Here is a 57,671-nt window from a genome sequence, read left to right as displayed (position 1 = left end):
GTGAATATGAAACAGAGGACATGAAGTTTAAGTTAGCTTCAGGTCCAGTTGGCGTTATGGCGGCGACGAATGAAGCTGTAAAAGAATCGCAAGACCCGATGCTCTATTACGTATTTGGTGCTGTCATTATCTTGTGTTTACTCAGTTTTAGATCGCTACGCGCAACGTTAGCGGTAGTTATTCCTCTGTATGTGGTGAGCGTGCTCGCTCAAGCATTAATGACTTACCTCGAAATCGGGCTTACGGTATCTACCTTGCCAGTTATCGCGCTTGGCGTCGGTATTGGCGTTGACTACGGTATCTACATTTTATCTACTATGACGATCAAGTTAAGGGAAGGCTACTCAGTCCAGCAATCTTATTTAGCAGCATTAAAGGAACGAGGAAGTGCGGTCTTGTTTACCGGAATTACTCTAGCCATTGGTGTTAGCACTTGGGTTTTCTCGACGCTTAAGTTCCAAATGGATATGGGAATTTTGTTAACGTTCATGTTTATTGTGAATATGTTAGGGGCAATAATTGTACTTCCTGCTATAGCTAGACTATTGTGGTGGAAGTCGGTAGAAAAATAATTTTGCTTAATTATTTGAAAAAAGGCCGAAAGGCCTTTTTTTATGCATAAAAATAACATCCTTATGCAATTTGTAAATTAAAGGTTAAATAGTGCTTTCAAATAATTAATATTTTCGAGAAAATACCGATAAATAAAGGGATAGCAAAAAATCCCACTCTCAACACAACAAATAGAGAAATTAAATGTCGGTAACCAACCATCAACATTCTGTTTTACTTGAACGTGTATTTTCCCTTATTAATGAAAAAGTCGAAAACGGTGATGCGCCGTTGATTCAACAATTCGGCCGCTTGTTATATAAGAATATGTCCTTTGAAGATATTAAGGGCAGAAGTGATAGTGATTTATATGGCGCAACATTGAGTTTGTGGCAACAGATGCAAAATCGAAAGGCATCAGAACCTTGTATTAAAGTATTCAATCCTGAAATTGCCAAACATGGCTGGCAATCTAGTCATACTATCATCGAGATTATCGTTAAGGATATGCCATTTCTGGTAGATTCCGTGCGCATGGCGATCAACAGATTTGGGATTTCAGCGCACTTGCTATTGCATTCTCCAATGTATTTAACCCGTGGGAAAGACAAAAAAGTTAGCGCATTTGTCGACAGTCAGTCAAAAGAGAAAGGAGTTTCGGCTGAGACTGTTTTCTTGATTGAAATTGATCGTCAAACAAAGCGTTCTGACATTGATAAACTGAAAGCAGAGCTCCACTCAGTTGTGGATGAAGTGTCACTATCCGTTGCTGATTGGCAGCCGATGAGAGAAAAGTTGGCCAGTATTACAAAAGGGTTTGATAAGTCTAACTCAAATGCAATACAGGCAGTTAAATCCCAAGGTAAGACCTTTCTGAATTGGTTAAATGATCACAATTTTACTTTGATGGGCTATCGCCATTATCAAGTAAAAGCGATTGAAGGCGACCACCGTTGGATCCCAGATAATGAATCAAGTTTAGGCTTGATGAAAAACTCGATAAACGATCGTCAACGACTTATTTCTAATTTGCCTGCCAGCGCGAGAGACGAAGCGTTAGGCGATAATCCTTTAATTTTAACTAAAACAAATAGCCGGGCAAGAGTGCACCGTCCTGCGTACATGGATTATGTTGGAATAAAGGAGTTTGATTCCAACGGCAACGTTATTGGCGAACACCGTTTCCTTGGCTTATATTCAGCCTCTTTCTACAATAGTAGTGCCACCGATCTTCCGATGTTAAAAGAGAAGATTGATAGAATGTGTGCGATATCCGGGTTTGACAAAGGCACTCATGCTTACAAAGCGTTCGTTAATATTGTTGAAACCTACCCGCGAGATGAGTTATTACAGACTTCTGATGAAGAGCTAGCTCAAATTGTGCTCGGTATTTTCCAAATGCAAGAGCGAGGCATCTCTCGTCTGTTCGTTAGGAAGGATGTTTTTGGTCGATTTTACTCTTGCCTAGTTTACGTCCCAAGAGAGCGTTACAACACCCAATTGCGTCGAGAAACACAAGCACTTCTCAAACGTTCGTTCAAATCAGACGAAGCAGTTGAGTTTAATACCTACTTTTCAGAATCGGTCTATGCGAGAACGCATTACATCGCCCGCGTGAAAAATAATAATATGGAGTTTGATGTGAACGAGATTGAAGATAATTTAATTGAGCTAACCAAGTCTTGGCAAGATAAGTTAGCCGCTAAAATCACATCTGCGCATGGCCAAGCTAAAGGTAAGGCACTCCAGAAGAAATACGGTAACGCCTTCAGTAGAAGTTATTCAGAGCAAAACCTACCTGGTGCTGCTTTAGTGGATATCGATAGAATTGAGCTACTGAATGATGACAAAAAGCTCGATATTTTATTCTATCGTCCGCAAGAAGAGAGTGTTGAAAGCCAGAACGTTAAATTAAAACTATATCATCGAGATGTACCTATTCACTTAAGTGATGTTTTACCCATGCTGGAAAACTTTGGATTACGAGTCATCGACGAAAGTCCATATAAAGTGACCAATGATGATGGTGAAGTAAGTTGGGTAATGGACTTTTCGATGCTGCATAAAAACGGTAAAGATTTCAACATGGAAAAGGCTCAGGAGTTATTCCAAGATGCATTTTCGAAAGTGTGGAACCGAACCCTTGAAGATGATGGTTTCAACCGTCTAATTCTAAGTGCAGAGATTACTGGCCGTAATGTGACGATTTTACGCGCTTATGCCAAGTATATGCGCCAAATTGGTACGTCGTTTAGTATCGACTACATGGCCAACACGCTCGCTAATTACCCGGATATCGCTACAGACGTTATCAGTTTATTTAGGTTAATGTTTTGTCCTAAAACGAAAAGAATGCCTAAGAAAATTGAAAACTTGAAAGAACAAGTTCTATCTAAGTTGGATAAAGTATCGAACCTAGATGATGACAGAATTATCAGGCGTTACCTTGAGTTATTAAATGCCACTCTGCGTACGAACTTTTATCAATCTGACGAGGAAGGTCACGAAAAGTCATACATATCATTCAAACTGTTACCCAGTGAAATAAGTGATATGCCTTTGCCTATGCCTAAGTTCGAAATCTTCGTATATTCTCCAAGAGTCGAGGGCGTCCACCTTCGAGGTGGTAAAGTTGCTCGTGGTGGTTTACGTTGGTCTGATAGACAAGAGGATTTCAGAACTGAGATCCTTGGCCTAGTCAAAGCACAGCAAGTGAAGAACACCGTAATAGTGCCTGTCGGGGCGAAAGGCGGCTTTGTCTGTAAAGCAATGCCAGAGAATGGCGGCCGTGCTGCGATTCAAGCTGAAGGTCAGGCGTGCTACAAAATTTTCATCCGCAGTCTACTCGACATTACAGACAACATTGTGAATGGTGAAATAGTACCACCACGAGATGTTATCCGTTTAGATGAAGATGACCCTTATTTAGTTGTTGCTGCAGACAAAGGAACAGCAACATTTTCCGATATTGCCAATGGAATATCAGAAGAGTTTAACTTCTGGTTAGGAGATGCATTCGCATCGGGCGGCAGCGTCGGTTATGACCATAAGAAAATGGGTATTACCGCTCGTGGTGCTTGGGAGTCTGTTAAACGTCACTTCAGAGAGATTGGCATCGATTGTCAAACGACGCCATTTACTGCTGTCGGTGTGGGCGACATGGCCGGTGATGTTTTCGGCAATGGCATGTTGCTATCAGAACAAACACGCATTATCTGTGCGTTTAACCATCTGCACATCTTTTTCGATCCTTCTCCGGATGAGAAGAGCAGTTACGCTGAACGACAGCGTTTGTTTGAAGATCCATCACTAAGTTGGGATGACTATGATCGCAAGTTGATTTCGAAAGGTGGTGGTATATTTAAGCGCTCAGAGAAAGCCATTCCTTTATCACCTGAAATGAAGAAATGGTTGGGCACGCGTCAAGCCACAATGACACCAAACGATTTAATTCACAATGCTTTAAAAATGCCTGTCGACCTTATTTGGAATGGCGGTATAGGCACTTATGTGAAAAGTTCGAAGGAGTCACATGCTGAGGTTGGGGATCGTGCAAATGATACGACTCGTGTTAACGGTAAAGACGTTAAAGCCAAAATTGTAGGTGAGGGGGGTAACTTAGGTTTAACCCAACTGGGTAGAATTGAGTACGCTGCAAATGGCGGCTTAGTGAACACAGACTTTATCGATAATGTTGGCGGTGTTGATTGTTCGGACAATGAGGTCAACATTAAAATATTGTTGAATACCTTGGTGAATGCCGGTGACTTAACGGTTAAACAACGAAATGAATTGTTGTATGCGATGACTGATGACGTGTCTGATATTGTTATACAGGATTGTTATCGTCAAACACAATCAATTTCGATAACAAACCTAGCGGGTGTTAAACAATTAAAAGAACAACTCCGCTTTATCCATGGTTTAGAGCGTGATGGTTTCCTAAATAGAGAGCTTGAATTTATTCCTTCTGATGATGAAATATCAGAACGTGTAGTCACTGGGCAAGGTCTCACTAGACCGGAACTATCGGTATTGATTGCCTATGGAAAAATGGTTTTGAAAGACCAATTTAATATTCCAGCTATCACGGATAACCCTTACTACGATCGCTTACTTGTTAATGCTTTCCCGCCAGTTTTGCGAGAGAAGTATCAAGCACAAATGCAAGAGCATCCTTTGCGTAGCGAAATAATCGCCACTAAATTAACCAATGAGATGGTTAATGATATGGGCTTGAATTTTGTCTATCGTTTACAGGAAGAAACAGGGGCGTCAATTGAACAAGTTGCGGAAGCTTACACAGTTGTTAAAGGCGTGTTTGGTATGGGCAGCTTATGGGAACAAGTCGAAGATTTAGATAATAAAATCGATGCGCAACTTCAGCTTGAGATGCTGGATGCTATGCGTCGTATTCTGCGTCGCACATCTCGTTGGTACATTCGTCATGGTGGTAAAACGAAGGATATCGAAAGCGCTATTAAACGTTATCAACCTGCTTTCAAAGCTGTGTCAGATAACCTAAGTGACTTCTTGGTAGAGAGTGAATGCAAAGCCGTTCATGATGAAACTCAACGTTTAATATCCTTGCAAGTACCGAAGGATATTGCCTACCGTGTCGCTTGTCTGAGCAATATGTTCTCTTCAATGGATCTTGCACAAATTGCAGAGTTGGAGAAGCGTCCAATCGAGGTTGTGGCTAGATTGTATTATCAGCTAGGTTCTCGTTTTGAGTTGCATTGGTTCTTAGATCAAATTAATCAGCAGTCAGTAACTAATCATTGGCAGGCTCTTGCTCGTGCATCTTATCGAGAGGAGTTGGATTGGCAGCAACGTGCACTAACTTCGGTACTGTTGAATATTGAACCGAAAGCAAAGGATGCCGACAAGATACTCAATTCTTGGTGTGAAGATAATAAAGAGGCCTTAGAACGCTGGTATCATATGATGACGGAGTTCAAAACCTCAGATAATCACGAATTTGCTAAATTTTCTGTCGCTTTAAGAGAATTGATGCTGTTAAGCGTGAAAGCAAACCATTAGAATACACATGTTTGCAAACAGCCCTGCAAAAGCAGGGCTTTTTTATAGGTTATGTTTTGTGTATTCATTAGTTCAAAATTTTCTTTTAAACCGTGACCCCGAATGGAGTCATGATTTTACTATTGGTTTTTTAAAGCGTTCTCAAGGTAACGTCTTAAATAAGCTTTACTCACAGTCAGTTCCAGCAAAGCCTGTGGAGTGCTTGGGGATGAGCTTTAAAAACCCAATTGGTCTAGCGGCCGGTTTAGATAAGAATGGGGAATGTATTGATGCATTCGCTGCCATGGGTTTTGGTTTTGTAGAAGTTGGTACAGTCACACCTAAGCCTCAAGCCGGGAATGACAAGCCGCGTCTATTTAGATTGTCTGAGCATCAAGCCATCATTAATAGAATGGGTTTTAATAACAAAGGTGTCGACTATCTTGTTGAACAAGTAAAGCAGTCTAACTACAAAGGCATTTTAGGCATTAATATTGGTAAAAATAAAAACACACCTGAAGAGAATGCATTAGAGGACTATCTTATTTGCTTGGACAAGGTCTATGCATATGCTTCGTATATTACGGTCAACATTTCATCTCCAAATACGCCTGGCTTACGTAACCTGCAATATGGTGAAGCGCTCGATAAGCTATTAGCTGGCTTAAAAGCGCGTCAACTGAGCCTAGAATTGACCTATGGTAAATATGTTCCTATTCTGATAAAAATCGCGCCAGACCTTAGCAAAGAAGAAGTTATTTCAATTGCTAGTTCACTCATCAAAGCGAAAATGGATGGTGTAATCGCAACCAATACGACTCTAGATAGAGCGCCTGTTGAAGGCCATGAACATGCAGCGGAAGCTGGCGGTTTAAGCGGCGCAGTGCTGACACACAAAAGTCTTGAACTCACAAAAATACTAGCAGATGCGCTAGAAGGTAAGCTACCGATTATTGGCGTCGGTGGAATTTCTAATGCAGAAGATGCTAAAGCCAGGCTCGATGCTGGGGCGACACTTTTACAGGTATATTCGTCATTTATTTATCAAGGTCCACCACTTATTAAGGAATTGGTAAATGCCTGAAATCATTGTAACCAGCTCAAAAGGGCTCGATGAACTTTTAAAAACAGAAGTTCAAGACATCCTATCAAAAACCAGAAATGCAGGAAGTGACGAACCCGCTATTCAATTAAAGCCCGGGCAAGTTTCGTTTGAAGCCAGCTTAGAAGATGCCTACAATTTATGTCTACATTCTAGGTTAGCAAACCGTGTGCTATGGGTTGTTGGTAGTGGCAAAGTGAATAGTGCGGAAGAGTTGTATGACGTGGTAAAGCAGGTCAATTGGCAATCGCACTTTGACTCATATGTTCCTTTCATGATCCAATTCAATGGCACAAACAATGCCATTAATAATAGTCAGTTTGGTGCACTAAAAGCAAAAGATGCCATAGTGGACCAATTTCAAGAGTCTGGCGAAGAGCGACCCTCGGTAGATAAAACCAATCCAGGTATTGTGATTCAAGCACGACTAAGAAGAGAGACATTGCACTTGTGCATTGACCTCTCTGGCGGCAGTTTACACCGTCGCGGCTACCGTCTCGATGCGGGTGAAGCGCCTTTGAAAGAGCATGTGGCGGCCGGTGTACTCATGCGTAGTGGTTGGGCGAATAATAGTAACAATGTGCTACTTGATCCTATGTGTGGTTCTGGCACCATCGCGATTGAAGCTGCTATGATTGCGGCAAACATTCCGCCAAACCTAGAAAGAGAAACATGGGGCTTTAGTCACTGGTTAGGACATGAGCCAGCATTGTTTGAAGCTGCAGTAGCACAGGCAAAAGGGGCAATCACAGAGCCTAAACAAACGATTTATGCTTACGATTTAAGCACGAGTTTGGTTGATTTAGCGCGTAAAAATGCAGAAGTAGCAGGCGTGTCGCAGTTCATTGAATTCAAACAATGCGATGTGCTAGACAGCTCAGTAACTCTGCCACAAGCAAGTGACGCACTGGAAGAGGATGGATTTGCTGGATATATTGTATCCAACCCCCCGTATGGTGAGCGCTTGGGTGAGTATCAAGCTTTGCTACCGCTATTTGATAAGCTTGGAAATCATTTTAAGTCACACTTCGCACATTGGCACTTATCACTGCTGAGCTCAAACCCCGACCTGCTAAAAGCACTTAAATTACGTTATACCCGTCAATATAAAATGATGAATGGTAAGCTCGAATGTAATTTGGTTAATTATGTGTTGAAGGGACAAAACCTAGAAGTATTTGAGCAGCAAACTGATGATAATCATGAGTTTGCAAACCGCTTGAGAAAGAATCTCAAGCGCTTAAAACCTTGGTTAAAACGCACAGATACGAATGCCTATAGAATCTATGACGCTGATCTTCCACATTATAATGTGGCAGTCGATATCTATGACAATTGGGCAATCGTGCAAGAATATGCAGCACCGAAAGAAGTGCCAGAAGAAAAAGCGCGCCAACGTCTCCAAGAAGTGTTGATTCATGTACCAAAAGTATTGGGCATTAGTCCAAGTAACATGGCAGTAAAAACACGTCGTCAAAATAAAGGGAAAGAACAATACGAAAAAGTCTCATCGAAGGGCAAACGTGTCGTTGTGCATGAAAATCAAGCTCAGTTTTATATTAATCCAAACGATTACTTGGACGTTGGTTTGTTCTTAGACCATAGAGATACTCGTTTAAGGTTCAAACAGTTATGTCGTGCAAAAGATGTACTTAACCTTTTTGCTTACACTGGCAGCGTTTCAGTACACGCTGCTCAAGCGGGAGCCAACTCTGTCACCACGGTTGATATGTCCAACACCTACCTAGATTGGGCAAAGGATAATTTTGCTTTAAATAAACTCAATGGGGCGTTTCAGTTCGTGCAAGCTGATTGCACTAAATGGTTGGCAAGAGAACATGGGAAATATGATTTAATGTTTATTGATCCGCCTTCCTTTTCAAACTCGAAAAGAATGGATAATACCTGGGATGTCCAGCGTGACCATGTCGAGCTACTAGCGAATGCGAAGCAATGTTTAAAAGAAAATGGAAAAATATTCTTCAGCAATAACCTACGTCAATTCACCTTGGCTAAGTCTGATATTGAAGCATTAGGCTTCAATGTTGAGAATATTAGTGCTTCGAGTATCCCTGAGGACTTTAAACGTAGTCCAAAAATACATCAATGTTGGATATTGTCACTGTGATACTTACTCTCTATACCGGACCGCAGTGTTCGCTCTGCGAAATGGCAGTAAAACTTGTAGAAGAACACAATGCACAAGGCTTTCCTGAGATAACACTTAACAAAGTGAATATCAGAGATTCACATGATTTGTTTCATTTATACGGTGCCAGAATTCCCGTATTGAAACGCAGTGACAGCCAAGCTGAACTGGCTTGGCCTTTTGAATTAGATAACTTGGTCCAATTTGTAAAATGAACTTAATGCAGTTAAAAAACGCGTCTATTCTATTTGGGCAACCTCCTTTGCTTGATAGAGCTGAAGTTAATATTCAAAGTGGTGAGAGAGTTTGCGTCGTCGGCCGAAATGGTAGCGGCAAATCTACATTGCTTAAAGTGATCGCTAATGAGATTAAGCTCGATGAAGGGCAACGCATTGCGCCCAGTGATGTGCTTATTTCTCGCTTACCACAAGATCCACCGCAAGATGTGAGTGGTGATATTTTTGATTACGTTGCGGAAGGTCTTGACGATGTGGCTCAAATACTGAAAGAGTATCACCATATTACGTCGATTATTGGTGACGATCCGAGTGAAAAAAACCTCAGCAAAATGCAACAACTACAGGAACAGTTGGATGCGCGCAATGCTTGGCAATTTGAGCAGCGAATTAATAATGTGCTTACACAACTCCAACTTCCCGCAGAGCAAAAACTATCGGAATTATCAGGGGGCTGGCGAAGAAAAGCGGCATTAGCACGCGCGTTGGTGTCACAACCTGATTTACTTCTTCTGGATGAACCCACCAACCACCTTGATATTGAAATGGTGCTTTGGTTAGAGAAAGCCTTGCTTAATTATGAAGGTGCTATCGTTTTCATTAGCCATGATAGGGCGTTTATTAGGAAACTAGCCACGCGCATCATTGATATTGATCGAGGGCAAGTAAAAAGCTATCCCGGCGATTACGAAACCTATTTAGCCCAAAAAGCGCATGACCTAGACGTCGAAGAAACACAGAACAAAGAGTTTGATAAAAAACTAGCTAAAGAAGAGGTTTGGATTAGGCAGGGTATCAAAGCACGTCGAACGAGAAATGAAGGTCGAGTGCGAGCGCTGAAGAAGCTAAGAGATGAGTACAAATCTCGTCGCAATGTAACAGGCAATGCCACTATACAACGCAATACTGGTGGACAATCGGGCAAACGGATTTTTGAAACTGAGCATCTGAGCTTTAGTATTGCTGATAAATTATTGGTGAAAGACCTTGATTTATTAATTACTCGAGGCGAAAAACTTGCTCTTATCGGCGGTAATGGTTGTGGCAAGAGTACATTGATAAAATTGTTACTCGGCGAGCTTGAAGCGAATAGCGGTGATATTTTCCGAGGTACAAACCTGGAGGTAGCATATTTTGATCAACATCGCTCAACGCTTGAACTCGACAAACCAGTGATAGATGTTATTGCTGATGGTAAAAGAGAAGTGAGTTTCAACGGCAGCACTCGACACGTGATTGGCTACTTGCAAGATTACTTATTTTCAGCCGATAGGGTGAACGCACCAGTATCTACATTGTCAGGGGGCGAGAAAAATCGACTGATGCTTGCCAAACTGATGTTAAAACCAAGCAATTTATTGGTCCTCGATGAACCAACGAATGATCTCGATGTCGAAACGCTCGAGTTGCTTGAATCTTTGTTGGTTGAATACGAAGGTACCGTCTTATTAGTTAGCCACGATCGAGAGTTTGTCGATAACGTTGTTACCTCAAGTCTGGTATTTGAAGGTAATGGCCGAATAAATCAGTTTGTAGGTGGTTATTCGGATATGAAACGTTGGTATGATGAAAAAGAAGCAGAAAGTAAGGCTCAAGCCGATGAGCGACCTAAAGTCGAACAGAAGCAGAGCCCATCAGAAGCTAACAAGCCTTCTGTTAATAAGCCGGTTAACAAGTTATCATACAAAGACAAAAGGGAGCTGGAAAGTTTACCCAAAGAAATAGAAAATATGGAAGAAAAGCTTGAGGCCTTTCAACAAGACGTCAATTCAGCTGAATTTTTCCAAAAAGACCAAGAATATGTTCAGGCAGAGTTGCAAAAACTCTCAGAACTCGAAGAAAAACTCTCGCATGCCTATGAGCGGTGGGATGAATTAGAAAGTTTACAAAATAACGAGCAGTAACAGGAATATTAATGAAATTTACTCGATTGGCGTCAGCTGTAGTTTTAGCGACTACTTCTTTACCTATTTTAGCCGCGTCTTACACAGTAACAGAATTACCAGCTAGAGAGCTCAGTGAGAATCAATATGCTTCTTCTATCGATAATACCGGCTTAGTACTGACCACTTTTCAGAATAACTATAATCCACCAATCGATCTCCGTTTAATTGACTTAGACAGTGACTTTTTTGCTGCTGCACTGACCGACATTGATGCTGTTCGGAATGGCGATCCTAATTTAAGCGATTATAATTTTTTAACTAATTATGTTCGCACAGGTTCAAGTAACTTCAGCGTATTGACTCAGCAACTGGGACAATTCTTAGGTTATAAGTATGTAAATGATTCTTTCGAATATATAAAAGCGTTTGATGAAGAGAGTGACGAACTCGGTGGTTTTAGTTTTTCTATGGAAACCACACTTCGAGATTCCACCAACGGTACTCATATAATCGGAAACACCGAAGGGCCAAACCGTATTATTGAATACACTAACGAAAATGGTGATGTGCTGACATACAATGTATTTGATTTTGACCGACGTGGCTTTGTTCAGGTTGGCGACACCACAGTAGGACTTGTACCTGCAGATACCACGCTTGGCGGCAGCAGCCTGGTAAACTCTATTAATCAAAACTATGTAGTGGCGGGTGTGGGTTCAGTTGCACCAAGTGATGCATTGGTATTAGCTAATGCAAATTGTCTTGATGAAGAAACCCGTGGTGATCAACCAGTAGAAGTCTGTCAGGCTCGATTACGCACATCTACAAGTAGCACGGGTGCTGTCAGTCGACGCAGTGGTCTGTGGACAGAGAGAGCAACACTTTGGTCATTAGATGTCGAAGGCAATATTATCGATACAACGGTTTATGGAACATTAGTTACTGATGAAGAAGAGATTGCAAATGCCGGAACGAGTCAAGCATTGGACGTTAACGTTAATGGCGTAGCTGTCGGTGTTGCATCGCTGAAGATTGGCGAAGATCAACTTTTCTCTACCGCTGCAGCAATATTCCAAAACGGCGTTGTTACGCGCATGATAGAAGATGATGATTTACTTCCTAACTCGGCATTACACATTAATGACAATAATTTTGTCACTGGCGTAAGAAGTGAACGTATCAATAATGTGTCCAGAAGTCGTATGTACGTATATAACTTAAGTACCGATGACATCGATTTTGTAGACGGATTCTTTGTGAGTTCTAGCACTCTGCCGCGAGCGATGAATAATGAAAATATCATTGTTGGTTCCGCTGATGTTGATGTGGTGACAGGAACTACTCAACGCCCAACGGCAGGTTTTATGTATGATATTGAATCGCAAACTTTCACCAATCTAAACGATTTATTGCCTTGCGGTACTGATTACAACATCATTGAAGCATTAGATATCAATGACAGTAACGTGATTATGGCTTCAGCATCAACCAAGCGTCCCGTTAGAAATGTGCGTGGTGAGATCCTGACAGACGATGATGGGAACGAAGTACTTACCGATACTGTAGTTGCAGTAATGCTCAATCCTACTGGTGCTGAGCCCTCTGATTGTTCCGCTGACGAAGATACTTTAGAGAGGCAGGGTGCCAGTACGGGCGTCTTGATGTTTGCAATGTTGTTCGTTGCCAGTATTTTCCGCCGTCGAAAATAAGCCAGCGTAATTAAAATCAACTTAGAAAGCCCCTATATAAGGGGCTTTCATGTTTTTAATAACTTCCCACTCTAAAAATATAGTTTTTATAAACAAATAACCCATCAAAACATTTCAATAAATATCAGACTCTTATTGAGATTCAAGAATAGTGTTAAAATAAAATCATTGAAACTTTTTAGAGCAAGCGCTATCTATATAGTGTGGCTTGAAAAAACATGTATGTACCTGTCTAGCTGTGAAAAAACACACATAAGAAAATAGACATCTCAGCTTTTTCTAGCTACTTATTTTAACCAAATGAGGTGAATCAATGAAAAGACAAAAACGAGACAAACTTACACGTGCACACGCAAAGGGTTATCAAGCAGGGATCTCAGGTCGTTCGAAAGAAAATTGTCCATTTCAAGCAACAGTAGCAAGGTCTGAATGGTTAGGAGGGTGGAGAGAGGCACTCACCGACAGACAAGCAGGCTTAATCGCCAGATAAAAACCTAATTTAATACAAAAAAGCCCGAGTTAATCGGGCTTTTTGTTTCTTGCTGATTATTACAACCTGCTTCTAAGAATTTAGTTACCACATTAGAATGCGCTCGTATCCTGAAATAAACCCACTTTCAGGTCTTTGGCTGCGTAGATTTGTTTCCCATCAACAGAAACAGTTCCATCAGCTAGGCCCATAAACAAGCGACGCTTCACCACTCGTTTTAAGTCGATTTCATAGGTCACTTTCTTTGCGGTTGGTAGAATTTGGCCTGTGAATTTCACCTCGCCGACGCCAAGGGCTCGACCCTTACCTGGTCCGCCAGACCAACCCAAGAAAAATCCGACTAATTGCCACATTGCATCCAGTCCTAAACAACCTGGCATGACAGGGTCGCCAGGAAAGTGACAATCGAAGAACCACAAGTCAGGAGTGATATCTAGTTCAGCGATGATATGACCTTTTCCAAACTCGCCACCTTCTTCCGTAATGGTTACTATGCGATCCATCATAAGCATATTTGGCGCAGGCAGTTGGCTATTGCCAGGGCCAAACATTTCGCCGGAGCTACATTTTAGAAGGTCTTCTTTATTAAATGTTGATTGTCTATTTGTCATGTTTAATTCTATTGTTATACAAGAACCTGTAATTTAGCGAACACTTGTACGCTAAACAACTCTGAACAGTGAATTTTTCTAAAAAAAAAGCAATTTTTGCAGTACACTATTAAAAAATATGCAATAAGTACAAAAGTTAATCATGAAGAATCCGAAAAAAAGTGCCAATGCTGAAAAACAGCGTCGCTTTCGAGAGAAACAAAAAGCCTTAGGTAAAAAACTGATACGTGGCTATGTTACGCCTGCTGCCATGGAAAATTATAAAGAATTGGCAGAGAAGACGGGCTGGACTGACAGTGATATGCTGTCTAATTCATTACGCATAACCTATGCAGCCTATAAAAATGGTCAAATTCGTTTGTTGAATCAGTGGTTGAAAGAGCAAGACTTAAAAAAGAAAAAACAAGCTGCATCTGCTTCACCACAGTCAGTGCCGTCACAAATCGAAGAAACACAATCTGAGGTCAAAAATGGTAACAGCAAGGGTGATAGCGCACAGTAAGCCAATAAAAATAAGCTTATACAGTATGTTTACTGAGTATCCTGCTAGCCTCTTTTTTCACCTCAACTTTTGATTTAAACGCCCACATTCTGTCTCTCGCTTCACGGGCTGCTTGTTCAATGTCTACAATTGGTGGGCAGTAATCACGCATCAAATCGAAATCATACATCGCAAACTCCATGGGAGATAAACCCCATGGCTGATGGATTATTGGTGCGGGCAAGTTGTTCAGTTCAGGTAGCCATTTCTTTATAAATATCGCATCTGGGTCTTTATCAATAGATTGCTTTACCGGGTTATAAATTCTGAGGGTATTTACCCCAGTCACGCCTGCTTGCATTTGAAATTGGGGATAATGAATGCCAGGTTCAAAATCAAGAAACTGTGCACCTAAATAAGCTGCACCTAAGCGCCAATCTACATTTAAGTGGTGACACAAAAAGCTCACTAACATCGCTCTCATTCGAAAATTTAAATAGCCTGTGGCACACACGGCTTTCATACATGCATCAACTATCGGTACGCCAGTTTTCGCTTGTTTCCAAGCGTTTAGACGACTTTTCTGAACGTCGCCGTCACAATATGGGAAAGTTTCATATGCCTTGTTAACTGCTCGAAATTGCATTTCACATTCGCTTTCAAATTTTTGAATGAAGTGACAGTGCCAGTGCAATCTTGATTGTAAGGCCGAAATAGAGCGCGCCCATCCGGGGCGTTTTCCCTGTTTAAGCGTATATTGATAGACTTGCTTTAAGGATATATTTCCCCAAGCCAAATAAGGGGATAGTCGAGAGCAGGTTTCTCTGGCCACCGTGGGATTACCAATGTTCCCATAATATGATTTACCCCGCACTTTAAAAAAGTGCTTCAAGGTAAACCATGCTCTTTTTTCTCCACCTAATTGCATTAGGTCATTGGCTTGTTGCCACGCTGTTGGTGGATTAAAAATATACGGTGTTAATGACGGACAGTCTTTCAATGACAGTGCTGTCGCGTCTTCAATCGAATATGTTGATAGCGGAGCCAAAATTCGTTTATTCCAGAGCGTTGCCCATGATGCTCTATTGGTGAGTCTGCGATATACCGCACCATTTTCACACTCATGCCAGTGAACTTGAGTGTTTTCACAATGTTGCTTTACGGCTTTATCTCGTTCAAAGGTATGCGCCAGGCCGACTTCTTCATGACTAAAAAGGTGTTTTACGACATGCGAGCTTTGTATCGCTTGAAGCACTTCTATTGCTGAGCCTTTAACAATATGGATGCTATGCCTCGACTCATCTAGTTGCTCATTTAGATCGACAATAGATTGATAGATAAAACGCCAATGACGGATATCAAAGTGCGGGTCAGCCTCTTGCTCTGGTTCAACTATGTAAAGCAATAAAAGAGGCAATCCACTTTTAATTGCTGCCTCTAAGCACGGATTATCTCTTAGCCTTAAATCACGCTTAAACCACACGACTGAAATCTCTTGTTTCAAAGCCATTCTGCTGCTTTACCTACTTTACAAGCCACTGTTGTATAAACTGTCTGGAGGGATCATAGAACTCAGTTTGCTTAACGAGATTAAATTGACGGTGGCCGCGAGGATCTGCACCAACCCCCGCCAAGTATTGCCAGTTACCATAATTGCTTGCCACATCAAAATCGATGAGTTGATATTCAAAATAGGCTGCGCCATAACGCCAATCCAAATTTAATTCATGTACGAAGCAACTGGCGACAAGTTGACGACCTCGGTTAGACATAAAGCCGGTTTGATTCAGTTGTTTCATGCACGCGTCAACTATGTCGTAGCCTGTCGTTCCGTTGCACCAATCGTCATATTTACTTTGGTCAAAGTGAGAGGTAATTTCAAGCTGTTTTGGGCCCGCCTTATCAAAACTGGAAACCCCATTCTTGACGTGCTGCCAATGAAAAAATTCTCGCCACAACAATTCAAAAAACAACCAATATGTTGAGTCATTTTTTGTTCGCTGATGCTCATACTCTGTAATAGCGTCAGCCACCGTTGTGGGGCTAATACAACCATGCGCGAGCCAAGCAGATAGTTTACTGGAAAAATCCCAACCATCCAGGCCGTTGCGAGTTTGCTTATAGTTAGAAAGTAAATCAGTATCCCAAAGATAATAGTCTAGTTGCCTTTTGGCCGCACTTTCTCCACCAACGAGTAGTGGGTAGTGTGGCTGACTTTCTTTATTTTCTTTCTTTGCTCGGCTTGAAGTTTCCTTCATAGAGTAGGGAGGAGGTAAGGAACCTACATGAAGACAAATAGGGCGACGTGTTGATCTTTTTTCTACTTTTTTCCTAAACGGCGTAAATGTATCTGGCAATTCATCTAAGGGAAACGGGAGTCCACTCTGATCATACAAACTACTACTATTACACTGAATAAACTCTAAGTCAGGTAGAGATTCTTTTAAGACTTCCCATTGGGCTCTTTCATTGAAGCCGCAATGCCACTCGCATGAGATTGCACTGATATTATTGGCTTTGACCATTTCAACTAAAGCAGCCACAACTGAGTGTTGTTCATCTAGTTCGATTAGCGTTTGGCCTAATGCTTCTAGTGATTTGTTTAAGTCATCTAGTGATTCACGCAAAAAGCGTTTTCGATGATTACCTTTTACCTCGTGCTTGCATAACGAATATTCAATATCAGGAGAAAGGTTTTGACTTGAGTGAATATAAACGCAGATGACGTGATCGACTGATTTAGCAAGTGCTTGCAGGGATTCATTGTCCTGTAAGCGTAAGTCTTTTCTAAACCAATGGATACCAATTCGAGACATAGAGTCGACCTTTTGTTTTGAGCGAATAAAGTACTTACAGAATATAAGGTTTTTTCGATCTAATTAATTAGCAAGAGAGTAAAAGTTACTTGTAATCTATTATGTTATGTCCAAATAAAAAGGTAAGAAATGACGGCAAATAATTCTCAAAATAACGTGTGCATCATGTGGTTTCGTCAAGATCTCAGGTTATTGGACAATCCAGCCTTTTCCTTTGCCGCAGAACAAGGCAATGTGCTCCCTGTATTTATATTCGATAATACCGCACCAAAAAACGCAAAGCTGGGCGGCGCCAGTCAATGGTGGTTGCACAATTCGCTAAAGTCATTGAATAAAAGTTTAGACAATCACTTGCTTGTGCTGAGTGGTGATCCAAAAAAACTCATTCCTCAACTATGCGAAGAATATAGCGCGAGCTCAGTTGTTTGGAACCGATGCTATGAGGAATGGCAAAGAGAGCGTGACGCTTCAATAAAATCAGAACTCAACAAAAATGATATTCCTGCGCGGAGTTTTAATGGTAGTTTGTTATGGGAACCAATGCAGGTCCTGAAAAAGGATGAAACTCCCTATAAAGTATTTACACCCTATTATCGAAAGGGCTGCTTACAAAAAGACCCACCTCGTTTTCCGGTAAGTAAACCTGAAAATTTAACATTGTGTGAGGCGAAAGGCGCAGGCGAGACGGGCATCGAACAGCTAAAGCTTACGCCGTCAATCCCATGGTACAAAGACATGGAAAAGATGTGGGAGCCAGGAGAGGAGGGCGCAGCAAGTCGCTTAAGTAGATTTATTGAAGTAGCGGCACAATCATATCAAAATGATAGAAACCTGCCTGCGGTAAAAGGTACTTCCTTGTTATCTCCTCATCTACATTTTGGTGAAATATCACCCAATCAAGCATGGTTTGCGATACTAGGGGCCTTTGATAATGCCTTTGATCATAAAGACTTAGATGTCTATCTATCAGAGCTAGGTTGGCGAGAATTTAGTTATTATTTGTTGTATCACTTCGATAATATTAACGAAGTTAACTTTAATGCAAAATTTAATCACTTCCCGTGGCGTAGCAGTCGCAAGGACCTTGAGGCTTGGCAAAAAGGTCAAACGGGTATCCCTATTGTTGATGCCGGAATGCGTGAGCTATATAAAACTGGCTACATGCATAATAGAGTGCGGATGATCGTCGGCTCCTTTCTAGTCAAGAACTTACTGATCGATTGGCGTGAAGGGGAACGTTGGTTTTGGGACTGTTTACTCGACGCAGATATGGCAAGCAATTCTGCCGGTTGGCAGTGGGTAGCGGGCTCTGGAGCGGATGCGTCGCCTTACTTCCGGGTGTTTAATCCGCTGTTGCAAGGTGAAAAATTTGACAAAGAAGGTGAGTATGTCAAAACGTATTGTCCTGAATTAGCAAAACTACCCAGTAAACTCATTCATCAACCTTGGGCAGCTGAAAAGAATGTCTTAAAAGCCTGCGGTATTGAACTTGGGAAAGATTATCCTAAACCTATTGTTGATCTGAAAGCCTCTCGACAAAGAGCATTAGATGCATTTTCAGAAATGAAAGAAAGAAATGAGCAGGCTGAATAATGGATAAACTCGTACTTATATTGGGTGATCAGCTAAACTTTGACATGTCGAGTCTGCAAGGTTTCGACTCTAAAACCGACAAAGTGTTAATGGCAGAAGTCAAAGCTGAGGCCACTTATGTAAAACATCATAAAAAGAAGCTCGCGTTTGTGTTCAGCGCAATGCGGCACTTTGCCCTAGCTGTTAAAGATAAAGGTTGGCCTATTGATTATTATCGCTACGACGCTAGTGATAATTGCGGCTCACTCGGAGCTCATGTTGAGCATGCAATTAAACAATACCAACCAAACAGTCTTGTCGTTTGCCATCCTGGTGAATATCGTCTATTGGAAGAAATTAGCGGATGGTCTGAGCGTTTTAATATCAATGTACAAATATGTGATGATAATCGTTTTATCGCAGCGCAAAGTTTCTTCTCCCAGTGGGCTGAGGGTAAAAAGCAGTTTCGTATGGAATTCTTTTATAGAGAGCTCAGAAAACAAACCAGTATATTGATGGAAGGGAAACAGCCGATTGGTGGTAAATGGAATTACGATGCTGATAATCGTGATTCGTTTAAAAGTGTACCGACAATACCGGCTCCGTCTAGTTTCTCTATCGATAACATTACTCAAGAAGTCATTGATTTAGTAGATGAAGAGTTTGCTTCTCATTTCGGTACGCTCAAAGGCTTTCATTTTGCTGTAGATAGAGAAGGTGCTCTGCGAGTGCTGCACACTTTTATTGAAGAGCGACTTTGTGATTTCGGGCAATATCAAGACGCTATGCTGGAAGGGGATCCATGGCTGTATCATTCGCACATTGGCTTGTATTTAAACACAGGCCTTTTGATGCCGATGGAAGTCATTCAAGCTGCAGAACAAGCATATTTTGATCAGAAAGCACCGCTTAATTCAGTCGAAGGGTTTATAAGGCAGGTACTTGGGTGGCGTGAATATGTACGCGGTTTCTATTGGCACTTTATGCCTAATTTGAAGACCGATAACTATTTGAATGCAGCGCGCAAGTTACCAAACTTTTACTGGACTGCAAACACTAAAATGAACTGCTTATCGCAATGTGTCTCTGATACTCAGGAACATGCATATGCGCATCACATCCAAAGATTGATGGTATTAGGTAATTTTGCTTTACTTGCTGGTATCCAACCTGACGAACTAAATGAATGGTTCTTATTAGTTTATGCTGACGCTTATGAATGGGTGGAACTGCCAAACGTAAGCGCGATGGTTTTGTTCGCGGACGGTGGAAACTTAGCGAGTAAGCCATATGGGTCGAGCGGTGCCTATATAAACAAAATGTCTAACTACTGTAAAAACTGTCACTACAGCGTAAAAGAAAAAACGGGCGAGAAGGCTTGTCCATTCAACTATATGTATTGGCACTTTTTGCACCGCAATAAAAGTAAATTTGAAAATAATCCTCGCATGGCTATGATTTATCGAACATTCGGAAAAATGGATGACGCAAAAGTCACTCGTATTCTTGAAGATGGTGATATCTTTCTACAGAAACTAGACAATAATGAAGAAGTCTGAACTTCCTAGTAAGATTTGCCCTGTTTGCCATCGTCCATTCACGTGGCGTAAAAAGTGGGAAAGGGACTGGCCATCGGTTAAATATTGTTCTAAACGGTGTTCTAACGAGCGCACAAAGTAGCACTTTAGGTATAAGCGATAACCTATTGTTATCATTGATTTATATTTAAAAAGAGGGCGATTAATAGTCTAAAGCTTGCGCATTTGGTATGTGGTGGTATACTCGCGATGTGTGGTGATTCTATTTGATTGGAAGAATCCAACGTAGCCGTGTTCACAGTTAGTGGACTTATCTCACAACCATAATGAAGCGCCTGTCAGTCATGAATGATCAAGACAAACAGATTGAAAGACTACAACGCCGTTTACTCCGCGAAAAAAACGCTAGAGCGGAAGCGGAAGATATTCTATCGGCGAAAAGTCAGGAACTTTACGAGAAAAGTGTGGAAACCGAAGAGTCAAAGCGCTTGCTCGAAATGGCGCTTTGGGCAAGTGGTGAATCGATTTGGAGTTGGCAAAAATCGAATGATTCTTTTCATTTTAGACAGTATGAAAACCACGCTACGCAAGTAGAAGAACGAGTTGTTAGCTACGACGACTTTGCAAAATCAGTACACCCGGACGATTTAGATAATCTGACCCTAAATTGGTCTTTACATAAAATGGGCTTCTCTACTATTGTCGATGGCGCTTACCGCATTAAACAAGGCAAAGACTATGCGTGGTTGCGCTTCAAAGGACGAATTGTGGCCTTTGATGATGATGCGGCGCAATCAATCGTCGGCACACTGAAAGACGTCACAGACCTCGTCGAAGCGGAAGCTTCTTCAAAATTAATGTCCTATGCTTTTTCACGTTCAACAGAACCTATGTTGATCATAAACAAATCACTTCGCTTGCTTGAGGCTAATCAGGCGTTTTGTAAAATCTCCAATTTGTCTGGTAAGACAATAGGTCGCTACAGTCTGTCGAAGTTTATCAAGTTTAGTCGATTGGAGCTTGAGGAATTGAGAAAAGACGAATCACTTAGTATTGAAACAAACTTACACTTAAGTGATCAGAATGTCATCGATGTTGACCTCAAAATAAGTGAATTTAAGTCAAACGAATCCGCTTCTGATTATTATGTTGTCGCACTTAGAGATCTAACAGACAAGAAAAAGTCTGAGCGCAAGCTGTATCAACTTGCACATTTTGACCCGCTTACCAATTTGCTCAATAGAACATCGTTAAAGTTACAGTTTGACAGGCTTGTGAACAGTTGTGAACAGATTAAATTCTCGGTTGTTTTTGTTGAGCTTGAAGGCTTCAATGAAGTTAACGATCGTTGGGGGCATGAGGCATGTGATTTACTTATCACTCATCAAGCAGATGCATTCTCAGCTCTTTTGGGAGAAGGTGCGCACCTTTGCAGATGGGGAAGCGAAGAGTTTGTATATATTCTTCCTCACACACAAGAAAGTCTCTTGCTAGAAAACGGGGATGAAATAATTCGGTGTGTTAATAAAATGGACTTTGAAGTCGAAGGCCAAAAGATACCGATTTCGTGTTCTGTCGGGATCGCTGTTTATCCAGATAATGGAAAGTATTTTGATGAAATAATTCGCGCAGCTGACTCCGCGATGTTCAACGCTAAATCACGTGGCAAAAATGAAGTTCAAATTTTTTATCAAGGTATTACTGACGAAGCAATGAAAAAACTGAATATGCTGAATGAGCTTCGGGAAGCAGTAAAATCTGAGTCTTTGAACTTTGTTCTGCAAGGTAAGTATAATGAGCAAAGACAATTAATCGGTGCTGAATTACTTTGTAGGTGGCATTCGCCAAGTTTTGGTCATGTGTCTCCTGGTGTTTTCATTCCAATGATAGAACAACACGGTTTAGAATCAGCTTTAGGTTTATTAGCAGTCAAGCAAGCTGCCGTTTTTGGAAACGTCTTAGCAAACTATGGTGTTAAAATACCTATTTCAGTAAACATTTCTTCCCCACAAATTTTAGACCCTGAGTTCCTACCTCAAATTATCAGTATATGTTCTGAATACGATGCGGCACATGAACTCATTGAATTAGAAATTACGGAGTCGGTGTTCATGTTAGAGGACGAAAGCCCTACAGCAAGGCTGCTGGAAATTCAAAAAGCCGGTTTTAGGATATCGTTAGATGATTTCGGAACGGGTTATAGTTCCCTTAGTTATCTGCGACAGTTTCAGTTTGACGTCGTGAAAATTGATCGTAGTTTTATATTGGATTTAGAAAACAGTGAACGCGCTTATAATCTTTTTGTTGCGATTATGGATATGTGTAAAGCACTGAGAACGGACACGGTCGTTGAAGGCATCGAGACAGAAAGGCAATTTGAACTCTTGAGCAAGGTTGGCGTGAATAAGTACCAAGGCTTTTTACTCGGTCGCCCCATTATTTTGGACGACTTTGTAAAAGATAACATGCACTAGCTTAACAGGTAGTTTAGCTAAGCACTTTCCACAGCTGTTCTGCTAATTTGCCAATGGCAATTGCGAAAGAGAAACTAAATAGAGTGCCTAGCATTATGTATTCAGTAAGTTTTCTATCCGTTTGACGTCGCATATCACCAAAGCGAAATACGCTTTTTGCTGCTAACAAAAAACCAACTCCAGCAAATTGGCCAATCAGGATAAAGCTAAGTATTAACCCTCGTTCGAAATACCCAATGAGTTCACCAGCAGTCGCCAAGCCATCATTCGCTTTTTCAGATTCATCAAATTGTGCAGTATATTTTTTCAGCGCTAAACTAATGACCAATGATGCCGGTTTACACACAATAACAAATGCACAAACAATCATGAGCACCTTCGTGCTCATAAACCCATTGATGCTTTGTAATATTGAATCAAGAGTAAGCTCGTTGAGCCACAAACTAATGGCGACAATGACAACCAAATGAGCCAATTGATCCGCAAGAAAAAAGCGAAGTTCGAAAGATTGATAGGTCTTCCATATATCAATCAAATAGTGAGATACAATGATAATAAATAATGCTGAGAAAAATGGCAGTCCAAAGCCAATGCCAGCAAAAAATAAAGCAATAAACGTAAGAAGAAAGTGAACAAGGATATGTTTGAATAAACCGAAGGAACGGTGCTTATTCTTAACTTTACACATTATCCAATCGTGCTTTTGTAGGTAAAAATCCGCTACGTAGTGAGCCAATAAAAGTAAAAGAAGTAGCTTCATTACCTTGTCCTTTGGTTAATTGTGGAACTCTGGGAATCAGAGATAAGTGCTTCATAAGTTTCTATGTAAGCTCTAATTAAGTCAGCACCACCTCGTTTTAGATGGGTCGCGACATTCTGTCGTGTCATATCTAACAATTCTGCAATGACTTTTTGTTCTGGTCCATTCAGCGAAACATAATAGAATAAAACGCCACTTTGTTTCTCAGTGAGACCGGCGAGTAAATGGTTGAGAAAGCGAGTAGACAGGCTGAGGTCTACTGACGGTAAGCCGTCACACATGTTGAAGACAAACTCTCCACGCTGAGCTTTATCGAGAGCGCGACCCGATAAAATAAATGCTTGTCCAACTGATGTCCCAGGTTTATCCGATAGTTGCTCATACTCGCCCAAAGCCAAAGATTGAGTAAGCTCGATACTTGGACAGTCAATGCCAGAGCGAAAGTAAAAACGCAATGCCATACTGGCTCTCATCGCTTGTTGAACATCCTGAAAATAAATTTGAAAACTGTCCCCGCGATAGATTTCATACGACGCATCCTTTCCATCTATTTCGCGGTCTAAGTATGTTTTTAACGTAGTTATTATCGAGTTATATTCTAAAGTACTTAACTTTGTCGAATGAACGATATCAGTGGTCAATACTGCAACAATGTTCACAATTTTTGCCTGTTATTAAAAAGAACCACATCACTATAAAGCAAACTATATTGTTTGCAAGTGTCACATGCAAACAATTACATAGACCAAAAAACAAATGATTGTCTGAATTCGCAATCTGTCCAATACTACGTATGATTACATTTACTCCTGACAAAAACACGTTGCCAGTAGCTTACACATAAAATAATAATGATGAAGTGTACAACATGACAAAAAACATTTTCATAATAATAGGGCCGATATTAGCTCTAGTGACATACGCACTGTTACGTTTTATCGAGCTGGATTACGAGCCAAGTGTTACCGCAGCTGTAGCAATACTCACCATTACTTGGTGGGTCACCGAAGCAGTCCCAATCCCGGTAGCATCAATCGTTCCCTTTGCATTGCTACCAATGTTTAATGTGCTTAACCATAAAGATGTATCAGCTGCGCTCGGTAGCCACGTTATACTGTTGCTAATGGGCGCATTTATGCTGTCTAAGTCACTGGAAAAGTCGGGCGTACATGAGCGTCTAGCCATCATGATGGTTAAAGTGGTGGGTTTAACAAGTGGAAAGCGATTGGTTTTTGGTTTTATGTTGGCATCAGCACTATTATCAATGTGGATATCAAATACAGCGACTATTCTTATAATGCTGCCCATTGCTTTAGCTGTATTAAAGAAAGTGGAAGATAAACATCTTAAAGTTGCCCTAATCTTGGGGATAGCCTATGCCGCGAGTGTAGGTGGGCTAGGTACATTAATCGGAACCCCGCCAAATGTGATTTTTGCTGGTATTTATGAAACACAAACTGGACAAGAATATAGCTTTGTGGATTGGATGAAGATCGGCATTCCAATCGTTTTAATAGCTGTTCCTATTATGGCCCTGTGGTTAACTCGAAATATTAAAGGCTTACCAGACGTCAAGCTACCCGGTCTTAGTGATTGGAGAGTTGAAGAAAAGCGCACCTTATTGGTATTTGGATTGACTGCGCTCGCATGGGTAACAAGAAATGCACCGTTTGGTGGCTGGAGTGATATCCTAGGGGTGAGCCAAGCAGGGGACAGTACAGTTGCTTTAGCTGCTGTGGTGATTATGTTCATGGTGCCAAATGGTAAAGGCGGACGATTACTCGACTGGGATACTGCCGTTAGTATTCCTTGGGGAATGTTATTGTTATTTGCGGGCGGTATTGCGCTTGCTAAAGGATTTACAGCTTCTGGTTTAAGTTTAATGCTAGGTGAGGGGATTCAGCAGTTAACAGAAATGCCGTTATTTTTGATGCTAATTGTAATGTGTCTTTGTGTCACCTATCTAACAGAAATTACCAGTAATACAGCAACCGCGACATTACTAATGCCCATACTCTACCTTGTTGCCGTGTCTTACGGAGTCGATCCTGCAGTGCTTATGATACCTGCGGCAATGGCCGCGAGTTCTGCATTTATGTTACCTGTCGCAACTGCGCCAAATGCAATTGCTTACGGAACGGGCGAGATAGAAATTAGGACCATGGTAAAAGAAGGGGCGGCACTCAGTTTTATAATATCTTGTTTGATCGCGAGCGTTTGTTACGCAATACTTAGTTAATACTCTACATAATGGAAAATAAAATGAATAAAAGACTAATTGGATTGAGCGTTGCTGCGCTCTTTGTCACAGCATGTAGTAATGAAAAGGAAGCCGCAGTGGAAGATATCACGCCCGACGTTGAGGTGAGCGAATCAGAGCTTGCGCCGCTTTGGCTAGAAGAGGTTGAAGGTGAAAAAGCCCTTGAAAAAGTGCAATCCTGGAATAAATCGACTCTAGATAAGTTAACTGCAGATCCGCGCTTTTCTCAGTTTCAGAGTGACGCTTTAGATGTCGTTAATGCAACTGACCGTATTCCATATGGCAATTATTATGGAGGATATGTTTATAATTTTTGGCAAAATGCAGAGCAAGTAAGAGGGGTTTTACGTCGTACCAGTCTTGATTCATATTCGTCTGATTCAACCGAATGGGAAACCATGATTGATATGGATAAGCTCGCAGCGGATAACAACAAGAATTGGGTATATAAAGGCACGAACTGTTACGACGAAAACTATGATATGTGCCTTCTTTTGCTATCTGATGGCGGGAAAGACGCCGTCGAGGTGAGAGAATGGAGCCATGCGACTAAATCATTTGTTGAAAATGGTTTCGTCCTACCTGAAGCGAAAAGCAGCGTTGCTTGGAAGGATGAGAATACTCTTCTTGTTGGCACTGATTGGGGAGAACAGAGCTTAACCGAAAGTGGTTATCCCTTTATCACTAAGATCTTAAGTCGTGGACAAGCCTTAAGCGATGCAAAAGAGATTTTTAGAGGTGAAGTAACAGATGTTGCTGCTGGCGTGTATATGGTAGAAATCGCTGAAGATCAAAAAATAATGATGGCATACCGTGCAACCTCTTTTTTTACTAGCGAATACTATTGGTTGAAAGGTGATGGAACCAAACCAAAATTGCCGATACCAGAAAAGAGCAGTCCGTTAGGGGTATTCAAAGGGCAATTGTTAGTTAGTTTGCAAGACAATTGGCAGGCGACTACCGACAAAACCTTTTCTAAAGGTAGCGTGGTTTCTTTCGACTTAAAATCATGGATGGAAAGTCAAAAAGTGACTAATGCACAATTGGTATTTGAACCTAATTCACGTTCAACTACCGCGGGTGTCAATATCACTAAATCCAAAGTGTTAATTACGGTAAGTGAGAATGTTGTAGGACGCGTGATGTCATTTGACTATGATTCAACATGGCGTTCATCCGCTATCGCCTTACCTGAGAATGGCACAGTACGAGTCACGTCTTCCAATTCTGACCATGACCTTGTGTTTGTTAATCAAGAAAGCTTTATTTCTCCTGACACTTTATACCGAGTCAATGCCAAAACGAGTGAAATAGCTGTAGCGAAGCAGTCGCCGGCACGATTTGATGCCAGTAACTTGGTTGTTGAACAGTTTGAAGCGACCTCAAAAGATGGGGTGAAAGTCCCATATTTCGTCGTGCGCAATAAAGATATAGCATATGACGGCTCAAACCCAAGCTTGCTTTATGCCTATGGAGGTTTTAATGTTTCAATGACGCCCAGCTATTCAGGGATTAGAGGGAAGCTTTGGTTAGAAAAGGGCGGCGTCTATATTCTAGCGAATATTCGCGGCGGAGGTGAGTTCGGCCCTAAATGGCACCAAGCAGGATTAAAAACCAATCGGCAGGTGATATTCAATGACATGATAGCGGTAGCGGAATCTGTTATCGCTAAAAAGATAACCTCACCTCGTCGACTAGGTATTATGGGCGGAAGCAATGGCGGTTTACTAATGGGTGTGATGTATAATCAGCGACCTGACCTGTGGAATGCCGTCGTGTGCCAAGTGCCACTTTTAGATATGTTGCGCTATCATTTGTTGCTAGCCGGTGCTTCATGGGTTGGCGAATATGGGAGTCCAGATATTGCTGAAGAGCGCGCATTCTTAGAAACAATCTCTCCACTTCATAATGTAGAAAAAGAGTCAGACTATCCTTCAATCTTTTTCGTAACCTCTACAAAGGATGATCGGGTACACCCTGGCCACGCGAGAAAAATGGCCTATTTACTTGAACAGTATGGTCATGACTTTGAATACTATGAAAATACGGATGGTGGCCATTCAGCATCGGCAAACTTGAAAGAAACGGCAAAACGCCTTGCACTAGAATATACCTATTTAGCCGAGCAACTCATGGATTAACTTACTCAAGTTAATCCAGCTAGAGACTACATTGTTAAATAAAAAGAGAGCGTGTGTATTCAAGCTCTCTTTTTTATTTAGCGCGAAACAGGCCTTATTTATCCAATAGCGATATTAGACTTGAGGTATCCCAACGACCACCACCATTGGCTTGGACTTGACCATAGAATTGATCTACTAGTGCCGTAATCGGCAAGCTAGAGCCATTTCTTTTTGCTTCGTTAAGCACGATATCTAAGTCTTTTCTCATCCAATCCACGGCGAAACCAAAATCAAACTGTCCTTTTACCATGGTTTCAGAACGATTCACCATTTGCCACGAAGCTGCTGCACCTTTCGATATTACATCAACAACAGCCTGGCTATCTAACTCCGCTTTTTGAGCAAAGTGTAGTGCTTCTGATAAACCTTGAACAACGCCCGCGATACAAATTTGATTTACCATCTTAGTTAATTGCCCTTTGCCAATCTCGCCCATTAATTGATGTTTTTGCGAGTAGCAATTTAGTATCTCGTGGACGGAGTTGTAGACATCTGAGTCACCACCTAGCATCACTGTTAGAGCACCATTTTCAGCGCCAGCTTGGCCCCCAGAGACCGGCCCATCAAGCACGTCAACACCATAGTCTTTAGCGACTTTATGAAGTTCGCGCGCAAGTTCAGCAGATGTCGTTGTGTGATCGATTAACGTTGAACCATGTTTCATCGCTGAAAGAACACCGTCTTGTCCATATACCACGGACCGCACATCGTCATCATTACCAACACACAGTAAAACGACGTCTGCATCTATTGCGGCTTCGTGAGGTGTTTTAGCCATGGATGCGGAAACCGCTCCATCAGTCGCGTATTGTTTTAACCATTTTTCAGCAGTGCTAGTTGTTCGATTATAAACTTTTAGCTCGTAACCAGAGCGCAGAAGATGCCCTGCCATCGGGAAGCCCATGGCACCTAAACCGATAAATGCTATTTTTTGAGTCATTATAGAGTTCCTTGTTAAGTTGCGTATTGCTTTCCGTTTGACGATTTTTCATATCAATAAATACATGATAATCCGGAAGTTGTATGCCTCGCATAGTACCACCAGTTATGTTGATTATAAAAGCGAATGGCTTATTTAAACCATTGATGTAATGAGTAATAATATCCTAAGTCTGAGAACGAAATTCATAGCGTGTAATATTTCGCGTGTCACCTGCACAACATTGAAGGCACTTTGTGTGTATGCTTGCTGACTCATACGAAAAGCTACGCTAATAAATTCATACCTAAGGATATTTTTGTACTCACTATTACGACAATTAGGACGAAGTTTCTCGATATAATAGGCGATATATAAAGAAGCGTTCTAAAGCTGATACGCCTAATGTTTTCTCTCCGTATTTATTAAGGGTGCAAGTGTTTTCAGATACTAATGTAAAAGCAATTCTTGCCATGATATTGATGACTTGTCTCGCACTAGCGAGTCACAAGCTCGGCTTGATGAATATTAGTCTCAGTATACTTGATGATGAGAATCCGACATTTGTGACACATATGTTGGAAGGTGGTGTATTAGAAGGTGAGTTAAACCAGAGTAATCAACAAATAGAGTCTAGTTGTAAGAAAGTCGATTCTAATACTTTTAGCATGTGTGGGATCAGTATCGGACTTAATCCTCAAATGGCTGAAAATACTGAGTTCAATATTCAGTCCGGCATAGACTTGAGTATTTATGACAATGTTGAACTCGAAATTGAATATCAATCACCAAATAACGAATCGCGTTTACGATTTTCCTTAAGAAACTACAATACCGAGTACTCCCAGCCAAAAGATTTCGTCTCACTAAAATTCAATTCCGTCATTTTTGATCCCAAGCTCGAACAAACAACCGTAACCGTGCCTTTTGATTCGTTCCGAGTTGAAGATTGGTGGATCAAAGAAAAAAACATCTCCTTTGAGAATGCGCAATTTGATATTGATAATGTCGTCTTCATTGAAATCATGCCGGACGATATGAGTCAAGAAGGTGTGTATTCGTTCGTAGTAAAACAAGTCTTGTTTCATGGTGAATTGATAGATGAGTTAGGTTTGTTTCAAATCATTCTCATTTGTTGGTTAGTCTTCATCATTATTCTCGTGTCGAGACAAACCAAGAAACTTAAACATATTTCAAATACCGATGCGCTGACTCAACTGCTTAACCGTCGAGGAATTACGGCGTGGGCAGAACGAAATGGTGCAAGTTTTGCTAATCGTCGTAAAGGGTATTTATTTTACTTTGACATTGATGGATTTAAAAAAGTTAATGATACTCATGGTCACTCAATTGGTGATGAATTACTGTGTGAACTAGGTAAGATAGTAACGGCTATCCTGCTCGAGAATGACCCAAAAGAAAGTAACTTTGCGTTCGCCCGACTTGCTGGAGATGAGTTTGTTATACTTTTTAACAGGCTTGAAAAAGATCAGGCAGAACGTATCGCTGACAATATCGTTAACTCGCTTAGTGCGCCAATTCAAATAAATAACCGCTTGATAAGAGTGGGGCTGAGTATGGGCTTAGCTTCATTTGAACCATTGATAGACACTTTTGAAGAGACCTTGTCTCAAGCGGACTCGGCGATGTATTGCGCCAAACAAGATGGAAAAAATCGGTACCGTTTATTCGATGAACATGTCAGAGATGTTATTTATAGACGAAAACAAATAGCTGAAAACATTCGAGTAGCTTCGGAAAATGGGCAATTCTCAATGGCTTACATGCCAATATTCCGCTCTTCAGACCTATATATTCACAAAGTAGAAGTCTTATTGCGGTGTCATTCTGCTGCGCTCGAAGGTATAGGCCCTGATGAGTTTATTCCAATCGCGGAGGAATTTGGTGTTATTCAAAACATTGATTTACTCGTGATAGAGACAACATTTAGGCACATGTATCGACACCAAAAAGTCTTTAATAAATCTGACCTTGTCGTATGTATCAATATCTCTGCGAAAGAATTGAATAATGTAAAGTTTGCATCGGCGCTCAAAGGGCTTATTAAAGACTATCGAATCAATCCACAGAATGTTCAACTTGAGATCACTGAAACGAGCCTTGTAGAAATAGACGAACAGAGCATAACGATTCTTAATGAGATTCGAGAAACAGGTATCAGTCTAGCCCTAGACGATTTCGGTACTGGTTACACCGCATTTTCGCAAATTATTAAATATCCAATAGATTGTTTGAAAATAGATAAGAGCTTTATTGATGATTTACATTCGGAGAATGAAGTAAAGAAAACATTAGTAAAGTCTATTCTGGCGATTGCCAAGTCCTATAAGCTTCAAACCGTTGCGGAAGGGATCGAGAAAGACGAACAATTTAAACTCCTAAAAGAGATGGGCTGTGATTCGATTCAAGGCTACTTGCTATCAAAACCAATTTCTTGGGAACACTTCAAAACCTTGCTTCAAGACCAAGATGGTCAAGGCAATGTCATCAAGATTGCTAATTAGTCTTCTACCGTTTACCCAAAAATACACGCTTTTGAGGCTTGACTATTTACCTAAAAAGATGATTTGCTTGCTCTACTTTCTAGCAAACTAGAGGTAATACATGAAAAAGTCTGCGATTCTTTATCGAATGGAAACCAGTGAGCATATATGTCCGTTTGGCTTAAGAGCAAAAGATTTACTTTTACGTCATGGATACGACCTTGATGATCGTGTGTTAAGCACAAAGGAAGAAAGCGAAAACCTTAAACAAAATTTAGGTGTAAAAACGACACCACAAGTAGTCATAAATGATGAGCGAGTCGGCGGCTTCGAAGAGCTGCAAAAATATTTAGGTAAGAAAATCTATTCGAATAATCTTTTTCGTTACTTTCCAGTTATTGCTTTGTTCTCAATTGCGGCCCTAGTAAGTGCTGGTTTGCTTTATCATTTAGAGCAAGAAATAAACATGCGTGAATTTACTACTTTGTTTGTTGGTCTGTCTATGGCGCTGTTGGGCTTACTAAAATTACAAGACCTAGGCAGTTTCGTTAACGGATTTCTTGCTTATGATTTATTGGCTAAGCGTTATGTTCCATACGCTTTTGTCTATCCTTTTGCTGAAGTGCTCGCCGGTATACTAATGGTTAGCGGAATATTCTCTTTTATCTCTATACCTATAATGATATTCATCGGCGGAATTGGGGGAATATCAGTTGTAAAAGCGGTGTACGTCGATAAGCGAGAACTGAAATGTGCTTGCGTCGGTGGCAATAATAATGTGCCTTTAGGCTTTGTTTCATTCTCAGAGAATGCGATCATGTTTGCAATGGGCTGTTTTTTGCTCTTTGTAGATGTTATTCACTAGAAACTGCATTATACTTGGCTTATGAAGACGTTATCACTTTTACAGTCCTGTTTTTTAATATTCTTGCTGCTAAGCGCCCAGCTCAGTAATGCGTTCAGTGCAACGCTAATGCCAATGGATTGTTCTATGGATATGCCTGAACATTCCATGATGATGTCAGATGAAAGCTCTGAAGATGGCATGTCTGATAGCGGTGAAATGGATTGTTGTGACCTACCCAAAGGCACTTCATGCTGCTATGATGATTGTCATTGTGCGAAACTGCTCACCTCTCAGACTGTTATTGAAAACAGTCTTATTCAGCACCTTTATAAATCCCACGACGGTAAGCACCTAGCTTATCATTTTTATTATACATCTCTGTATCTACATAAAGTAACACCACCTCCAATAGCGTAATCTTCCTCAAATCAACGTAAATCGTTGGTAAATTCAGTTATTCAGTACTGACATTGAACGGCAGTAATTTGCTGTTCTGTTTATTCTATATTTTTTCATTATTTTCATTGTCGGATGGCATGTATGCGTTCTTTTATGTTTCTATTCTCCCTTAGCTCTCCAGTTAAGGAAGAGAAAAGCCTCTATTTTACTGGGCAACTTTATGGAGTCACTTCACTTAGACTTGCCCTAATCTTATGTTTGACGTTGAGTGGTTTTACACAGCCGATAGCGATTGCCAAGCAGACGAATAAACTTCCCGAACTAATAAGTCTTCAAAATGCAATAAAAATGGCGCAAGAGCGAGATGAAACGCTGTTAAAGAGCAGACAAACTGAACAACGTTTTGAGGCACTAAGCCAGGGAGCCAAGGCGCTTCCAGACCCTAGCATTAGTTTTGGAGTCCTTAATTTGCCAAGTGACAGTTTTAATATTAATCAAGAACCCATTACACAGTTGAAAGTAGGGGGCTCACAACAACTACCAAGAGGTAATACACGAGAACTGAACGCAAAAAAATATAAGGCTATTGCTTCAGAGCAACCTTATTTGCGTGAAGACCGTTTACGCGTGGTAGCTTTGCAAACTACTCATATATGGCTTGATGCCTATTTAGCGACCGCGAGTTACCGTTTAGTTGAAGAAACAAGACCTCTCTTTTCCAAATTAGGTGACATCGTCAGTGCTAGCTATGCTGCGTCAGCAGGGAATGCTAAGCAACAAGATATTATTAGAGCAGAACTTGAACTGATGAGACTACAGGACCGTTTAGTTCAATTAAAAACTCGTGAACGTACTGCTTTAGCAGATTTAATCAAATACCTTATACCGGCTGAAGCTTACTACACTGATACTCCTGACATAACACATTTGATGTTACCGAATGAATTACCAGAGATAGAAAAAAGCGACCTTGAGTTTGTTCGAAGCCTTAAACAGAGCTCTATCGAGTCAATTTATCCTAGGATTTCACATCATCCGTTACTAGCAACGATGGACAAACGTATTTCGAGCGCATCACTTGATATTGAATTAGCCCAACAAGGGTATAAACCACAATACAGTCTCAATGCCAGTTACGCGTACCGCGCAGATGATCCAGCAGGCTTGAGGAGGGCGGATTTATTCTCAGTCGGCCTTAGTGTTAGTGTTCCTCTGTTTTCTAGCGGAAAAATAGACGCCGATGTACAAAATTCGAGGTTGAGAACTGAATCAATTCGGACAGAAAAGCGTTTACTTGCGAAAGAACTCATAGCAAAGCTATATCAGGCTTCTGAAAGTTATTATGGGGCTTATGAGCGAGCGGAAATTTACAAGAAACAAATTTTACCTCAAATGGCACAGCAAGCAGATGCGGCAATTAATGCATATACAAATGATACTGGCGACTTTGCTGAGGTGGTCAGAGCAAAAATAGCCGAACTCGATGCGAAGATTACCTTACTCAATATAGAAGTGAATAAACGCAGAGCGTTAGCAAAAATGCATTATTTTCTGCCAAAAAAAGGTAGTCGAAAGGAGAGCACTAATGAATAAAAACAATCTAAACATACTGATGATCGGCATTCTACTGGGTGGCCTTCTTGGCGCGACTGTTATTTATTTTGCATTAACCTCAACGGCATCTCATGAAATTGATACCGCTGCTTCACAAACAAATGAAATACTTTATTGGGTTGCACCAATGGATCCAAACTTCCAACGTGATGAGCCAGGAAAGTCACCAATGGGAATGGATTTAGTGCCTGTGTATGCCAATGAGCAAACGTCACCCGGGCTCATAAAAGTATCACCCGTAACAGTGCAAAACTTAGGTGTTAAAACGGCAACTGTCGCAAAAAAGGTTCCCTCAGATACGCTGAAGCTGTTTGGTGAAGTTCGTTATGCCAACGATAATATAGTCCACATACATCCTCGTGTAGCAGGTTGGGTTGAAAAACTCACTGTTCGCTCAAAAGGAGACTATATTGAAAAAGGCGAAGCATTATATTCGTTGTATTCACCTAGCTTAGTAAATGCTCAAGAAGAGTATTTACTAGGGCTAAAACAAGGCAATAAGGCTTTAACGCAAGCCGCCAGATCAAGATTAAGCTCATTGAATGCACCTGAATCTTTAATTGAAAAAATAAATAAAGATAGAAAAATCAAACGAGCGATTACCTATTTTGCCCCACAAAGCGGGTATTTGAGTGAACTTAATATCCAAGAAGGGTTTTACGTTACACCTAGCACAACCATGCTAGCGATAGCTAATATGGATTCTATTTGGGTACTCGTTGATATATTCGCTAATGATATCAACAAAGTAACACTTGGCAGTGAAGTCCGTATCGAAAGCCCATTCGCAAACGGTTTACATTTCACATCCAATATTGAGTATATTTATCCAAGTATTTCAACAGACACTCGAACACAAAAAGCACGTATCAAACTCGACAATCCGGAACATATCCTAAAACCCGGAATGTACTTGGATGTTGTGGTCAATACAAATCACACTAATGAAAACATATTGACGATACCAAAGCCTGCTGTGATACGCACAGGTCTGAATGACCGTGTTGTGCTTTCGTTGGGCGAGGGACGTTTTAAATCAGTCGAAATAAAACTTGGGAGAGTTTATGACAATGATTACGAGGTGCTCGCAGGATTAGATGAAGGAGATCTTATCGTTACTTCTGCACAGTTCTTATTGGATTCAGAAAGCAGCATTAGTTCCGACCTAAAGCGTATGGAAAAGACCTCTAGCGAAGCTCAAGTTTCTTCGCCAGATGATATGAATGTGAGTTCCTGGACCCAAGCAACAGTCAATGAGATTCTAGTATCTGAGCGCATTGTAAACCTATCTCATGGTCCACTGCTTGAATTTGAGATGATGGGAATGACCATGAACTTTACTGTTGCTGACGATATCGATATTAGTCAATTTCAAGTAGACCAGGAAGTGCATGTGGAGATTGTGAAATCCTCAACGGGAATGTATCAAGTCAAAACGGTGCATTTTATGGACGAACAGCACAACATGCCAGCAATGGACGAGACCAATGATGAAGGGAAAATACAATGATTTCTCTCATTATCCATTGGTCGATTCGCAACCGTTTCTTCGTGCTATTGGCCACACTCATTGTAATCGGCGTGGGTGTATTTGCGCTTAAGAACACGCCAGTCGATGCAATTCCCGATCTTTCTGACGTACAAGTAATAGTAAAAACATCTTATCCTGGCCAAGCTCCGCAAGTGGTAGAAGACCAAGTAACTTATCCTCTCACTAGCGCGATGTTGTCTGTTCCAGGCGCAAAAACGGTCAGAGGGTTTTCATTTTTTGGCGATTCCTACATTTATATTATTTTTGATGATGATACAGACCTATATTGGGCACGAAGTAGGGTACTTGAATACCTCTCTCAGGTTTCACCCAGCTTACCTCCTTCGGCAAAGCCACAACTTGGTCCTGATGCCACGGGTGTTGGCTGGATCTTTATGTATGCACTTAGCGATTCAAGTGGCAAACATGACATTAGTGAATTAAGAAGTATACAAGACTGGTTTTTAAAATATGAGTTACAAACGGTTCAAGGTGTATCTGAAGTCGCGAGTGTTGGCGGGATGGTTAAACAATACCAGGTGATCGTCGATCCACTAAAGCTTCAGGCTCTCAATATCCCTCTGTCTCATGTACAAATGGCTATTCAACGAGGAAACCAAGAAACAGGAGCTTCTGTGCTGGAAATGGCTGAAGCTGAATATATGATCCGCACTACGGGTTATATTGAAAATAAAAGCGACATTGAGAACATTCCGATAGGTCTTAAATCACCGTTGGACGGCACTCCGCTTCTCATTAAAAATATTGCAGAGATTAGATTAGGACCACAAATGCGTCGTGGTCTAGCTGATTTAAATGGTGAAGGTGAAACTGTAGGCGGCATTGTTGTGATGCGATTCGGCGAAAATGCACAAACCACCATTCAAAGAGTAAGAGCAAAGCTTGATTCACTAAAAAACAGTTTACCAGACGGTGTCGAGATCACGACAGTCTACGATCGCTCCAGTCTAATCGACCGTTCCATCGACAATCTGACTAGCAAACTTGCAGCCGAAATGGCTGTTGTTGTTCTTATTTGTATGCTGTTTCTTTTTCATTTTCGCTCGTCATTGGTGGCGATGATTAGTTTACCTATCGGTATTTTGCTGGCATTTATTGTCATGTATATACAGGGAATAAATGCAAACATTATGTCTTTGGGGGGAATTGCGATCGCTATTGGGGCAATGATAGATGGTGCAATTGTGATGGTTGAAAACATGCATAAACAGATAGAGAAAACGCCAATAAACCAGCAGAATCGATGGGACATAGTTGCAAAATCGGCAACAGAAGTTGGACCAGCTTTATTCTTCAGCCTAGCGATTATAACCGTGAGTTTTGTACCTGTTTTTACATTGGAGGCTCAAGAAGGCAAGATGTTTTCTCCATTGGCCTACACTAAAACATATGCCATGGCTGCTGCCGCAATTTTGGCAATTACATTAGTGCCTGTGTTGATGGGCTACTTTGTTAGAGGAAATATAAAACCGGAAGCAAAGAACCCAATTAACGGCAGTTTACTTCAAATCTATCGCCCGTTGCTTAGGTGCACGCTAAGGTTTCCAAAAACAACGATTGCTCTTTCTCTTCTCGCATTGAGTAGTGTCCTATGGCCGCTAAGTAAAATAGGAAGTGAATTTATGCCAACGCTCGATGAGGGAGACCTAATGTATATGCCTAGCACTTACGCTGGCGTTTCAATCGGTGAAGCGAGAGATATTCTTCAACAAACTAACAAGTTAATAAAAACAATTCCTGAAGTAGATACTGTTTTTGGTAAAGTGGGTAGGGCAGATACCGCGACCGATCCAGCACCACTTACAATGATAGAAAGCTTTATTCAGTTGAAGCCAAAGTCTCAATGGCGCGATGGCATACAAACAGAAAGCCTGATTCAGGAATTAGATGAAGTCGTTACGTTCCCGGGTTTAACTAATGCTTGGGTAATGCCTATCAAAACCCGTATCGACATGCTTGCTACGGGGATAAAAACACCGATTGGTATAAAGATTGGTGGTCCTGATTTATCGCTTATTCAGGACATAGGCAAACAGATAGAGGAGTCACTTGCAGACCTTGATGGCACCGCTTCTGTTTATGCAGAACGTGTGGTTGGAGGCCGGTACATAAACGTCGACCTAAAGCGTCGAAAGGCTGCTCGTTTTGGCTTAAATATCGCTGATATTCAGTCCTTTATTTCGAGTGCTGTCGGCGGCCAAGAGTTGACTAAAAGCGTTGAAGGTTTAGAGCGTTATCCAGTCCAAATTCGTTTTCCAGAATCTTACCGTAACTCGCCAGATGCACTTAAAAGACTACCAATTTTGAGTCCATCTGGAGCTTATATTACCTTGGGCGAAGTGGCTGACATAACGATAGAAGATGGCCCTCCAAGTATCAAAAGTGAGAATGCTAGGCCAAATGGATGGGTTTACATTGATATTAAGGACGTGAATATTAGTGACTATGTTACCAGAGCGAAACAACGTGTCAGTGAGATAGTGGATTTGCCGAGTGGCTACTCTCTGACTTGGAGTGGACAGTTTGAGTACATGCAACGCGCTGAAGAAAAGCTGAAGTTTGTGATACCACTGACCATCTTAATCATCATTATTCTTTTGTATGCAAACTTTCGTAGTTTTCCTCAGGTTGCGATGATCATTGGCACTTTACCTTTTGCTCTTATTGGCGGGTTTTGGCTTCTGTATTTTGCAGGTTTTAGTTTTTCGGTAGCTGTTGCAGTGGGTTTTATTGCATTAGCAGGTGTTGCAGTTGAGATAGGTATCATCATGCTAACATACCTCGATAATAGATTCGCTGACATAGCTGATGATGTTGATCTGAGAGAACTCAAACAAGCAATTATCGACGGTTCAGAAGCGCGAATCCGCCCGGTAATGATGACGTCATTATCTATCATACTTGGATTGTTACCAGTGATGTATGGAAGCGGAACAGGTTCAGAACTGATGAGCCGAATTGCTGCGCCACTAGTGGGCGGAATGATAAGCGCATTATTCTTGTCTCTCATAGTTTTACCTGCAATATATTTTCTTTGGCAGAAAGCACGCCACGGTAAAAGCCTTAATTAAGGAATAATTGAAATCGTGCGCTACGTGAATGAAATTAAGTTTTGGCTATGGTTAGCCGTTTCGTTCACGTAGACGCACCATAACAGGCATGCGTTTAAGCTATTGATAAACTTACACATAATATTCACATATTTATACAGTAGCGCATAATGTATATTATGTTAAATTAAATATTGTGAACATTGTTATCCACAGCGTGTGAGCTCTTTTATGTTGTTATGTGTATTTTTACCAGCCTTGGTTTAATGCGCCCTACTTTTCTAAATACGAAATATCGTTCCAAGGTAATATTTTGAGAGTGATGAAATAAGGCTCGACTAAACTCTTTAGTCACTCGAGTTATTGTTATAAAGGCTGAACTACCGTTCAGGTCGCTGATTTTCGATAATTTCGCCTAAGCCTCTAATTCATATACTGAAATTATTTTATTTTACTATTTTCAGCGAGCGTTACCGCTACTGTTATTTCCGAGTAGAATTTCATTAGAATTACGAAGCCCTTTGGCCTACTGTCATGAATTTTATAAGAGAACACTTCTGGATTTTGGCCATAACTTTCTGTATCAAACAAAAATGCACTTACTCGCTCAATAGTATCATCAGCAAATGTATTAATTTCTTCGGAATTTTTAGAGCTTAGATCACGTAATTCATTGCTCATGACAAGTGCTAGTCCTTCCCATTTAGTTTGAGTGTGATGGTAATATAAGCCTCGTGCTATATGTGATAACACGCTATCAAAACGTTTTAGGTCGATTGAATACGCAGCGGTATGTTCTACTTTTCCATTTGGATGTTTTAGCATTACACGTTGATAATTATCTAAAAAGTTCGAATACGTGTTAGGACGCCTTTCAATTGCCCGCATAATCTTCGTGTTAAACAGTTGCTCCTTTATGTCGTTTCCATGAAAGCATGTAGATAGACAAAATACCAAATATTCATCGTCTCTACTTTTATTATTATTGTGTTCCTCACAAGATGGCACCGTTATTAGTTCTTTGCGTAGGCTGAATTCCCCAAGCAAATCCTTCTGTTTGGGAAATAAGGCTTTTGGTGGTATGTGCTCTTTCGTTGTTGCCAAAGCGTCGCACATGTAACATGTATTGGTTCCCATTAGCTATTCGACTTTTCTATCTTTACCAGATGAAGCACGTTTTTTTCGCTCAACCTGAACATAAACTGTATCGGTAGTTGCACTGCTGGAGTGTCCCAAATCTTCAGACAAATCTTTCAGGGGCCGATCTCTTTCAATTTCCATACTGGCACCAGTGTGACGCAGGTAATGTGTGGTAGCTTCATTTAATTTCTGTGCAGCTTCTAATCCTTGTTCTGCCTTCATTTTATCAAATGCAGCATCGAACACGCTTTGAATAAGCCTCGAAATTTGACGGCTTGTTAAGCCTCCACGACCTCGTATTTTTTCAACCAACACGGTTTGTTCGCCTTTGGATGGCAACGGAGACAATCCGCGCCATTCTCTATAGCGTTTTAAAAACGTGAGATAACCCGGTGGTACTGTGATATCTCTAATCTTCTTGCCTTTTCCATAGGCTTTAAACCACCAGTTGTTGTCCTCATCTGTCCAAAAATGGCTCATCAAGGGCGTCCAATCTTGGCGTTCTGAGAGCTCTGAAAGCCTCAGAAATAGGGTTTTCATGGTAGCAATAACGAATAAATTGCGTTCCACAAGTGGATCGTTATCAGCCATTTCAACTGCGGTATCTAGGAGATATTGCCATTGCTGTTCTGTTAATCGACTGATCGTTTTCACCTGACTGTCTTTTATCAAATATTTACAGTCACGTTTCGCCAATGGAATGGGATTACCGAAACAAATTTCTTCATCGATGAGATGACGGTAAAAAGAGCTTAATGCCACAAAGGTAGATTCGAGGGTCTGCAATGACGGTTGGTACTTTTTCGGATCGAGCACTCTTTCTTTATCGTATTTTGGCGGTGTTTGCCTGAACGGTGTCCACTTAAGGTTTGAAGCAAAGTAACCGTTATTGAGGTTAAATCGGTCGTGGAGCTGAGTACTTATCCATTTAACAGGCGGTGCGACACAAAAATCAACGTATCGCAAAATATCCGCTTTACGTAAGTCGTCCACTGGCTGCTTATCCACCATAAAGACCCACAGTAGAAACTTTTCGATGTCATTTCGAAAACGCACATACGTGTGCTGTGATTTGTTGCGACCGATATACAAAAGGTAGTCTTTCGCCCAGTCCCAGTGCTGTTTCATCCATGTCGGTTGCTTATCTAAGAATGAACTTAACTGTGGATAGTCAGACAAGCTGAACTCTGCCAGCTCAGTATAAGTGGGAAACAACGGTGTGGGTTTTGTGATGGCCAAGTGTTTTTTGTTTGTGAGTTAAGATAGCAACACTATAACTTACCGTTACACCCTATTTCTAATACTGAAGCGTATTAGACATAGGGAGATATTGATACAATAAGAAAGTCCGGCTTGATATATTATTATAGTTGATGCCCTGCGCCGATTCTAAGACTTGAGCCTTCAATAATTATATTCACCATGCATATTTACTTGGCAAAGAACGCTATTAAAGCGACACAGAAAGAAGATATTGAAATGAGTAAAATTACTCGCTGCAACCTTGCTGTTGAGATATTCTGAGTCAATCCAGTCACTGTTTTCATCATTTCCAAAAAGGTTTTTGTTTCCTCAATTATTTGCTCACCTTTCTCTTTAAACCTTATTTTATAATGTCCAGCAAGTGTTCCTTTTTTTTCACCTCTAGAAAAGTACTTAGCACTAGCATGCTCCTGAAGAAAAAAGTTATCAGTTGAAAGTTTAGTTATGTCACGACACGCTAGTTCTATATCATATAAGCTGTATTGTGTGAGTTCGCGCAACTCTTTCAGATTTTTCAAAGTGCTGAAAGATTGGTTTGCCGCGGCAACGTCTCTCTTTTTCGCTAAAACCTCTCGACACGTATCTAAAAATCTGGAAAATGACCAACTTGTCATCAATTTAACAATATCGTGTTCAAGGTGGCCGCATATCAGCAAACTAGTCACGTCTTCTTCCATGTCACCAAATCCTGACATTAGTTCGACATCATTTCTTCTACAAGCAAAATTTAGACGTCGTGTATCATTATATTTATCAGAGGTTTGGCTAAAGCGGACATTTGGATAATGGTCCATCGTGTAAACGCTATATTGATTGACAAATCCTGGACCTAAAAATGCGTTTTTTCTGTCCATATCTGATGTAAATGGCGCTCGTTTGTCGGTGATATATAGTCCAGCTCTAGGATAATGATTAACACCACTAAGCGAAAAAAAGCCAGGAAAAAAGTCTTTTATCCAAATCGCACATTTCTTTTCAATCCCACCCATCTCTAAACAATAGGCTCTTTCTTTCATTACACTGTGACTGGGCATACTTCTATTATGTAGCTGATTACCACCAAATAAAATATAGCGGATAAGTTTTAAGTTTGAACGTTTATGTGTTTTCTCATATTTCGTCTTTTCCTGCTCCTTCATTGAGTTTTCTAAAACTGAGTAATACTCAGTGTCAAAATCAAATCGGAGATTCAGTAATGTCAAACTTGTAGAAATTGACGTAAGCGACATCGTCACCTGATAAATATGTGGATGCGGGCGAGGCAACCCACCCACTTTTAGAGGGTTATATGTTTTATCCAAAGAAATTGTATGTAAATTTATCCAACCAGCAGACTTCCCTTCTCGAGTATCCTTCAACCATTTTTCTAGCTTAGAAGAAGGTGTGGAAAACTTCTCCTCATCGAAAATTTTCAATCCTTTATTTAAACCTTTTAATGTTGAAGGGGTAAATAACTCTGCCATCCAAATTGATGGACATTCTACTCGTTCATCAGGAGGGAATTGTGCATGTTCAGCATCAGGAGAGGACCTATCGGAAGCTTCGAACTGTTTTGTAAGACGCTTTGCCTTTGATAAAGAGTAAAGTCGTCGGGTTGGACCAAAATAGTCAGTTATATGCTCTACCCCTGACCAAATTAAAATGCATATTATGGACTACAATACACTAGTGGGTTAGTATTCAATTAAAAAAACAAAGTAGCTGCTAAAGCAAATAATATGTGGAACGTAGTCAATGCATCCGTGTGCTCTAATTCTCAACTGTTCCAACACACAGGATACATCTTTTCACTCTTTGTTTTAATAAAGATTAAACGGAAGTCACAACTTAGATATCAAAACGACACCCTAACCCCCGCATTTGCAATAAACCCATCATTCCTAGACCATATATCAGTTGTCCATTGACCACTTGGTGCTCTTGCAGGCAATAGCAACGGATGTTCATCAGTTTGTTTGATATCCAGAAGATTCTCCAGATTTATAAAATAACTGGCACGACCAACCGTAATTTCACCCATAAGCCCTAAGTGCCAGTAAGGGTCGGACTCATCGATAAACGGATTGTCGTTCACGCGTTGCGGACCTGTATAATAAGCTTCGAACCCTACTCGAAATTCATCTTCTTCCTCCCACATGGCAACAAAACCTGCTGAATGCTGCGGTGTGAGTGAAATTTTTTGTCTATCTCCGTCGGCAGTAGCTTGTTCAGTAGCATCTAAGTAAAGATAACTAGCAGTCAGTTTAATATCGTGCCAATAATATCGTACTAACACTTCCGACCCTCGAATTTGACTTTCTCCATCTGCATTGACGAGTCTCACTCGGTCTAGCATCATATTTTCCTCAGACGATAAAGCTTCTAACTCTGTTACGTTTTCAACATTTGATCCAAACAATGTAAAGCTAGTTTCTATGTTGTTGTAGGTATAGGTGAAGTCCAGCGACGCTGTTTCTGCTTGTTCTTCTACCAAGCCTTGGATTGGTGCCAACCTAGATAGCCCTGCGGCTTCAATTTCTTCTACGAATGGCGTAGGTGCGTAATAGCCTTTTCCATAAGAGCCTCGGATCGTTAAATCGCCAGGTCGATATAGTAGCGATACCCTTGGGCTTACCTGGGTACCAAAATCACTGTGTTCATCAACTCTTGCGCTGACAGAAGTTGTCAATTCAGAGGTCATTTCATAGTCTACTTGCGCAAATAGACTTGGCACCTCGTAAGAGTAGTCAAATGTTGGAAAAGTATCCGATTCATAAATATCAGACAAATATGCTAGACCGACCACCCAATCGCTTCTATCAGTATAACCAGACAAACTACTCTCTAATAAATAACTATCGTGTTTGTCGTCTTCAATAACATCACCAAAAAGGTGATTATGCTCTTGTATCATGGCTGATGCTCTGGTTGAGAAGGTATAATTGTCGCCAAGGGGCATGGTAAAAACCAAGCCACTGTCGAAACGCTTTGAATCCTGCGTTTGTTCAAACGCGTCACCATCTGCTACCACACCGCCATCCACAGTCCCCCCTCTTCTGTTTTCGGTCATATAACCAGCAGTAAAATACAGACTTTCACCCTCGTCCCCGTTCCAAAATAATCTAGGGCGGACGGTGTAGCGCTCATACCCAGCCAAGTCTATCCAATCGTCATTATCAATATCGACACTTTTTTGGTGATGAGCGCCTGCGGTTAAGGAGCCTTTTAGTGAAGTTGATAAGGGGGATTCTATGTATGTGGTGACATCTTGAGCGTCACGGGTAGTTAGATTAACGATAGTCTCTCCATTAAACTCTTCGCCTGGCCGTCTAGAGACAAGATTAATAACGCCACCTAAGGCCGAGCCGCCATACAAAGAAGATGCGGAGCCTTTGATTATTTCAACCCTCCCTAAATCAGTAGGCGGGATTTGTAATATGCCGATTGAAGCAGCTTGGTTTCCATACAGAGGTAATCCATCTGCAAGTAGCTGAGTGTATCGCCCGTAAAGGCCTTGTAGACGAATATTTGCGCTGCCAAGAGCGGGTGAAGTTGTCTGAACGCGCACACCTCCGGTCTCTGCAACAAGCATAGATATATTCCCTGGGCGCATGGTTGATTTTTCCATTATCTCTTCACGGTTAATTATCTCTACACGCATTGGCAGTTCGTCTGCAATCCGACCTGATCGGGTTGCTTGTACAATAATTTTCTCGACGTCTTCATCATCATCGTCATCTTCTTGCTGCAAATCGTTGTTTTCGCTAAGCATGCTGCCAGACCTTAGAGCGGGTTCTTTGGCGTTTGACGCCATCACTAACTTTTGACCGGCAATGGCCTCAGATGCACACGTAAACAAGATAACTAGCGAGGCGATGCGTGATAACGAAAACATAAAACTGCTCCAATTCAATATTATTAATGTACAATAACTATAAAGCTTACAGTAACTGGAAGGTCAACATAAAAATCAGCGAATTAGCGAAAGCTACAAATGTGAGTGCTAAAACAATTCGTTATTACGAGCAAGTCAATCTGCTATTGCCAGCTAAAAGAAGTGAAAGTGGATACAGGCATTACGATAAAAAAGATATCGCAACGCTTGTGTTTATAAGGCGTTGTAGAGAGCTTAATATTCCTATTATCGATATAAAGCGCCTGCTCGATGTTCAGAATAACCCAAACGCTTCTTGCGCCTTTATCGACGAGATGATTCAAAATCAACTTATTCGCATTCAGGAGGCTCAGAAAGAGCTCGCCCTGTTAGAAAAGTCATTAGCGTCACTTGCATCATCGTGCAACAATCATACTGTTGAAGGATGCTCGATACTGCATCAGTTGCAATCAAATTAGCTCAGTCTGATAACACGAAGTGACTTTGGTTTATGTTGTTTCTAAGTGATGAGTCACGAGAGCGCGAACATTTAGTGAAATGTCAGAAAATGCAAGTAATAAACTACTCTCTGCATCTTTTACTCGCAACAACAGTTACCTTTTTGAATTGGCGGGCATTTCACTGTTCCATATGAGCAAAAAACGCAGCAGTCTCCCCTAAGAGGTTTCAGTATTGATTTGCAATGAGTGCATTCATAGAAAAATTGACATGCAGTGGTTGGCATTTCCTCTAGTTGGCTATGATTGCATTTAGGACATGTAATTGTTGATAAAAGCTCTATTTCGGACAAATGATAGTGCTCCCAATTTGATTAAAAAAAAGCGATTCGAGAGTAAGTTACGATTTTATTCTTGAGGGGAAACCAGCATTCTCTGTCGCTTTGGTTAGCGCATCAGGGCTAGTAACTTCGTCGTCAAATATCACGACAGCCAGTTTGTTTTCGAATGTAACATCCACTTCTTTTACACCTTTTACACGCTCTAGTGCTTTTTCTACTGTTATTGGACATGTAGCACAATCCATTGACGGCACTTCTAAAGTAACGGTTATATCTTTAGCAAATGCTTCGGTGCTGCTGACTAACAATAATGACGTGAATAATAATTTTTTCATTTTTTCTCCGATTAAATTTCAGTGATAGTAGCTATACTAACCATATAATCCAGTAGTTACTGGTGACAAAAAGAAAAGCCAACAGCGCGGTAGACCAAAAAATTACTATTCTCCGCGCTCTTACTTTAGGGCTCGCGCACAACTCACCCTCCGCACATTCTTTCAATCGGCCATAAGTTTTCCACCCAGCTAATCCAAATAAAACCACTACGGCAAAAATGAAAATAGGTCGATAAGGATCTAAAAGCGTTAAATAGCTGATCCACGTTCCGCTAATGCCCAACAAAAGAAGTACAAGCGGCCCCGCGCAACATGCACTTGCACCGATTGCCGCGGCAAGACCTCCTAAGATGGATACCTGACTACTTTTTACCATGTTATGACGTGATGTTATTCAAACAGTCTGTAGCATAACATCCGTACTTAGGTACGGAGTCAAGCGTTGTTATTTCTTTTCGGGCTGAAGTGATTGAATAATCGGGCAGGCTTTTTCATTAGTATTGTTTTTGCAGTCTGAAATGAGGGATTGAAGACTGCCTTTAAGACGCGTCAAGTCTTTCAACTTCTCTTCAATTACATCCAGTTTATGTTCAGCAAGGGACTGCACTTCTTCACAATTGCTGTTACTTAATACCAATAATGACGATATTTCAGCCAACGTAAAACCCAAGTGTTGAGCACTCTTGATAAATAAAACCCTTGAAAGTGCTTGCGGAGTATATTGTCTGTAACCTTGAGATGGTTTTATCGGTTGCTGCAACAAGGCCTTCTTTTCATAGAACCGAATAGTCTCTACACCCACATTTGCTTCTTTTGCGAGTTTACTTATTGTGTACATATAAAGCCCTAAATAGTTTGACTCACTTACTAAACAAAAAATAGCATCAAATCATAATTTATACCGAGTTTGCATAAATTCATCACGAGCATCAACAATAACTGATGATGGCAATTCGACAAAAGCGAACGGTATAAACGACACAACCCCTTGGTCGTCATGCTCAGTCACACCCTAAAGTCGCCTATATAGAGCCTGATATCACAGTGTTAGCATGGCAGATGTCTTTTTTAAATACATCTGCCGTTCTCTTCTCCTTTATTTAAGTTTTCTGTCGTGCACAAGTCGATATAAAACAGGCAATACTATCAATGTTAGCAAGGTAGAAGATATTATCCCGCCTATTACAACCGTCGCCAATGGACGCTGTACTTCTGCTCCCGTCCCGACATTCAGCGCCATTGGCACAAAACCAAGGCTAGCAACCAATGCCGTCATCAGTACCGGCCGCAAGCGTGTTAATGCACCATCAACAATAGAATTAATTAACTCTCCTGTTTCTTCCAGCCTTTGACGGATAAACGACAACATAACCAAACCGTTAAGCACAGCAATGCCAGATAGCGCTATAAAACCGACGCCTGCTGATATAGACAAGGGCATGTCTCGCATCCATAGCGCAAAAACGCCACCTGTTAATGCTAAAGGCACACCTGTAAAGATTATCAATGCATCTTTCACCGAGCCAAAGGCAATGACTAGCAATGCAAGAATTAAGAAAAGCGTTGCTGGGACAACAAGGCTCAATCGTTGACTCGCACTTTCAAGCTGCTCGAACGTGCCGCCATAATCGACCCAATAACCACTTGGCAATACGACATTTTCTGCTATTTGCATTTTTGCCTCAGTAACAAACGAGCCTAGGTCGCGCTCTCTTACATTGGCAGTTACCACAATGCGGCGCTTGGCATTTTCTCGGCTGATTTGACTGGGTATACTGGCATATTCAAGTGTTGCAACCTCTGCTATAGGCACATAATTACCAACCCCTGTCATAATGGGTATGCTACCTAGCGTGTCAAGATTATTGCGAATATCCTCTGAGTAGCGCACAACTATCTCAAATCGCCTGTCGCCCTCGAAAATCAAGCCTGCTTCTTTGCCCCCAACCGATGCACTTAACCATGTTTGCAGGTCAGTCACATCCAAATTGTAACGCGCTAAAGCGTAAGGTTTGGGGTTCACAGTCAAGATTGGAATCTCATCAACTTGCTCAACGCGTGCATCCGCAGCGCCGGGTATACCTTGCAGTACCGCTAGTACATCACTGGCCGAATCGCGCAGTTTATCTAAATCGTCACCATATACTTTTATTCCTAGGTCAGCTCTAACGCCACTAATTAACTCGTTAAACCGCATTTGTATAGGTTGAGTAAACTCGTAGTTATTGCCGGGTACGCTTTGAAGCTCACGCTCCATTTGCTCGACAAATTCGGCTTTGGATAAAGTAGGATCTGACCATTGGTCGATAGGTTTCAACATCACAAACGTATCGGTGACGTTGGGCGGCATCGCATCGGTGGCAACTTCTGCCGTGCCGGTTTTAGCAAAGACAGTGCTCACTTGTGGGTACTGCATAATGACCTCTTCAAGCCTTTTTTGCATATCCACGGCTTGCTCAATGCCAGTGCCGGGCACTCGCATTGCGTGCAAGGCAATATCACCCTCATCCAGTTGAGGAATAAATTCAGAACCAAGTCGCATGCTTAGCCAAACGCTCACAACAACCAATAATGTCGCTGAGCCTATAACCAACCAACGTAGCTTCAGCGCCCATAACAGAACAGGACGATACACCGATTTCGCCCCCACTATGATTGGACTCTCTTTTTCACTGACTTTACCCGACATAAACATCGCAACGGCTGCTGGCACAATAGTGATTGAGAACACCATCGCGGCAAGTAATGCCAAGATGACGGTGGCCGCCATTGGGTGGAACATCTTCCCTTCTACCCCTGTCAGACTAAAAATAGGGATATACACGATTGTAATAATCATCACGCCAAACAGACTCGGCCGTATCACCTCATTGGTTGCTTCATACACAACTTCGAGTCTTTCCGTAATGGATAGCACTGAGCCGGTTCGCCTCTGCGCTTCACTTAATCGCCTGATACAGTTTTCAACAATAATGACTGCACCATCCACAATTAACCCGAAGTCTAGTGCCCCTAAGCTCATTAAGTTTGCGCTTACGCCTGTTTGCACCATCCCCGTTATTGTGGCGAGCATAGCGAGCGGTATCACAGCGGCGGTAATAATGGCTGCTCTTATGTTCCCAAGCAGCAGAAACAACACCACAATCACTAGTAATGCGCCTTCAACGAGGTTTTTACGGACAGTATTAATGGCTTTATCTACCAGCGCGGTCCTATCGTAAACAGTTTCTATTACCACACCTTCGGGCAAGCTAGCTTGGATTTCATCCACTTTATCAGCCACTGCCAAGGCCACAGCACGACTATTCTCACCAATGAGCATCATGGCAGTGCCTAAGACGGTTTCCTTACCCTCTCGTGTCGCAGCCCCCGTTCGAAGCTCCTTGCCAATAGCGACTTCGGCAATATCGTTAACGGTCACTGGAGATTGGTTAGTGAGTGTCACCACGACATTACCAATATCTTCAATTGTGACCAGTTGTGCTTGAGAGCGCACCAGTATTTGTTGACCGTTGCGTTCAACATATCCGGCACCTTGGTTGGCATTATTGCGCTCCAATGCCCGCAGCAGAGCATCAGTGCTCACACCATAATTAAGCATACGTTGAGGATCAGGATTCACATGATATTGCTTGGTAAAGCCGCCAATGGCGTTAACTTCGGTGATACCTTTTACTAGAGCGAGTTGAGGCTTTACCACCCAGTCATGCAACTCTCTTAAAGCCATCGCATCAAAGTCTCTACCATCGGATGTTAATGTGCCCGGCTCAGCGCTGAGTGTGTACATGTAGATTTCACCCAAACCGGTGGCAATCGGTCCCATCTCTGGCTCGATACCCTCCGGTAGCTGACTTTTAATAATGCCTATCCGCTCATTAATGAGGTTTCTGGCAAAATACAGGTCGGTGCCTTCTTCAAATACAACAGTCACTTGAGACAAGCCATAACGAGATAGTGAACGGGTATAATCCAAGTTTGGTAGACCCGCTAAGGCGTTTTCTACCAAAAAGGTGATGCGTTGTTCAGTTTCAAGCGGCGAATAACCAGTTGCTTGTGTATTAATTTGCACTTGGACATTGGTGATGTCGGGTACGGCGTCAATAGGCAGCTTTTGATAACTAAATAAGCCAAAACCAATGACTAAAAAACTCAGCATCAAAAATATACCGCGCCTGTCTATTGCGGTGCGAATAATGGAAGCTAGCATGTTAAGCCTCCTTTAGAGCCTTGCTGTAGCAAACATGTATATTCGGGTTGTATTGAGGCATTAATGGTCATGACCGGCCTCCGATTTTTCCAAATCTGCTTTGATCAGGTAACTATTAGTAACCACCACACGCTCACCTATCTCAATACCGCTGATGACTTCAATAAAGCGACCATCAGTCACACCAAGCTGCACAGGGCGTGGTTTATATTCATTATCATGATTAACAAATACCACTTGCTTGTCTTCATACTCTTGCACGGCAGTAACAGGCACCATATGACTTATAGCCTTAGTGGCAGTGGTTACTTGCGCTTTTACTAAAGTGCCTAATGGCCAATAGCCACTGCTATTATCCACAGTGACGTTGGCAAGCGAATGCGGACTGCCATTGGCAGATGGCGTCAGATAAGCAATTTCAGATAGCTGTTCAAAGTTTGCATGTCTTAATTCAACAGCTTGTCCTACCTTAATTTTGCCGAGGTGCTGCGAGAACACGGTTAACTGTGCCCACACATTCTTATAGTTTGCTAATGAAAACAGTACTTGTCCGTTTGATAACTCACCATTATTGGCATGCCGCGCTATTACGTTGCCATCAAAGGGAGAAACAATCGAGTAGCTTTTTAAGCTCTCATTTGATTCTACGACTGCTAAAACATCTCCTTTTTTAACTGTGTCGCCAATATTAACTTTGACATCTTTGATCACACCGTCAAAACGCGCTCTGATATGACTCAATGAACTCGGATCTGCGCTTATTCGGCCATAGAGTGTGGTCGAAAGTGATATGTCGCCAGCGATGACATTTGTGGTGGTAATCCCATTTTGCACAGCCGTCTCATCACTCATCGTAACGACTTCACCGGCGTGTTTATCGTCCTCATGAGAATCACCGCCTGCGTGTTTGTCTCCCGCGCTTACCGTCCCATGTATCATCATTAGCGTGACGCTTAAGACGAGTACTTTTAATATTGTGAATGTTTTTAATTGAGTAAATTTATTCATGATCGTTACTTCTTATCGAAATGTTTGATGGCGGCTGCATAGTGATGTTGTGCTCTAGCTTTTTGGAAGCATTGCTCTTTGCAGTATCCGTTTTTGCAGTGCCGCTTTGTGGAGCCTTAAGTGCAAGACCGGTAAGCGTTTCAATTTCTGTTTTGCTTAGGTGCACTTGAGACGCCGCCTCGATTAATGTCAGGCGCGTATTTAAGAATTCTTGTCGAGTAGATACCCATTCCAAATAGCTAAATCTGCCATCTAAATAAGCGCTTTCGACTAAATCCAAGGCTTCTGCAAGAGGCGGTATGACGGTTTGTTGAATAGCGTCAACTTCTAATAATGCGCGGGTGTGCTCACCTAAGGCCTGATTAACTGAATGCAATAGACTGCGCACATTGCTCTGTTTTTGAACCTCTATTGCATCAAGGCGAGCTTTTTGCGCCTCGTATTCACCTAGGTTTCGTTTTTGTTGAAACAATGGCACGCTGATCCCAGCTATTAAAGCCGTTTCATCAATACCTTGTATTCGTCGAACACCCGCTGACCACTCAATGTCAGCTCGATTGTTGGCTTGCACTAACCTAAGCTGCGCTGCTTGAACACGGTTTTGTTTTGCGAACAACTCTATATGCGGACTGCTTTGGATAGCGGTCGAAAGCGTCTCGAATGAGCCAATGTCTTGAAACGCAAAAAGTTGACCTTCCACTCGCTTAAAAGTGGGCGTTTGTTCGCCCCACATGATGGCAAGACTGCGCAATGCAAATTGAAGACCTTCTTGAGCTAATTTAACATCGAGTTTTGCTTGGGCTAGCGCTGCTTGGGCGCGTTTTTGCTCTAGCAATGGTGACGCGCCTGCATCAACCCGCTTAGCAACTGCGTTATAAGTATAGAGTGCAAGTGTCTGTGCGTCGTTTTGCACGTCTAAGGTGGCCTGCAATACGAGTGCTTCGATGTAACGACGATTCAGCTCGCCGAGGACATCTAATGTGCGTATTTTCTTTTCCACCTCTTGTTGTACCTTACGCTCAGAAAGTACATTCAACCTTGCGCTAGGCTTGTCGTTGAGCTGTAGTACAGATGACAAAGTTAAACTGACTTCAAGCTCCTTAATGCCCGACACCTCGCCGGTTCCCATAAAGTTCTCTAGTTCAACCCCAGCGTTCAGTGCGGGTTTAAGCGCGGCGGTTTTTGATTCACCGTCAATTGCTCGCTGTCTAAATTCAAACTCATATAAACTTGGATTATTGGCAAGTGTCAGTCTTACCGTATCTTCAAGGCTCAGCGTTTCTCGCATAGGCGCTTGAACACCATCATCTATATAGCGATTAGTTTGTACCGCTTGAGCGGTAAGTGGGCTCAACGTTAAGCCCAATGCGCAAGCAAACGTAATGGCGCGTGCATGCACAAAAATATGAAACATTTTCATTAGAGTATCCTAATAATTTATCAATATTCAGCGTCGCGAGCTTTTCTAGCGCGACACTATCGAAAGCGATATTAGGATGGTGTTTTAGGTGGGCGTAGTAATCGGTTGATGGGTGCGTCGATAATCGCATCCAAATAATTAAAATTGTGAATAGATACCACAGCTTGTAGATTGTTGATGTTGTGCTGACCTAACCACTGTGCGTGCGTACCGTGGCAGTGGCCACAATGATGGCAATCGGCAGGGTTGTGGTGGTCTGCTTTTGCTGACTCACCAAGCGCTTTAGTTGGCATATCGTTTGACGCTTGATTGTGCTCTGAATGCTGGTGTTCATGTTGCAAATGTTGAGTATCGATGGCATGAAAATCTAGGGAATTCGCCACAGCAGAAAACGACTGAAAGAGTATCAGCGAGATCATGATGTAACTTAGACGTTTTAAATTTTTCATGAGTACTAGTCTACCAAGCCTATTTCACTTCGTCACGACATTGTTCATCGGCAAATTCTATTTCGACTGTAGTGTGTTCAAAGTCGTACTTTGCTAATGATGTTTGTACGCTATGCTTCAATGTCTGGATGTGCTCAATGTTCACCTCACCCTGTAAAACAAGATGGACTGTCATTACATTTCGCTCGCCGTCTAAAGACCAAATATGAAAATGATGGAGGTCACTTACCTTATCGTTTGCAAGCAAGTCGTTTCGGATTTTTGACATTTGCTCCTCATCTGGCGTTGCCTGTAAAAATAGCATCAGGGTTTCTTTTAGGTTACGAAACACATTGAAGAGGATGAACAAAGTAAAGCCAATGGACAGGATGGGATCTAAAATCGCCCATGGCTTAAACATTAAGACGATCGATACAATAAACACTGCCACCCAACCGAGCACATCTTCTAGCAAGTGCCAATTAAGCACTCGTTCGTTTAATGACGTTCCTTCACTTAGTTTATAAGCGGCAAAACCGTTTACTGCCATACCAAAAATCGATAAGGCTAACATCCCTTCAACTTGCGGCATTTCAGGCTCTGCCAAACGAGGTATCGCTTCAAACAATATCCAAATCGAGCCTACCGACAGCACTAAACCGTTAATTAATGCGCCCAATAAAGAAAAGCGTTTGTAGCCATATGAAAACGTTTGATTAGCATCTTTGTCGCTAAGCTTGTTCAATCCCCACGCTGTGCCAATTGACAAACTATCGCCGAGGTCATGTACCGCGTCTGCCATGATAGCGGTGCTATTGGTTAGCCAACCACCGATAAACTCGATGATGGTGAACACCACATTTAAAAAGAACGCCCAGCCAATGCGCCTTGATGCATCCTTTGAATTTCCATCTGAGTGTAAATGGTTATGTGAGTGGTTATGACTGTGCATGTTTAATCTTATCCAAGATTGCTTTATTTGCAGGCGAGACTGGCATGGGCTTGAATGGGCTGACATTTGCACCACCCGTGTTACCCTCTGGTAATAAGCCTATCGCTGTTTTCGTCAAGGCACCTATCATTCTAAATATTTGCCCAAATACTTCTTTCATGTCCCTGTGTTTTAATCCAAATTTCAGCATCTCATAGTGCACTCGGGTATGATGAAAGGTAGAGTGCTGTCCAATCACATGTGCATCTTCAAGGGCTTTAAAACCTGCTACATCATCTTTATTTGTAAATGCTTGTTGCGCATCTCTTAATTTTTCTTTTACATAAGGTTTTGCTGCTTGCGTGAAATTCATAATGCTTCTCCGATAGATTGACGGTTATTGCGAAGCTCTTGTTTGGCGTCTTTTAATATTGAAATTGCACCGCGTAAAACAATGATAGACACAATAAGGCCAATCACTAAATCGGGCCATCGAGTGTCAAATAGATAAACCGTCACGCCAGCTAATATTACGCCCATGTTGGCAATGACGTCGTTTGCCGAGAAAATCCAACTTGCTCGCATATGTACTTCGCCACTCTTCTGTTTTCTAATGATTAATAAACATATGACGTTGGCGATTAGGGCAACAAAACCCATCCCCATCATTAACAATGACTCTGGATCACTTCCTAATATCGAACGACGAGCAATATCAAATAAAATAATGAGGCCAAGTATTAATTGAAAATAGCCACTTATTTTTGCGGCGTTTGCTTTGAGAATAATGGTTTTGCCCACTGCATAAATACCAATACCATACACGACCGCATCCGCTAGCATATCCAATGAATCTGCGATAAGTGCGGTAGAGTCAGCTAACAGACCTACGCTCATCTCAACAACGAACATGACTGCATTGATACCTAACAACCAATACAACACCTTTTTTTGTGTTTGGTCTTTAATTTCAACTTCGCATCCACAACCGCTCATAAAAACACTCGCTGTACTGATTTATAGCTCAAGTGTAAACTCTATACTTGGTATAGAGTCAAGCCCACTAGGTAAAGAAAAATGAAAATAGGACAGTTAGCAGATAAAACAGGCCTCAGTATTCAAACAATTCGCTTTTATGAACGAAAAGCCTTGCTAAGTGCGCCGGAGCGCACGCAGTCTAATTATAGAAGTTATTCAGAAGAAGCACTAAAGCAGTTGCTGTTTATTAAGCAATGCCGTGCGCTTGATATGACGATTGAAGAAATTAGTTTAGTACTAGAAACACGAGCTAACCCAGAGAGCAGTTGCGAAAGTGTCAATGCTACGATTGACAAACACATTGATGATATCGAACAACGGGTAATGGAGTTAAACGCACTGCGACAATCTCTCATTTCTATTCGCTCAACATGTGCTGATAATAAAAAAGTAAAGGAATGCGGCGTTTTACACCAACTAGATAGCATTGCTGAAACCCGAACAACACCTAAAAATATCATATGATAATATATGATCCAGGTGTTCGGTCCAAAAATGTTTACCATTTGGTCACTATTTTATGTGTTTAGATTTCATCTTGGTAAAATCGTCAGTCTTTCTCAGGTTAGATTGCAACTATCGTGTTCTTGAGTATTGACTGAAAAAAACAACATCAGGATGGCGGCTACGATGAAATCTATTTGTGCCCTTTCGCTGTTGATAGACTGCAGTTTTTTGTTCTAATACATTTCCGTCTTCAGTCACAATCTAAATAAGTATTTGTCAGTTGACTTCTACTATACTCTGTGACCAAGGTTCAAATGACGTGTTAACGATAGCGTCTTTTGGACAGCTATTGCTTAGGACAAAATCGAGACATATATTTAAATATAGTGCCTTCAGAACTTATGAATTAGATTGCAAACACCCGAAACACAAACGGACAATACTTGCCGCTTAGTTCTTTTTTTGCGACGAAAGTGACTGGAAAGCTTCGTCTAGACTTTCAGCAAATTTTTCTTTGTTACAACATTTCGACTCTTGCCGTTCTGAAGCATCGTTTACGGTCTTACTTGGTTGGTTCAAGATATTGAGATTTGACGAGGTGTCTAAGTTTACCATTGTGCATTTCCTTAATTGTTTATATCGAAGTTGATAGTTTTAAAAATCAAGTTGTATATGTTTTATAGCAAAAACTAAGCCAAAATGATCAATAATAATCTTGTTAAGCGACGCTTTTGCGAGCATGTAGAATTACCTTTAATTTTCTGCATTGTGATATAAACAACGGCCGAGCTCAAAGATGCACTAATGATGCTTATACCACCCAGCACGTTTAATATCATTCCAAGACGTCGATTGATGGCAAGCGTAACATTCCTCTGCTTTTGCTTTAGGCTCGCCGGCTACTTTTGCTGAAATCATATTAAAATGTTGCATGTAATGGCTAGGCGGTGCTTCATGGCATTGGTTGCAATCACGTGACTGACTAGAAGGATGCGTATATTTAGGTAATGACCATGTATTTGTGCTATGACATTGCACACAGTCGTTTCCAAACAAACCAAAATGTTTATCGTCATTGCTATGACACTGTGAACAATTGAGTAAAGCCTCTTTGTTGGTTACTTCAGGGTGAATAAAGAGCGGTTCAGGTCTTTGTTTATTCGCGAGCAAATAAGTAACAAGTGCAATGGTTGTGGCATCATCGTCAAAAGGCATATCAAGATTTGGAAGCATGTCAAAGCCAATATCAACCAACGCACCATGATCCATCTTAGAGATATTGGCATTAAGACCTTCATGCTCTATATGGCAACTGGTGCACTCTTGTATATCAGCATGGAAAGCGGTTGGTTGACGCGCAACAATATGCGTATCGTTCGCATGACAAGCAACACATTTATCTCTCTCTACCCCTTTAATTGGGGTATGACAACTTAAACAATCGTTATCAATAAAGGCATGAGATTGACTAAGTGAGCCAGGGCTTATTGCCTGCTCCCAATCTAATTTAGATAAATCTTCAGGCTCGTGCCAAAAATGACTAAGGCCAAACGCTAAGACTATGATTGCTAATACACCGACAAGCCATTTCATTATAGCCACCTAAGCCCAAAATAAACCTCACTTGCTATATGTATAAACAGAACACAATATAGCGTCATTGAAATAAAGATGTGAAACTTCAACCAGCGAGAAAACCAAGTTTTTGCTGTGTTATGGATCATAATGCTATATTCGATGTCTGAGATGGCATCCACTATCTTCAGCAACTCTTTTTCTTTTAGCAATGATATATCTTGTCTAGGGGCGAGCAAGCTTAGACTAAAGGAAGGAAGGATATTCGAAGTGCGTTTAGTAATCGCTTTATACTGAGCATCACAAACACCATCTCTCAAGCTTTTTTTTGAATCATTTAGTGCGTGTTGAAACTCGTTTAATTGACGCTTTTTTTCTTTCATTTTCGTTGATATTAAACCAAGTACATAACGGCCTACAAAACCGCTCAGAACCACTATCATCATAAACAACACAAGTATTATACCGACGGGACTAGCAAATCTGTGCCCGCTATGTATC

At 41.4% G+C, this 57,671-nt stretch carries 45 protein-coding genes and 1 pseudogene (2 of these 46 cut by a window edge); 23 read left to right on the top strand and 23 right to left on the bottom strand.

Annotated elements, in window-relative coordinates:
• The 8 genes from RM556_RS02285 to rmf form a co-directional block, all read left to right on the top strand.
• Positions 1-572: the final stretch of an MMPL family transporter gene (locus RM556_RS02285; protein WP_311360361.1), read on the top strand. The gene continues 1,750 nt to the left of window position 1, outside the view; the window shows 572 of its 2,322 coding nt (coding positions 1,751-2,322); its start codon lies beyond the left edge, outside the window; it ends in the stop codon at positions 570-572.
• A gap of 184 nt (positions 573-756) precedes the next feature.
• Complete coding sequence (locus tag RM556_RS02280; protein WP_311360360.1) at positions 757-5,595, top strand: NAD-glutamate dehydrogenase; 4,839 nt, start codon at positions 757-759, stop codon at positions 5,593-5,595.
• A 58-nt stretch (positions 5,596-5,653) separates the two neighbouring features.
• Positions 5,654-6,658 carry a quinone-dependent dihydroorotate dehydrogenase gene (pyrD, locus tag RM556_RS02275; protein WP_311360359.1) on the top strand — a complete coding sequence of 335 codons (1,005 nt, stop codon included), beginning with the start codon at positions 5,654-5,656 and terminating at the stop codon, positions 6,656-6,658.
• Entirely contained in the window at positions 6,651-8,804 is a 2,154-nt protein-coding gene (gene rlmKL / locus RM556_RS02270; RefSeq protein ID WP_311373738.1) for a bifunctional 23S rRNA (guanine(2069)-N(7))-methyltransferase RlmK/23S rRNA (guanine(2445)-N(2))-methyltransferase RlmL, read from the top strand. The genes pyrD and rlmKL overlap by 8 nt, the downstream gene beginning before the upstream one ends.
• The gene (locus RM556_RS02265; RefSeq protein WP_409220038.1) at positions 8,783-9,040 is read left to right on the top strand and encodes a glutaredoxin family protein; all 258 of its coding nucleotides are present in this window, start codon (positions 8,783-8,785) and stop codon (positions 9,038-9,040) included. The genes rlmKL and RM556_RS02265 overlap by 22 nt, the downstream gene beginning before the upstream one ends.
• Positions 9,037-10,965, top strand: a complete 1,929-nt coding sequence (locus RM556_RS02260; RefSeq protein WP_311360356.1) for an ABC transporter ATP-binding protein — start codon at positions 9,037-9,039, stop codon at positions 10,963-10,965. Before RM556_RS02265 ends, RM556_RS02260 begins: the two co-directional genes overlap by 4 nt.
• Before the next feature lie 11 nt (positions 10,966-10,976).
• Positions 10,977-12,656, top strand: coding sequence for a DUF3466 family protein (locus RM556_RS02255; RefSeq protein ID WP_311373737.1), 1,680 nt, complete (start codon positions 10,977-10,979; stop codon positions 12,654-12,656).
• Between the two features lie 313 nt (positions 12,657-12,969).
• Positions 12,970-13,146 (top strand): ribosome modulation factor, encoded by a 177-nt coding sequence (rmf, locus tag RM556_RS02250; RefSeq protein ID WP_311360354.1) that lies wholly within the window; start codon positions 12,970-12,972, stop codon positions 13,144-13,146.
• A 92-nt stretch (positions 13,147-13,238) separates the two neighbouring features.
• Here the strand turns inward: rmf and fabA are convergent, their stop codons facing one another.
• Entirely contained in the window at positions 13,239-13,757 is a 519-nt protein-coding gene (fabA, locus tag RM556_RS02245; protein ID WP_311360353.1) for a bifunctional 3-hydroxydecanoyl-ACP dehydratase/trans-2-decenoyl-ACP isomerase, read from the bottom strand.
• 142 nt (positions 13,758-13,899) lie between these two features.
• Between fabA and RM556_RS02240 the strand changes: the two are divergent.
• A pseudogene (locus RM556_RS02240) lies at positions 13,900-14,145 on the top strand (hypothetical protein); the annotation flags it as partial.
• 130 nt (positions 14,146-14,275) lie between these two features.
• Here RM556_RS02240 and RM556_RS02235 read toward each other — a convergent pair.
• The gene (locus RM556_RS02235; RefSeq protein WP_311373736.1) at positions 14,276-15,748 is read right to left on the bottom strand and encodes a deoxyribodipyrimidine photo-lyase; all 1,473 of its coding nucleotides are present in this window, start codon (positions 15,746-15,748) and stop codon (positions 14,276-14,278) included.
• A 13-nt stretch (positions 15,749-15,761) separates the two neighbouring features.
• Positions 15,762-17,054 carry a DASH family cryptochrome gene (locus RM556_RS02230; RefSeq protein WP_311373735.1) on the bottom strand — a complete coding sequence of 431 codons (1,293 nt, stop codon included), beginning with the start codon at positions 17,052-17,054 and terminating at the stop codon, positions 15,762-15,764.
• Between the two features lie 129 nt (positions 17,055-17,183).
• On the opposite strand from RM556_RS02230, the gene RM556_RS02225 reads away from it, so the two are divergent.
• From RM556_RS02225 to RM556_RS02210, 4 genes are all read left to right on the top strand, one after another.
• Positions 17,184-18,647 (top strand): deoxyribodipyrimidine photo-lyase, encoded by a 1,464-nt coding sequence (locus tag RM556_RS02225; protein WP_311373734.1) that lies wholly within the window; start codon positions 17,184-17,186, stop codon positions 18,645-18,647.
• Entirely contained in the window at positions 18,647-20,185 is a 1,539-nt protein-coding gene (locus RM556_RS02220) for a cryptochrome/photolyase family protein (RefSeq protein ID WP_311360348.1), read from the top strand. Before RM556_RS02225 ends, RM556_RS02220 begins: the two co-directional genes overlap by 1 nt.
• Positions 20,172-20,306 (top strand): DUF2256 domain-containing protein, encoded by a 135-nt coding sequence (locus RM556_RS02215; RefSeq protein ID WP_311360347.1) that lies wholly within the window; start codon positions 20,172-20,174, stop codon positions 20,304-20,306. The genes RM556_RS02220 and RM556_RS02215 overlap by 14 nt, the downstream gene beginning before the upstream one ends.
• A gap of 202 nt (positions 20,307-20,508) precedes the next feature.
• Positions 20,509-22,638 carry an EAL domain-containing protein gene (locus RM556_RS02210; RefSeq protein ID WP_311360346.1) on the top strand — a complete coding sequence of 710 codons (2,130 nt, stop codon included), beginning with the start codon at positions 20,509-20,511 and terminating at the stop codon, positions 22,636-22,638.
• A gap of 13 nt (positions 22,639-22,651) precedes the next feature.
• On the opposite strand, the gene RM556_RS02205 is transcribed toward RM556_RS02210, so the two are convergent.
• Positions 22,652-23,398 (bottom strand): DUF3307 domain-containing protein, encoded by a 747-nt coding sequence (locus RM556_RS02205; RefSeq protein WP_311373733.1) that lies wholly within the window; start codon positions 23,396-23,398, stop codon positions 22,652-22,654.
• Positions 23,398-24,057: a hypothetical protein gene (locus RM556_RS02200; protein WP_311373732.1), complete on the bottom strand. Its 660-nt coding sequence runs from the start codon at positions 24,055-24,057 to the stop codon at positions 23,398-23,400. The genes RM556_RS02205 and RM556_RS02200 overlap by 1 nt, the downstream gene beginning before the upstream one ends.
• 209 nt (positions 24,058-24,266) lie before the next feature.
• Here RM556_RS02200 and RM556_RS02195 point away from each other — a divergent pair, with 209 nt between their 5' ends.
• Complete coding sequence (locus RM556_RS02195; RefSeq protein ID WP_311373731.1) at positions 24,267-25,637, top strand: SLC13 family permease; 1,371 nt, start codon at positions 24,267-24,269, stop codon at positions 25,635-25,637.
• 23 nt (positions 25,638-25,660) lie between these two features.
• Complete coding sequence (locus tag RM556_RS02190; protein WP_311373730.1) at positions 25,661-27,799, top strand: prolyl oligopeptidase family serine peptidase; 2,139 nt, start codon at positions 25,661-25,663, stop codon at positions 27,797-27,799.
• Between the two features lie 94 nt (positions 27,800-27,893).
• Here the strand turns inward: RM556_RS02190 and RM556_RS02185 are convergent, their stop codons facing one another.
• Positions 27,894-28,781, bottom strand: coding sequence for an NAD(P)-dependent oxidoreductase (locus RM556_RS02185; RefSeq protein WP_311360341.1), 888 nt, complete (start codon positions 28,779-28,781; stop codon positions 27,894-27,896).
• A 416-nt stretch (positions 28,782-29,197) separates the two neighbouring features.
• On the opposite strand from RM556_RS02185, the gene RM556_RS02180 reads away from it, so the two are divergent.
• From RM556_RS02180 to RM556_RS02155, 6 genes are all read left to right on the top strand, one after another.
• Positions 29,198-31,285, top strand: a complete 2,088-nt coding sequence (locus RM556_RS02180; protein WP_311373729.1) for an EAL domain-containing protein — start codon at positions 29,198-29,200, stop codon at positions 31,283-31,285.
• A gap of 100 nt (positions 31,286-31,385) precedes the next feature.
• The gene (locus tag RM556_RS02175; RefSeq protein ID WP_311373728.1) at positions 31,386-32,129 is read left to right on the top strand and encodes a MauE/DoxX family redox-associated membrane protein; all 744 of its coding nucleotides are present in this window, start codon (positions 31,386-31,388) and stop codon (positions 32,127-32,129) included.
• 126 nt (positions 32,130-32,255) lie between these two features.
• Positions 32,256-32,528, top strand: a complete 273-nt coding sequence (locus RM556_RS02170) for a hypothetical protein (RefSeq protein WP_311373727.1) — start codon at positions 32,256-32,258, stop codon at positions 32,526-32,528.
• A 123-nt stretch (positions 32,529-32,651) separates the two neighbouring features.
• The gene (locus RM556_RS02165; protein WP_311373726.1) at positions 32,652-34,103 is read left to right on the top strand and encodes a TolC family protein; all 1,452 of its coding nucleotides are present in this window, start codon (positions 32,652-32,654) and stop codon (positions 34,101-34,103) included.
• On the top strand, positions 34,096-35,634 hold the full coding sequence (locus tag RM556_RS02160; RefSeq protein ID WP_311373725.1) for an efflux RND transporter periplasmic adaptor subunit: 1,539 nt from the start codon (positions 34,096-34,098) through the stop codon (positions 35,632-35,634). Before RM556_RS02165 ends, RM556_RS02160 begins: the two co-directional genes overlap by 8 nt.
• The gene (locus RM556_RS02155) at positions 35,631-38,747 is read left to right on the top strand and encodes a CusA/CzcA family heavy metal efflux RND transporter (protein WP_311360335.1); all 3,117 of its coding nucleotides are present in this window, start codon (positions 35,631-35,633) and stop codon (positions 38,745-38,747) included. Before RM556_RS02160 ends, RM556_RS02155 begins: the two co-directional genes overlap by 4 nt.
• Positions 38,748-39,167: 420 nt before the next feature.
• Here the strand turns inward: RM556_RS02155 and RM556_RS02150 are convergent, their stop codons facing one another.
• The 4 genes from RM556_RS02150 to RM556_RS02135 form a co-directional block, all read right to left on the bottom strand.
• Positions 39,168-39,863 carry a hypothetical protein gene (locus tag RM556_RS02150; RefSeq protein ID WP_311373724.1) on the bottom strand — a complete coding sequence of 232 codons (696 nt, stop codon included), beginning with the start codon at positions 39,861-39,863 and terminating at the stop codon, positions 39,168-39,170.
• A gap of 3 nt (positions 39,864-39,866) precedes the next feature.
• Positions 39,867-41,105: a tyrosine-type recombinase/integrase gene (locus RM556_RS02145; RefSeq protein WP_311373723.1), complete on the bottom strand. Its 1,239-nt coding sequence runs from the start codon at positions 41,103-41,105 to the stop codon at positions 39,867-39,869.
• A 191-nt stretch (positions 41,106-41,296) separates the two neighbouring features.
• A complete protein-coding gene (locus tag RM556_RS02140) occupies positions 41,297-42,592 on the bottom strand; it encodes a hypothetical protein (protein ID WP_311373722.1) in 1,296 nt (431 codons plus the stop codon).
• A gap of 371 nt (positions 42,593-42,963) precedes the next feature.
• Complete coding sequence (locus tag RM556_RS02135; RefSeq protein ID WP_311373721.1) at positions 42,964-45,003, bottom strand: TonB-dependent receptor domain-containing protein; 2,040 nt, start codon at positions 45,001-45,003, stop codon at positions 42,964-42,966.
• A 26-nt stretch (positions 45,004-45,029) separates the two neighbouring features.
• On the opposite strand from RM556_RS02135, the gene RM556_RS02130 reads away from it, so the two are divergent.
• On the top strand, positions 45,030-45,461 hold the full coding sequence (locus tag RM556_RS02130) for a MerR family transcriptional regulator (RefSeq protein WP_409220037.1): 432 nt from the start codon (positions 45,030-45,032) through the stop codon (positions 45,459-45,461).
• A gap of 119 nt (positions 45,462-45,580) precedes the next feature.
• On the opposite strand, the gene RM556_RS02125 is transcribed toward RM556_RS02130, so the two are convergent.
• The 11 genes from RM556_RS02125 to RM556_RS02075 all read right to left on the bottom strand — a co-directional run bounded on the left by RM556_RS02125 (position 45,581) and on the right by RM556_RS02075 (position 55,106).
• On the bottom strand, positions 45,581-45,793 hold the full coding sequence (locus RM556_RS02125) for a GDCCVxC domain-containing (seleno)protein (RefSeq protein ID WP_311373720.1): 213 nt from the start codon (positions 45,791-45,793) through the stop codon (positions 45,581-45,583).
• Between the two features lie 47 nt (positions 45,794-45,840).
• The gene (gene merP / locus RM556_RS02120; RefSeq protein ID WP_311369060.1) at positions 45,841-46,116 is read right to left on the bottom strand and encodes a mercury resistance system periplasmic binding protein MerP; all 276 of its coding nucleotides are present in this window, start codon (positions 46,114-46,116) and stop codon (positions 45,841-45,843) included.
• A 31-nt stretch (positions 46,117-46,147) separates the two neighbouring features.
• On the bottom strand, positions 46,148-46,492 hold the full coding sequence (locus RM556_RS02115) for a mercuric transporter MerT family protein (RefSeq protein WP_311369061.1): 345 nt from the start codon (positions 46,490-46,492) through the stop codon (positions 46,148-46,150).
• 69 nt (positions 46,493-46,561) lie between these two features.
• Entirely contained in the window at positions 46,562-46,954 is a 393-nt protein-coding gene (locus RM556_RS02110) for a MerR family transcriptional regulator (RefSeq protein WP_311373719.1), read from the bottom strand.
• A gap of 258 nt (positions 46,955-47,212) precedes the next feature.
• Positions 47,213-50,323 carry a CusA/CzcA family heavy metal efflux RND transporter gene (locus RM556_RS02105; RefSeq protein ID WP_311373718.1) on the bottom strand — a complete coding sequence of 1,037 codons (3,111 nt, stop codon included), beginning with the start codon at positions 50,321-50,323 and terminating at the stop codon, positions 47,213-47,215.
• Between the two features lie 60 nt (positions 50,324-50,383).
• Complete coding sequence (locus RM556_RS02100) at positions 50,384-51,331, bottom strand: efflux RND transporter periplasmic adaptor subunit (RefSeq protein WP_311373717.1); 948 nt, start codon at positions 51,329-51,331, stop codon at positions 50,384-50,386.
• Complete coding sequence (locus RM556_RS02095; RefSeq protein WP_311360292.1) at positions 51,324-52,751, bottom strand: TolC family protein; 1,428 nt, start codon at positions 52,749-52,751, stop codon at positions 51,324-51,326. Before RM556_RS02095 ends, RM556_RS02100 begins: the two co-directional genes overlap by 8 nt.
• Before the next feature lie 71 nt (positions 52,752-52,822).
• Complete coding sequence (locus tag RM556_RS02090) at positions 52,823-53,200, bottom strand: hypothetical protein (protein ID WP_311360291.1); 378 nt, start codon at positions 53,198-53,200, stop codon at positions 52,823-52,825.
• 19 nt (positions 53,201-53,219) lie between these two features.
• The gene (locus RM556_RS02085; RefSeq protein WP_214452430.1) at positions 53,220-54,131 is read right to left on the bottom strand and encodes a cation diffusion facilitator family transporter; all 912 of its coding nucleotides are present in this window, start codon (positions 54,129-54,131) and stop codon (positions 53,220-53,222) included.
• Entirely contained in the window at positions 54,118-54,483 is a 366-nt protein-coding gene (locus RM556_RS02080; RefSeq protein ID WP_311360290.1) for a DUF3703 domain-containing protein, read from the bottom strand. The genes RM556_RS02085 and RM556_RS02080 overlap by 14 nt, the downstream gene beginning before the upstream one ends.
• Positions 54,480-55,106, bottom strand: coding sequence for a cation transporter (locus RM556_RS02075; RefSeq protein WP_311360289.1), 627 nt, complete (start codon positions 55,104-55,106; stop codon positions 54,480-54,482). Before RM556_RS02075 ends, RM556_RS02080 begins: the two co-directional genes overlap by 4 nt.
• Positions 55,107-55,187: 81 nt before the next feature.
• On the opposite strand from RM556_RS02075, the gene cadR reads away from it, so the two are divergent.
• Positions 55,188-55,613, top strand: a complete 426-nt coding sequence (cadR, locus tag RM556_RS02070) for a Cd(II)/Pb(II)-responsive transcriptional regulator (RefSeq protein WP_214452433.1) — start codon at positions 55,188-55,190, stop codon at positions 55,611-55,613.
• Positions 55,614-56,396: 783 nt separating this feature from the next.
• Here cadR and RM556_RS02065 read toward each other — a convergent pair.
• Together RM556_RS02065 and RM556_RS02060 are read right to left on the bottom strand one after the other, a co-directional pair.
• The gene (locus RM556_RS02065; protein ID WP_311373716.1) at positions 56,397-57,188 is read right to left on the bottom strand and encodes a hypothetical protein; all 792 of its coding nucleotides are present in this window, start codon (positions 57,186-57,188) and stop codon (positions 56,397-56,399) included.
• Positions 57,188-57,671, bottom strand: the 3' portion of a protein-coding gene (locus tag RM556_RS02060; RefSeq protein WP_311373715.1) for a hypothetical protein. 275 nt of this gene lie beyond the right edge of the window; 484 of the gene's 759 nt are visible here — the last part of the coding sequence; the start codon falls outside the window, past its right edge; it ends in the stop codon at positions 57,188-57,190. Before RM556_RS02060 ends, RM556_RS02065 begins: the two co-directional genes overlap by 1 nt.

The organism is Alteromonas sp. W364, from assembly GCF_031846205.1.
Taxonomy (GTDB): Bacteria; Pseudomonadota; Gammaproteobacteria; order Enterobacterales; family Alteromonadaceae; genus Glaciecola; species Glaciecola blandensis.
The sequence above is the reverse complement of the archived record's forward strand: the minus strand, read 5'-3'. Positions and strand labels throughout refer to the sequence as shown.

Bases quoted from the DNA above. Each gene is read 5' to 3' on its own strand.
- RM556_RS02170 (WP_311373727.1), top strand. From the start codon at position 32,256: ATGGATATGCCTGAACATTCCATGATGATGTCAGATGAAAGCTCTGAA.
- RM556_RS02115 (WP_311369061.1), bottom strand. From the start codon at position 46,492: ATGGTAAAAAGTAGTCAGGTATCCATCTTAGGAGGTCTTGCCGCGGCA.
- RM556_RS02175 (WP_311373728.1), top strand. From the start codon at position 31,386: ATGAAAAAGTCTGCGATTCTTTATCGAATGGAAACCAGTGAGCATATA.
- RM556_RS02140 (WP_311373722.1), bottom strand. From the start codon at position 42,592: ATGGCAGAGTTATTTACCCCTTCAACATTAAAAGGTTTAAATAAAGGA.
- RM556_RS02205 (WP_311373733.1), bottom strand. From the start codon at position 23,398: ATGAAGCTACTTCTTTTACTTTTATTGGCTCACTACGTAGCGGATTTT.
- RM556_RS02160 (WP_311373725.1), top strand. From the start codon at position 34,096: ATGAATAAAAACAATCTAAACATACTGATGATCGGCATTCTACTGGGT.
- RM556_RS02135 (WP_311373721.1), bottom strand. From the start codon at position 45,003: ATGTTTTCGTTATCACGCATCGCCTCGCTAGTTATCTTGTTTACGTGT.
- RM556_RS02185 (WP_311360341.1), bottom strand. From the start codon at position 28,781: ATGACTCAAAAAATAGCATTTATCGGTTTAGGTGCCATGGGCTTCCCG.
- RM556_RS02225 (WP_311373734.1), top strand. From the start codon at position 17,184: ATGACGGCAAATAATTCTCAAAATAACGTGTGCATCATGTGGTTTCGT.
- RM556_RS02230 (WP_311373735.1), bottom strand. From the start codon at position 17,054: ATGTCTCGAATTGGTATCCATTGGTTTAGAAAAGACTTACGCTTACAG.
- fabA (WP_311360353.1), bottom strand. From the start codon at position 13,757: ATGACAAATAGACAATCAACATTTAATAAAGAAGACCTTCTAAAATGT.
- RM556_RS02265 (WP_409220038.1), top strand. From the start codon at position 8,783: ATGTTGGATATTGTCACTGTGATACTTACTCTCTATACCGGACCGCAG.
- RM556_RS02190 (WP_311373730.1), top strand. From the start codon at position 25,661: ATGAATAAAAGACTAATTGGATTGAGCGTTGCTGCGCTCTTTGTCACA.
- RM556_RS02110 (WP_311373719.1), bottom strand. From the start codon at position 46,954: ATGTACACAATAAGTAAACTCGCAAAAGAAGCAAATGTGGGTGTAGAG.
- RM556_RS02220 (WP_311360348.1), top strand. From the start codon at position 18,647: ATGGATAAACTCGTACTTATATTGGGTGATCAGCTAAACTTTGACATG.
- RM556_RS02090 (WP_311360291.1), bottom strand. From the start codon at position 53,200: ATGAAAAATTTAAAACGTCTAAGTTACATCATGATCTCGCTGATACTC.
- RM556_RS02150 (WP_311373724.1), bottom strand. From the start codon at position 39,863: ATGGGAACCAATACATGTTACATGTGCGACGCTTTGGCAACAACGAAA.
- RM556_RS02155 (WP_311360335.1), top strand. From the start codon at position 35,631: ATGATTTCTCTCATTATCCATTGGTCGATTCGCAACCGTTTCTTCGTG.
- rlmKL (WP_311373738.1), top strand. From the start codon at position 6,651: ATGCCTGAAATCATTGTAACCAGCTCAAAAGGGCTCGATGAACTTTTA.
- RM556_RS02080 (WP_311360290.1), bottom strand. From the start codon at position 54,483: ATGAATTTCACGCAAGCAGCAAAACCTTATGTAAAAGAAAAATTAAGA.
- RM556_RS02130 (WP_409220037.1), top strand. From the start codon at position 45,030: ATGTACAATAACTATAAAGCTTACAGTAACTGGAAGGTCAACATAAAA.
- RM556_RS02235 (WP_311373736.1), bottom strand. From the start codon at position 15,748: ATGGCTTTGAAACAAGAGATTTCAGTCGTGTGGTTTAAGCGTGATTTA.
- cadR (WP_214452433.1), top strand. From the start codon at position 55,188: ATGAAAATAGGACAGTTAGCAGATAAAACAGGCCTCAGTATTCAAACA.
- RM556_RS02280 (WP_311360360.1), top strand. From the start codon at position 757: ATGTCGGTAACCAACCATCAACATTCTGTTTTACTTGAACGTGTATTT.
- RM556_RS02215 (WP_311360347.1), top strand. From the start codon at position 20,172: ATGAAGAAGTCTGAACTTCCTAGTAAGATTTGCCCTGTTTGCCATCGT.
- merP (WP_311369060.1), bottom strand. From the start codon at position 46,116: ATGAAAAAATTATTATTCACGTCATTATTGTTAGTCAGCAGCACCGAA.
- RM556_RS02195 (WP_311373731.1), top strand. From the start codon at position 24,267: ATGACAAAAAACATTTTCATAATAATAGGGCCGATATTAGCTCTAGTG.
- RM556_RS02075 (WP_311360289.1), bottom strand. From the start codon at position 55,106: ATGAGCGGTTGTGGATGCGAAGTTGAAATTAAAGACCAAACACAAAAA.
- RM556_RS02095 (WP_311360292.1), bottom strand. From the start codon at position 52,751: ATGAAAATGTTTCATATTTTTGTGCATGCACGCGCCATTACGTTTGCT.
- RM556_RS02065 (WP_311373716.1), bottom strand. From the start codon at position 57,188: ATGAAATGGCTTGTCGGTGTATTAGCAATCATAGTCTTAGCGTTTGGC.
- RM556_RS02165 (WP_311373726.1), top strand. From the start codon at position 32,652: ATGCGTTCTTTTATGTTTCTATTCTCCCTTAGCTCTCCAGTTAAGGAA.
- RM556_RS02105 (WP_311373718.1), bottom strand. From the start codon at position 50,323: ATGCTAGCTTCCATTATTCGCACCGCAATAGACAGGCGCGGTATATTT.
- RM556_RS02260 (WP_311360356.1), top strand. From the start codon at position 9,037: ATGAACTTAATGCAGTTAAAAAACGCGTCTATTCTATTTGGGCAACCT.
- RM556_RS02255 (WP_311373737.1), top strand. From the start codon at position 10,977: ATGAAATTTACTCGATTGGCGTCAGCTGTAGTTTTAGCGACTACTTCT.
- RM556_RS02085 (WP_214452430.1), bottom strand. From the start codon at position 54,131: ATGCACAGTCATAACCACTCACATAACCATTTACACTCAGATGGAAAT.
- RM556_RS02210 (WP_311360346.1), top strand. From the start codon at position 20,509: ATGAATGATCAAGACAAACAGATTGAAAGACTACAACGCCGTTTACTC.
- RM556_RS02100 (WP_311373717.1), bottom strand. From the start codon at position 51,331: ATGAATAAATTTACTCAATTAAAAACATTCACAATATTAAAAGTACTC.
- rmf (WP_311360354.1), top strand. From the start codon at position 12,970: ATGAAAAGACAAAAACGAGACAAACTTACACGTGCACACGCAAAGGGT.